Here is a 57,671-nt window from a genome sequence, read left to right as displayed (position 1 = left end):
TTTCCCGCATGCGACGGGGCAGGAGCCCTATCATTACGGGCACAAGAGCACCGGGCGGCCGAACGGGCCGGGGCCACTGGCGCCGTACAAGGCGCATTACCGCGAGTATGCGAACGATGCGGCGTTCCCGTTCGGGCATGGGCTGACCTACGGGCGGATCGGTTATACGGGGCTGGATCTGGGCGGCGGGCGGTTGTCGGCGGCCAGCACGCTGACCGTGTCGGCGACGGTGACCAACAGCGGGACGCGCGCGGCGGACGAGGTGGTGCAGCTGTACGTTCAGGACGTGACGGCGAGCATCACGCGGCCGGTGCGCGAGTTGAAGGCGTTTCGGCGCGTGACGCTGAAGCCCGGCGAGTCGCGGGTCGTGTCGTTCCCGATCCGGCGGGCGGACCTGCTGTTCGTCGGGGGCGACCTGCAGCCCACGGTGGAGCCCGGGCGGTTCCGGCTGTGGATCGCGCCGTCGGCTCAGGCGGAGGGGGTGACGGGCGAGTTCATGCTCGCTTGATCGGCGCGGGCGGTTCCCGCTGCGCGCGCAGAGCGGCGATCGTGCCGCGGCGAAGCGGAAGGCGGAGGACGGCGAGCGCACAGACCGCGATCAACAGCGCCGGGCCGCCGAGCATCAGCCAGTGGATCGCGTGGATCGTGGCCGCGGTCTGCGCGGCGCCCGCCACGAAGCCGTTCGCCTGGTAGGTGGCACCGATCAGCAAGCCGGTGCCCGCGAGCGCCGCCTTCTGCACGAAGGCGAAGGCGCCGAACGCCAGCGTTTCGGCCCGGATGCCGTCATGCGCCTCGCCCCAGTCGATGCTGTCCGGCACCAGCGACCAACCGGCCAGTCCGAAGCAGGCAAAAGCGACAGCAAGCGCCGTGATCGGCAGCGCACCGTCGCGTCCCGACGCCGCAACCGCGCCGAGGCACAGGATTGCGAGCAGGATCGCGCAGAGCCATGCGGTGCGTGCCCCGGTCCGCTGTGCGAGCACGGTCCAGGCCGGCAACGCGACCGCGCCGGCAACGGCCATCGCGGCCAGAACCTGCGGGCCGCGCGCGGTGTCCTGCACCACGTAGCGGAAATAATAGGGGATGGACTGGCTGAGCAGCAGCGTCGCCGCGCTGCCCGCCGCGGCCGCGACGTTGAGCAGGACGAAGGCGCGGTTGCGGACGAGCGCGGCGAATTGGGGACGCAGGGCGGTTGGCGCCATGGTCGCGGGTCGGACCGGCTCGGGTACGATCCAGACGACGATCAGCAGCAACGGCGTCGCCACCAGGACGAACAGGGCCGCGGCGTGGGACCAGCCAACCGCGGCCGGCGACGCGCTGCGTTCCGCGAGCCAGGGCAGGCCGAGGGCGACGAGCATCGCGGCGGCCGCACCGAACATCATCCGCATGCCGGTCAGCATCGTGCGGACCGAACTGCGGTCGCTCAACCGCGCCGTCCAGGCGGCATAGGGCGTGTTGGTGGCGGCGTAGAGCGTTCGGAAGACGATCTGCAACAGCAGCAGCGCGACCGCCGACCGCGCGGTGTGCGCGAACATCAGGACGAACGCACCGCCCAGCGGAACCGCGCCCCAGCCGATCATCCGCCGATACGAGACCCGCGTCCGTTCGATGATCGCCGCGACCGCAAGATCGGCCACCCCATCCCAGAGCGCGCCGATCATGAACACCGTCCCGGCGATGGCGGGCGGAAGGGCGAGGACGTCGATGTAGAAGTACAGCAGGTAGAGCGTCACACCCTGCCAATAGAGGTTGAACGCGAAATCCCCGGTCGTGAAGACGAACAGCGACACGGCCGACGGCGTGGATCGCCTAAACGTCATGCGGGGCTCCGGGAAGTTTTACAGGCGACGGTCAAACCGTGTGACGGGCGATTCAGGCCGGGTCACCGACGGGGCTGAACGTTACGAAGATGTTGGCGGTCAGCCGGCCGAGCCGCGGATCGGGCGAAAGGCGCTGCGGTGCCAGGATGCGCCCGGAATGGAGCACGTTGCTGCGGTAGACGATGACGCGGTTGAACGCGGCGTCGACCTCGGCGGTCTGTTCGAACCAGGGTTCGCCGTCCGCGACGTAGCCCGCCGCCCAGCCTTCCTGTGCGCGGATTGCCAGGAAGGCATCCTTGCGGTCGTCCGTGATCGTTTCGAAGCCGGTCGCGCGGTGGCGGTAGAAGGCGGTGCCGCCGAAGTCGGCCTGCGAGAGGTAGTGCAGGATCGCGAACTGATGCCCGTCGGTGGAATCGACGTGCGGCGCGCGTTGCGGCGGGGTGAGCCGGTCCGGCGGGAGCGTGACGATCGAGAAGGCGCATTCCGCCTTGGTGACCGCGACCGGGCCGAGGCCGAATGCCTCCCGCACGGGACCGATCAGCGTCCGGATCATCGCGTCGGTGTAGGCACGCGGTGCAGCGGCGCGCAGTCCGGGATAACCGCCGGCCGGGGTGAAGGCCGGCGTGAACGGAGCGTCGTGGGCGATCCGCAGCAGATCTTCCGGGTTCGAGAGCATGTTGTCGACCAGCAGGAGCGGCGCCTGCTCGGTGCCGATCGTGGACGAGGCGGAGCGCATGCGCGATGCGGGCGGGGACTGGCTCATCGCCTCGGCATACCGCATGGCACCGCCCCTTGCGACCGATTTGGCGGGCGGGGCGCGGCCTCAGGCGGGCGCGCCGCCGTGGAGGAACGGCAGGGTGGCGTAGCGTCGCCCGGCGGTCATGCGTGTCACCTCGTGCAGCAGCGAGCAGGAGAAGACGATCGCGCCGCCGCGTGGCGCGCGGTAGCAGCGCGTGCCGAATTCCGGGAAGCGCAGGTCGCCGCCGTCATAGTCGTCGTTGAGGTTGATCGTGACGGCGAACCGGCGATGCGCCGTGGCGGGGGTGGTGTTGTCGCGGTGCGGGGCGAAATGCGCGCCCTCGCGGCTGTCGTAGCAGGAGACGATGTAGCGCTCGATCTCGGCCGGGCGATACTGGAAGCAGCGTGCGATCATCGGCACGAGGCGCAGCATGACGGCGTCGTGGAGCTGCGCCTGGACCGCGGGATCCTGGACGATATGGTCGCGGCGACGCTTGACGGCGTGGTTGTGGATCTCGACCGTCCGGTCACCGATCCGCCGCATCGTGCCGGATTCCGTGCCGCCGTGACGATCGTGGAGCGCGATCAATTCGGCGGCAAAATCCGGATCGAGGATGTTCTCGAGGATGAGCGCCGGGGCGGCGACATCGACCGGCGGGGTGGACAGCAGGCCGCGCAGCGCGTCGATCGCCGCTTGGCCGTCCTGCAACGCGAACACGCCCGCGACACGCAGCAGCGGATCGAGCAGCAGCCAGTAGGGCGTGAAGCTGTCGCCCCGCGCGCTAGGCCGGACGGCGCCGTAGAGCGTGCTGACCCGACGATGGTCATCGACGATGACGTGCACGCCGATGCGCTGCAGCGCCGACAGCCGCCCGTCGGTGACGTCGCGCGGATCGGCCGTGACGCCGAGGAAAGCGGCGCGCCCGTCGGCCAGCAGCGCGGCGTTCGCCTCCATCTGCCGCAACGCCGCCTGGCAGGCGGGGTGGCCGGCCGTGCCGAAGAACAGCAGCAGCACATGCCGCCCGCCGGCCTTGTCGAAATCGGACTCGGTCGCCTGCCCCAGCATGGACGCGGTGAACCACGGCGCGGGATCACCGATGGTCAGGCGGGGTGGGGTCACGGGGGCGATCCTGTCCTGTCGTTATGCGCTCTGTGTCGCTCAAATGCGGTATCGCAGCTTCGCAGCGGATTATGAAGCGGGGCCGTTAAAATCGACATTGGGGCGGCCTGCGATCCTCGCGCCATCGTACATCGGCCTGTTGTCGACGTGACTTCGTTCGGACCTTTAACGGGTGGGCGTAGGCGGGGCCGCGAAGGCAGGGGGATGCGAAGTCATCTCGACGGACCGTGCGGGATGGGGGATAGCGGTCGGGGGAAATGGCGGCGGGGGCGGCGGCGATGGACGGACTGGACGACGCGGACGCGGTGGTGACCGGGGGGCTGGCGGCGCAGGCGGTGGATGGACACGAGGCGCGACACGCCGCTTCGCCCGTCGGGCAGCATGGACATGGCGATCACGGGGCGGGCGGGACGTGCCCGAACTGCGGCGCCACGCGGGCCGGCGCGTTCTGCCAGACTTGCGGGCAGGCGGCGCATATTCACCGCGACATGATGGGGTTCGCGCATGACGTGGTCCACGGCGTGTTCCATTTCGACGGCAAGTTCTGGACCACGCTGCCGATGCTTGCGCTTCGGCCGGGACAGTTGACGCGGCGTTACATCGACGGCGAGCGGCAGAAGTTCGTGACGCCGATGGCGATGTTCCTGTTCTCCGTGTTCCTGATGTTCGCGATCGTTTCCAACATCGGTTTCATGAGCGGCGTCGGGGGCAAGTCCGGCGCGCTCGCCGGGGTGACGCAGGATCTGACGACCGCGCGCCGGGAGGTGGTGGACGAGACGGTTCGGACGCGGACGGAAATCGCCGAACTGGAAGCCGTACGGGCGCGGCGGGTGGCGGCGGGGCAGGACATGGCGGCGGCCGACCAGCGTCTGGCGAAGCTGCGCGAGGATCTGCGCGGCCTGAGCATCGCGGCGGCGGCCATTCCGGGCGAGGGCAGCCCGAAGGTTGAGGCGGCGGCGGCCGGGCGACAGAAACCGTCGCAGGCGGAGATCAAAGGATGGTTCGCACAGCGGGTCGAGCATTTCCGCGAGAACCCGAAGCTGGCATTCTACAAGATGAAGACCGCTGGGTATAAATATAGCTGGGCGCTGATCCCGCTGTCCTTGCCGTTCCTGTGGGTGATGTTCGCGTGGCGGCGGCGGTTCGGGCTGTACGATCATGCGGTGTTCGCGACCTATTCGATCGCGTTTATGTCGCTGCTGGTTGTCGTTTCTACATTGATGGCGGCTTGGCTTGGCAAGCCGGCGATCATGTGGTTCGCGCTGCTGCTGATCCCGCCTGTCCACATGTATAAGCAGTTGCGCTATGGATATCTGCTGTCGCGGTTGAGTGCCGTCTGGCGGACGGTGCTGCTGCTCGGGGTGGTGACGGTGACGTCGACGCTGTTCTTCCTGTGGCTGCTGTATCTGGGTGTGGCGGACTGAGCCGCGCTCAGGGCGCGCGCGGTGCGCGTGCTACGATTGCCTGCGCTGCCCTCAGCCGCGTCCGCCAGACCTTTGCCGAGGGGTGGCCGGTCGCCAGCTCGTCGAGCCACGACTGACATTTGACGATCTCCGACTGCGCCGCGGCGATCTGCGCGTCGGTGGGGGGCGGTGCGATGTTGGCCCGCCCGGCGGCGCCTGTGCGGCCCTTGCTCTTGCTCATGACTCTGCTTTCGTCTCGTGGTTCGCGCTGCGGTCCGTGGAACGCCGTGGCGGTCGTCATAGGCCGGCCGTTGCCGGAATACAGGCGTTTCGAAAGGCGCGGTTCATTTCATGCCGGCCGTAAAGTCACACGTCATGTGTATATACCGGATATCGTATATTATATTTGACTTCAGTTTGATGACGTGATGGATTGCCCGGACACACTCTGGGCGGGGTCATCATGGGAAATCTGGTCGGCACACATCGTCTTCGCGCGAGCACCGCTACGGTGCTGGCGATGCTTCTCGCCTCGGGCGCGCATGCGCAGTTGGTGGCCGGTCCGGAGGGGACGGATCCGGCGTCGTCCGCCTCGGGTGACGAGGCGATCGTCGTGACGGGCACGCGCATCCGACGGCCCGACCTGGCGAGCAACAGCCCGGTCACGTCGGTGACCGATCAGGAGATCCGGTACCAGGGGGCGGTGAACGTCGAAAGCGTACTGAACCGCCTGCCGCAGTTCACCGCCGACGCGAACGAGAATGTTTCGAACGGTTCGGACGGCACGGCCAACATCAACCTGCGCAACCTCGGGTCCAACCGGACGCTGATCCTGCTCAACGGCCAGCGATTGCTGCCGCAGCAGGCGATGGACCTCAATTTCGTGCCGTCCAGCCTGATCGACCGGGTCGACGTGGCGACGGGCGGGGCGTCCGCGGTCTATGGGTCGGACGCGGTCGCGGGCGTCGTCAATTTCGTGCTGAAGGACCATCTCGACGGGTTGCGGATCGACGGGCAGTCCTCGCTCGGCATCCACACCAACGACAATGGCGCGGTGCGCGATCTCGTAACGGCGCAGGGCTATGCGAACGCGCCACGCAATGTCGCCGACGGCGGCAAGCAGGACATCAACGCCGCCTACGGCAAGAACTTCGCCGACGGGCGCGGCAACATCACCGTCTATGGCGGGTATCGCCACACCGATCCGGTCTTGCAGGCGAACCGCGACGTGTCGGCGTGCGCGTTGAACCAAGTGGACGATGCCGGCAGCAACCTGACCTGCGGCGGATCGAGCAACTCGCCATACGGTACGTTCGCGCCGCTCGGCGGGCCGAATGCCGGCAAGACGCTGACCAACAACATCGATGGGACGCAGACCTGGGTCCCGTACACGTCGGCCTATGCCTACAACTATTCGCCGACCAATTACCTGCAGCGATCGGACAATCGCTACATCGGCGGCGCGTTTGCCAAGTTCGAGATCGCGCCGGTGGCCGAAGTCTATGGCAGCTTCATGTACATGAACGACCATACATTCTCGCAGGTCGCCCCGTCCGCGCTGTTCCTAGGGACGAGCTTTACCGTGCCGTGCAACAATCCGCTGATGAGTGCCGCGCAACAGCAGTCGCTGTGCGGGGCGGCGGCGGGGACCGCAGCGACGCAGGACACGTTGATCGGATACCGGCTGGGTGACGGGCAGTCGCGTCGCGACGATTTGCGGCACGAGGATTATCGCTACAATGCCGGCGTCCGGGGCGACCTGGGCCACGGGTTCCAGTACGACGTCAGCTATCTGCACTCGCTGGTGAAGTTCAATGAGACGTATCTGAACAACGTCGACAATGTGAAGGCGCAGCGCGCGCTGGACGTGGTCAGCGTGAACGGGGTGCCGACGTGCCGATCGGTCATCGACGGCAGCGATCCGAATTGTGTGCCGGTCAACGTGTTCCAGGCCAACGCGATCACCGACACGCAGGCGGCGTATCTCTATTCGGAGAGCAACACCGCGTCGCGCAACGCGCTGACGGTGATATCGGCGAACATCAACGGCGATCTGGGCACGTTCGGCATCGCCAGCCCCTGGGCCGAGCGCGGCGTGAACATCGCGCTGGGTGCGGAGCGCCGCCGCGAAACGCTCAACTACACCGCCGATGCGGTAGCCGAACAGGGCGGCGCGACCGATACCGACGGGCGTATCACGGTGAACGAGGCCTATGGCGAGCTGGAAATCCCGATCCTGCAGAACCTGCCGTTCGCGCACGCGCTGACCATCAACGGCGGTCTGCGCTACTCCGCCTATCGCAACGAACAGCAGTCGACCGGGCTGAAATCGAAGTACAATGTCTGGACGTACAAGGGCGAGGCGAGCTGGGCGCCGTCGCAGGACGCGCGGCTGCGGTTCAGCTACAACCGTGCGATCCGGGCGCCCAACATCGCCGAACTGTTCGGGTCGCGATCGATCGGCAATGTCGCCGCGCAGGACCCGTGTTCGGGGGAGACGCCGGCTGCCTCGTTCGATGTCTGCCAGCTGACCGGTGTGACGCAGGCGCAATATGGCAGCATCATCGAATGCCCGTCCGACACCTGTTCCGCGCAGTTCGGCGGTAATTCCGACCTGAAGCCCGAGAAGGCCGATACCTACACGATCGGTCTGGTCCTGACGCCGCGGATGATGCGGAACTTCACGCTGTCGGTCGATTATTTCCACATCAAGGTGAAGGACTATATCAGCTCGGTCGATCCCTCGCTGGCGATCAGCCAGTGCGTGACGGGGGGCGATCCGTTCTACTGCGGCCTGTTCACGCGCGATCCGCGGTCGGGCGCGCTGTTCGGGACCAACGGCTATCTCGTGTCGACGACGTACAATACCGGATCGCTGACGACGTCGGGGATCGACGTCACCACCGACTATACGTTGGGCCTAGGCGCGCTCGGCAAGCTGAACCTTAATCTGGTCGGCACGCGGCTGATCAAGCAGGCGGCCGAACCGCTGGCGGGGCTGGGCAGCTATGACTGCAAGGGGCTGTACGGCTATACCTGCGGGCAGCCGAACCCGACGTGGCGGCACGTGATGCGGACGACGTGGATGATGCCGCAGGGCCGATCGCTGTCGGTTTCGTGGCGGCACACGGACTCGGTCAGCCTGTCGTCGCTGTCCGACAACGCGTTCCTGGCCGGCACGCCGAGCGTCATCAACCGCAAGATTTCGGCGTATAACTATATCGATCTGGCGGGCACCGTGGCGTTCGGTGAGGGGCTCCAGCTGCGCGCGGGCATCAACAACCTGTTCGACAAGGGCCCGCCCGCGATCGCCGCCGGGATCCTGTCGTCGTTCGGGAACGGCAACACTTATCCCGGGGTGTATGATACGCTGGGGCGGATCCTGTTCGTCGGGGCGACCGTGAAACTCTGACGCGATGGGGGGTGAGAGAATGACCGGATATGGCCGCCGCCACATCTTGCAGACCGGCGGCCTGACCGCGCTTGCCGCGGTCGTGCCCGAGTTGCCGGTCGCGGCGGCGGGAACGGTCTCGCCGGGGCCGCGGGAGGTCGTGGCGCTCGCGAGCGGGTGGCGGTTCCACCTGGGTCATGCGAGCGATCCGGCGAAGGATTTCGGCTTCGGTCGTTCGCACGACACCTATGCGAAGTCGGGAGACGTCGGGACGCCGGTTGCCGAGCGCGCGTTCGATGACGGTGCCTGGGAGGCGGTGACGCTGCCGCACGACTGGGCGGTGGACCTGCCGTTCAGGCAGTTCGGGCCGGCGGGCAGCGATGCCGACCGGACGGGCGCGTATCAGGGGTTCAAGCCGGTCGGGCGGATGTGGCCGGCGACGAGTGTCGGCTGGTATCGGCGGGTGATCCCGCTGGCGAAGGGCGACGTGGGGCGGCGGTTACTGTTGCAGTTCGACGGGGTGGCGCGCGACTGCATCGTGATCCTGAACGGGTTCGTCGTGGGATCGAACGAAAGCGCCTATGCGCCGTTCGAGATCGACGTGACCGACTTTGCCCGGCCGGGCGAGGACAATGTGCTCGTCATCCGCTGCGACGTCAGCCTGGGCGAGGCGTGGTCGTACGAGGGGGCGGGGCTGTACCGCGACGTGCGGCTGGTGAAGACCGCACCGGTGCATGTCCCGCGCTGGGGCGCGACGGTGCGGTGCTCGGTCGATGCCGGTGGCGCGACGGTGCGGATCGCGACGGAGATCGACAATGATGGGCCCGCCTGTGCGGCGCGGGTGCGATCGACGGTGATCGGGCCGGACGGGAAGCCGGTTGCGGTGTTGTTCGCGGACCCGCTGAGCCTGGCGGCCCAGGGCGGGACGACCGCGACGCAGGAGACCCGTGTCGCGGCGCCGGCGCTGTGGTCGCTTGAGACGCCGCAGCTCTACACGCTGGTGAGCGAGATACTGGTCGACGGTGTCGTGGTCGATCGCGAGACGTGTCGGTTCGGGATCCGGACGATCCGGTTCGATGCGGCGCGCGGGTTTTTCCTCAACGGCAAGCCCGTCAAGACCAAGGGGACGTGCAACCATCAGGATCATGCCGGGGTCGGCTTTGCGGTGCCGGACAGCCTCCATGTCTGGCGGCTGGAGCAGCTGAAGGCGATGGGGAGCAACGCCTACCGGTCAACGCACCATTCGCCCGCGCCCGCGATCCTGGATGCGTGCGACGCGATGGGCATCCTGATGATCGACGAGACGCGGCAGATGTCGAGCAATGCCGAGGGGTTGGGGCAGCTGGAACGGATGGTGCGGCAAGGGCGCAACCATCCGAGCATCATCCTCTGGAGTATCGGCAACGAGGAGATCCACCGCGGCACCGAAACCGGCGCGCGGATCGCGGAGACGATGAAGCGCAAGGTCTACGAACTGGACGGGACGCGGCCGGTGACGGAGGCGTTCAACGGCAAGTTCGGCGAGGGGGCGTCGCGCGTGCTCGACGTGATGGGGTGCAACTACTATCTCGACGCAATCGACCCGTATCACGCCGCGCATCCTGACATGCCGATGATCGGGACCGAGACGGGCAGCACGGTGATGACGCGCGGCGCATATGCGCGCGACGACAAGGCGGGATTCGTCCCGGCGTACGATCGCGAGTTCCCGAAATGGGCCACGACCGCGGAGACCTGGTGGAGTTTCTACGACGCGCGCCCGTTCCTGAGCGGCGGGTTCGTGTGGACCGGGTTCGATTATCGCGGGGAGCCGACGCCGTTCGAACGCTGGCCGGAGAATGTGTCGAACTTCGGCCAGATGGACCTGTGCGGGTTCCCGAAAGACAATTATCATTATTACCGGGCGTGGTGGAGCGGCGAGCCGGTGCTGCACCTGTTCCCGCACTGGAACTGGACGGGGCGCGAGGGGCAGCCGGTGTCGGTGTGGGTTCACAGCAATGCCGAGGCGGTCGAACTGTTCGTGAACGGGCGGAGCGTCGGGCGGCAGGCGGTGGTGCGCAACAAGCATCTCGAATGGCAGGTGTCCTATGCGCCGGGGCGGATCGAGGCGCACGGCTATCGCGGCGGCAAGCGGGTGATGCACGCGATGCGCGAGACCACGGGGGCGGCGGCGCGGATCGGGATGTCGAGCGATCGGCGGCGGTTGGCGCCGGGAGAGGTGGCGGTGGTGCGCGTTGCGATCCTTGACGCGAAACGCCGCGAGGTGCCGACCGCGTCGGATCGGGTGTCGTTTAGCCTGTCGGGGGATGCGCGGTTGCTCGGGGTGGGCAACGGCGATCCGCGGAGCCTGGAGCCGGACCATGCGACGGCGCGGTCCGCGTTCAACGGGTTGTGCATGGCCCTGGTCCAGACGGGCGAGCGAGGCGGGCCGATCCGGCTGGAGGCGCGGGGGGACGGCTTGGCGCCCGCGATGTTGCCGTTGATCGGTCTTGGCAAGGACAGCTGATGATCTTGCGTCGCTCGTCGCGGGTCCTCGCGATCCTGTTGCTGTGTGCCTCGGCGGCGGGGCAGGCGGCACCCGACGAGGCGGCGTTCCAGCGGTCGATCGGGTTGCGGAGGGCGTGGCAGGACCTGACGCGCGACGTGGCCTGGCCGGCGCATTGGACGCCGGACGGGCGGCACTTCTCGTACCGCAAGACGGTGGCGGGCGGCTTCGCGTTCGAGACGGTCGATGCCGAGACGCTCGCCAAGTCGGCGGCGTTCGATACGGCCAGGCTGGCGGCCACGTTGGGTGAGGCGCGGCACGAAGCGGTCGATGCGCTGCATCTGCCGTTTGCCGAGTTCGACTATGCGGACGGCGGCAAGGCGATCACGTTCGGTCTGGGCGAGACGCGGTGGCGCTGCGGGATCGTCGTCTATCGGTGCGAGGCGATCGTCGACAACAGCCGGCCGCGCGGGTTCGGCGTGGTGCGCGATCTGTCGGTGCCGGCGGACAACGCCCCGACGGTTTCGCCGGACCGGACGTGGACCGCGTTCGTGCAGGGCGACAACCTTGTCGTGCGCAAAGCCGGCGATGCGGCGGTCGTGCCGCTGAGCGTCGACGGGACGGCGGGCGACTTCTACGATCCGGAGACGCTGCGCTGGTCGCCGGACAGTCGGCACATCATGATCTACCGCGTGCGGCCGGGCTATCAGCGGCGCGTGCTGCGCGTTGAATCGTCGCCGCGCGATCAGGTTCAGCCGAAGCTGCGGAGCCAGCTCTATCCGAAGCCCGGTGATGCGATCGATCAGGAGCGGCCGGTGCTGTTCGATGTCGCGACGCGGCGGCAGACGGTGATCGACGACGCGTTGTTCCCCAACCCCTACCAGCTATCCGCGCCGCGCTGGCGGAAGGACGGGCGGAGCGTGGCGTTCGACTATGTGCGGCGGGGGTTCGGGCGGGTGCGGATCGTCGCGGTCGATGCCGAGAGCGGCGTCGCGCATGCCGCGGTCACCGAGGATGCGAAGACGTTCGTGTTCGCCGATCTTCGTTACCAGCATGAGGTCGGCGGGCGCGGCGACGAGATCATCTGGGCATCCGAGCGCGATGGCTGGAACCATCTCTACCTGGTCGACGGCCGGACGGGGAAGGTGAAGCGGCGGATCACGAGCGGAAACTGGGTGGTGCGCGACGTGATCGCGGTCGACGATGTAAAGCGGGAGATCGTGTTTTCGGCGAGCGGGATGAATGCGGGGGAGGACCCGTATTTCCGGCACGTCTACCGGATCGGGTTCGACGGGCGGCGCCTGACCGCGTTGACGCCGGCGAAGGCGGATCATGACGTGCGGTTCTCGCCGGATGGATCGCTGTATGTCGATACCTATTCACGGGTCGACCTGCCGACGGTGAGCGAGCTACACCGGTCAAGCGACGGTGCGCTGGTGGCGACGATCACCAAGGGCGACGACGGTGCATTGCGCGCGGCGGGATTCCGGCCGCCCGAGGTGTTCGTGGCGAAGGGGCGCGACGGCAGGACCGACATCTGGGGCGTCGTCGTCCGGCCGCGCGACTATGATCCGCGGAAACGCTATCCGGTGATCGAGAACATCTATGCCGGGCCGCACGACAGCTTCGTGCCCAAGCAATACTGGCCGTTCGGCTATCATTCCGGCGGCGACAAGGTGATCGGGATGCAGGCGCAGGCCGATCTCGGCTTCATTGTCGTGCAGATCGACGGGACGGGCACGGCCAACCGGTCGAAGGCGTTCCAGGACGTGGCGTGGAAGAACCTGGCGGACTCCGGCTTTCCGGATCGGATCGCGTGGCACCGCGCGCTGGCGGCGACGGACCCGTCCTATGATATCAGCCGGGTCGGCATCTACGGCGCGTCGGCGGGCGGGCAGAGCACGCTGAATGCGCTGCTGTTCCACGGCGATTTCTACAAGGTCGGGGTGGCGTATGCGGGCTGCTACGACAACCGGATGGACAAGATCAGCTGGAACGAACAGTGGCTCGGCTGGCCGGTTGATGCGAGCTATGCCGCCGCGTCGGGCGTCGATCATGCCGCGCGGCTGACCGGCAAGCTGCTGATGATCGTCGGCGAGCAGGACAGCAATGTCGACCCCGCGTCGACGATGCAGGTCGCCGACGCGCTGATCCGTGCGGGCAAGGATTTCGACCTACTGGTCGTGCCGGGCGGCGAGCATAGTGTCGGGCGATCGACCGGGCCGATCGACTATGTCGCGCGGCGGCAGTTCGGTTTCTTCGTCCGGAACCTGGCGGGGGAGCCGGTGCCGGACGCCAACGCCGTTCGGTGAACCCGGGCTAACGCGGTGACAGGGTCAGGTCGGTCGGTGTCGATTTGAGTGGCACGGTGTAGCCACCGCGTTCGAATGATCCGCCCGCCGGGAAATAGGTCCGACCCGCTTTGCTCGTCGTCTCCAGAAAGACACGCGCGTTCGGACTGATCGCCGTTGCCGGATCGAGCGTCAGGGTGACCGCGCCGGTAGCTGGTGCGTAGCTTGCCCGAGCGATCTTGCCGGCCTCCAGCGTGATCCACAGCCCGGCGGGGGCGATGAACAGGCGGGTTCGGGCGCCGTCCTTGGGCGCGATTCCGACCGCCCCGGCCGCCTGGTTCAGGTTGCCGCCGAAGCCGAGCCAGCCGAAGGCCGGGTCGTTGACAAGATAGGTCGCGGCGGTGATCGCGTGGCCGTAGAAACCCATGCCATAGTCGCCGCTATACGGGTCCCACTGCATCATGTCGGGTGCGGAATGGAACGCGGCCGACGAAAAGCCGTCGCGGTCGATGTTGGTGATGCCGCCCATCATGCCGCCGTAAGCGATCCGCAGCATCCGCAGGTCGCTCGGGTCGGCGCGGTAGGCGTCGAACAGCGGGACCGCGTTGAGCGTCGAGCCGTAATGGTGGATCTGCCGTTCGATCCGCGGATATTTGCCGCCGTAGAGGAAGTCCCAGTAGCGGCGCGCATTGCCGTTGTAGCCCCAGTTCGGGATCGTCGGATCATAGGCGAGGATCACGCGGCGCGTGACGTCGGCCTGCGGCTGGTAGCCGAAATAGCGCATCCAGGCATAGACTTCGGGCTGGCCCGTGGAGTCCCAGGCCATCTCGCTGCCGAACGGAAAAGCGAGCGTGCGCCAGTGGTCGGCGCGGGTCTTCATGAGGCGCTCCATTTCGGTCGCCTCGGCGGTCAGGCCCTCGCGCTTCAGGTCCTTCAGGATGTCGACGAACACGTCGCCCTCCATCAGTCCGAACTGGGTGTAGTGCGGCGCGTCGCGCATCATCGCGGTGGTCGTCCGGTAGGCGTGGTCGAGATACCAGCGCCAGGGATGCGCGGTGACGAGGCCGGGATGGTTGCGCGCGACGCGGTACAGGACCCAGTGGCCGACCGCGACATGCGGGTAATTGTACGCGCGGCCGAGGTCGCCGCCGGCCTTTTTCGACCAAGACGTCCAGGTGGTCCAGTCGACGGTCGGGTCGTAATAGCCGGGATGTGCGGCGGGGTCATAGTAGAACAGGCTCTTGCGGACGGCGCCGGCGTGCGGGCCGTCGGGGATCTGCAGGCCGCCCTGAATGGTCTCGTCGATCAGGCGTTGCAGCTTGGCGATCTCGACCGGATCGGGGTTGTCGAGCTGCTTGGCGATCGCCGCGACCCAGCTTCCGGCGCCGCCCTCGTCGCTCATCCCCGAGATCCAGACGCGCGGGTCTTGCGTGACGACCTTGCCGGCCTCGCGGTCGTAGGTCAGGATTGCGGGGTTGCGGCCGAACGGGTCCGACTTGCCCTCATACCATTGCTGCGTGGTCGAGAAGCGGCCGAGGTCGGCCATGGTCTGGTCGAGCGGCTTGGTGATGAAATAACTGACCGTCTGGACGCTGCCGTCGGCGTAGGTGACGGCGAGCGTGGCGCGGCCCCAGCCCTTGCTGCGGACGGTGTAGCGTGCCCAGCCTTTGGCGCTTGTCGTCGGGGTGGCGGTGAGCGCGCCGGCGGGGAAGCTCTCGACCCTGGTGATCGGTTGCGGGGTCTTCAGGAACAGCGACACGTCCTGATCGGTCGGGACGACGTAGCCGGGGATGCCGACCGCGACGGGGCGGTGGTTGGCGACCAGCGTGTCCTCGATCGCGGCGATCGCGGCCGCGGTGACGAAGCGGACGCCGATCGTCCGGGTCGTGCCGGGGGCGAGCGTGAAACTGGTCGGGACGTTCCATTGTTCGCCGGCCTTCGCCCATTCGCGCTCGGCGAACCCCTTGCTGGCGATGGTCCAGTCGTAGAACCCTTCCGAGGTCTGGCCGCGCTTGCTGCGGTCGGTGAAGAGGTCGCCGGTGGGGGCCTTGGCGGCTTCCAGGATCGGGCGATACGCCTCGAGCGGCGTGCCTTTCTCGGGCAGGACGAGCAGGGCGGGGCCGGCGCCGTTGAGCCGCGTCACCTGGAGATAGCCGGCGTCGCGGCCGATATAGGGGTCGACGAAGCTGGCCTGCGCGTGCGCCTGTTCGAGGGTGCGATCGCTGATGATGTTGTCGAACACCATCGGCAGGCCGAGCCCGCCCACCTCGACCGGCGCGTCGGTGGTGTTGGTCAGCGTGAATCGGAGCGCGAGGATGCCGCGGTCGTTCACCCAGCGGCGTTCGACGCGCAGCGGGCTGTCGGCCCCGAGCGAGGCGGTGATGTCGGCGGCGGCGAACGTCGCTCCGTTCGTTGGCAGCCGGCGGATCGCAGCGCGATGCTGCGCGGACGCAAAGTCCGTCCAGAGGCCGCCGGGCTTGCGGAGGCGGAGGTGGATGTCGCCGATATGGACGTAGCCGTCGCCGGCGCGCTCGGCTTCGCGGGCACCGGGGACGAAATCGAACGCCGGATCGTTGATGGGAGACAGCCGGGCGAGCGTCTGGGTGTCTGTGCGGAGCGTCACGCGAAACGCCGGCGTGGCGATCGTTGTGCGTGCGATCGGGCGGTAGCCTGGCTTGGCGGCGGGCGGTTGGGCATGAACCGGGAGCGTCGCGGTTCCGAGCAGGAGGAGGACGAGGAGGGGGCGGCATGCGTTCATGATGGGGCTCGCTCGGCTCGACTGGGGTGAGAGATGACACTTGCGCCACTCTTCTCAGAGTATAGTATACGATATCCGAATGGAGTGGAAGATGTTCGCAAACCGCCGGGATGTATTGATGGGGACGACGGCGGTGGCGCTGTTGTCGGCAAGCGAACAGGCGATCGGACGCGCGCCGGCGACGGCCTTGCCAGCGCGGCCGACGCCGCTGCCGCTGTCGGCGGTACGGTTGCGGCCGTCCCCCTATGCGACGGCGGTGGAAGTCAATCGGACCTACCTGCTGCGGCTGAGTGCGGATCGGTTGCTGCACAACTTCATGGTCTATGCCGGGCTGCCGGCCAAGGCACCGATCTATGGCGGGTGGGAAAGCGACACGATCGCCGGACATACGCTCGGCCATTACCTGACCGCGCTAGTGCTGATGAATGCGCAGACCGGCGATCAAGAGTGCCGTCGGCGTGCCGACTACATCGTCGCCGAACTGGCGCGGGCGCAGGCGAAGCGCGGCACCGGTTATGTCGGGGCGTTGGGCCGCAAGCGGAAGGACGGGACGATCGTCGACGGGGAGGAGATCTTCCCTGAAGTGATGCGCGGCGAGATCAAGTCGGGCGGGTTCGACCTGAACGGCTCCTGGTCGCCGCTCTATACCGTCCACAAGGTGTTCGCCGGATTGCTCGACGTTCACGGCGCGTGGGGGAACACGCAGGCGCTGACCGTCGCGACGGGGCTGGCGACGTATTTTGAGAAGGTGTTCGCGGCGCTCGACGATGCGCAGATGCAGATGTTGCTGGGCTGCGAATATGGCGGTTTGAACGAGAGCTATGCCGAACTGTCGGCGCGCACCGGCGACCGGCGGTGGCTCGTCGTGGCGGAGCGGCTGTACGACCGGAAGATGCTCGATCCGATGGTGGCGGGGCAGGACAAGCTCGCCAATTTCCACGCCAATACGCAGGTGCCGAAGGTGGTCGGGCTGGCGCGGATCCACGAACTGAACGGAAAGCAGCCGCCGGCCGACGCCGCGCGGTTCTTCTGGAAGACGGTGACGCAGCACCACAGCTACGTCATCGGCGGCAATGCCGACCGGGAATATTTCACCGAACCGGACAGTATCGCCACGCACATCACCGAGCAGACGTGCGAGCATTGTAACACGTACAACATGCTGAAGCTGACGCAGCATCTGTATGGTTGGGAGCCGGACGGTGCGCTGTTCGACTATTACGAACGCGCGCACCTGAACCACGTCATGGCCGCGCAGAATCCGAAGAATGCCGGCTTCAGCTATATGACCCCGCTGATGACCGGGGCGCCGCGCAGCTATTCGACGCCGGCGGACGACGTCTTCTGGTGCTGCGTTGGTTCGGGGATGGAGAGCCACGCCAAGCATGGCGAGGCGATCTTCTGGGAGGGCGGTACGACGTTGCTGGTCAACCTGTACATTCCCGCCGAAGCGCGGTGGCAGGCGCGGGCCGCGGTGCTGACGCTGGAGACGCGCTATCCGTTCGAGCCGGAGTCGCGGCTGACGCTGACGAAGCTGGGCAAGCCGGGGCGGTTCCCGATCGCGCTGCGCGTGCCGGCCTGGGCGGGGGACCGTGCGACAGTGACGGTCAACGGTGCGGCGGTCGAGCCGACGATGGCGAAGGGCTATGCGATCATCGATCGGCGGTGGAAGGCGGGCGATGTCGTGGCGCTGACCGTGCCGCTCGACCTGCGGCTGGAAAGTGCGCCGGGCGATGCCGACACGGTCGCGGTGCTGCGCGGGCCGATGGTGCTGGCGGCGGACCTGGGGCCGAACGAAGCGAAATGGGAGCAGGCGGACCCGGCGATGGTGGGGGCCGACCTGCTTGCCGCGTTCACGCCCGTCCCGGCGGACCGCGCGACCTATACGACGCGCGGGATCATCCGGCCGGGGGACCTGAACTTCGTGCCGTTCTACAGCCAGTATGAGCGGCGCAGCGCAGTGTATTTCAAGCGGTTCAGCGAGGTGGCGTGGAAGACCGAGGAGGCGGCGTTCCGGACCGAGCAGGCGCGGTTGAAAGACATCGCTGCTCGGTCGGTCGACGTGATGCATCTGGGCGAGATGCAGCCGGAGCGCGACCATGCGCTGACGTCGGAAATCTCCTACCCGGTCAGCTATCGCGGGCGGAACGGGCGCGATGCGAGGTCCGGCGGTTTTCTCGAATTCACGATGAAGACGCGGCCCGGTCCGCTGGCGTTGCAGGCGACCTATTGGGGCGACGAGCGGGCGCGCGATTTCGATATCCTGGTCGACAATGTGAAGGTGGCGACACAGCATCTGGAGGCGGACCGACCCGGCAAATTCTTCGATGTCGACTACCCGCTGCCGATCGGGCTGACGAAGGGGAAGACGAGCGTGAAGGTGCGGTTCGTGCCGCATGACCGGTCGTCCGCCGGACCGGTGTTCGGGGCACGGATGATCATCGTCAAACCGGTGGCGACGGCGTGAGCGACGACGTACGGATGACGCTCGATGACGTGCGCGTGTTGGCGCGGGCCGTACTGCGCGCGGCGGGATTGTCGGCCGCCCATGCCGATGCGGTGGCCGAGACGATGGTCGCGGGTGAGCGCGACGGGTGCCGCAGCCACGGCGTCTACCGGCTGCTCGTTGCGGCGAACAGCGTCGCCAAGGGGGTCGTCGCTCCCGATGCCGTGCCGGTGGTGAGCGAGCCGGCCCGGGCGCTGGTCCGCGTCGATGGCGGCGGCGGGTTTGCGCAGCTGGCGTTCGAACGGGGCCGGCCGCTGCTGGCGGAGAAGGCGCGGGCCTACGGGATCGCCGCGCTGGCGTTGAACAATGTGGTCCATTTCGCGGCGTTGTGGCCGGAGGTGGAGGCGCTGGCGGAGGACGGGCTGGTCGCAATCGCGGTGACGCCGAGCCATGCCTGGGTCGCGCCGGCCGGGGGCATGCAGCCTGTGTTCGGCACCAACCCGATCGCGTTCGGCTGGCCGCGGCCGGGCGGTCATCCGTTCGTGTTCGACTTCGCGACGAGTGCGGTGGCGCGCGGTGAGATCGAGCTGCACCGGCGGGCGGGTAAGCCGGTGCCGGACGACTGGGGCTATGACGCCGGAGGGCAACCGACGACCGATGCGGCGGCGGTGCTGGACGGCGCGATGCGGACGTTCGGTGGGCACAAGGGCTCCGCGCTGGCGGCGATGGTCGAGTTGCTCGCCGGGCCGTTGATCGGCGACATGACCAGCCGGGAGTCGATCGACGCCGATGCGGGTCGTGGCGGATCGCCGATCGGCGGTGAGCTGATCATCGCGATCGATCCCGCCGGGTTTCTGGGCGATGCGGCGGCCGAGCATCTGGCGCGCGCGGAGGTGATGTTCGCGGCGATCGAGGCGCAGGGCGCGCGGCTGCCGTCGCAGCGGCGCTATGCGGCGCGGGAGCGGAGTCTGGCCGAGGGCGTCGTCGTACCGGGCGCGCTGCACCGCGAGATTCTGGCGCTGATACCGGGAGAAGTATGATGAAGGCCCTGATCCTGTCGCTGGCGCTGGGTTCGACCGCGGTCGGTGCGGTGGCGGCTGCACCGCCACGAGCGGCGGCGGCGACGTCCGCCGATGCGCGGTTCGAGGCGCTCTACACCGCGGAATATACGTGGCGACAACGCCAGATGGCGCAGGGCGAGGACACGCCGAACGCGCCGCCGCAGCTGCCCGATGTCGGGCCGGCGGCGCAGGCGGAGCGGCTTGCGCGCTGGACGGATGTTTCGCGGCAACTGGCGGCGATCGCGCCGGCCAACCTCTCGCCTGCGAACCGCGTCAACTATGCGGTCTATGCGCAGCAGATCGATGCACTGCTCGCCGAGCAACGTTACCGCGACTATGAAAAGCCGCTGACCGCGGACACGAGTTTCTGGGGCGACGTGGCGGAGGGCGCGCGCGGACACTTCGCGTCGGTGAAGGAGTATCGCGACTATATCGCCGTGATGCGCCAGATCCCGCGTTACTTCGCGCAGCAGACCGGGAACATGCGCGCCGGGCTGGCGCGGGGCTTCACGCCGGCGCGCGTGACGTTGACCGGGCGCGATACGGGCGTCGCGCAGGTGGCCGAGGCGAAGACGCCGCAGGACTCGCCGTTCTACGAACCGTTCAAGACGTTCCCATCGATCATCTCCGCGGCGGATCAGGCGGCGCTCAGGGCGGAGGGAATGGCGGCGATCACGCAGGCTGTCGTCCCGGCCTATACGGCGCTGCTCGCGTTCCTGCGCACCGACTATATCCCGCATGCGCGCCAGACGCTGGCCGCGTACGACCTGCCCGACGGGAAGGCCTATTATCAGTCGAAGATCCATGAATATACGACGGAGGACCTGACGCCGGACCAGGTCCACGCGCTGGGGCTTGCCGAGGTCGCCAAGATCCGCTCGCGGATGGACGGCGTGATGCGGAGCGTGAAGTTTCAGGGCGATCTGCAGGCGTTCTTCAACCACCTGCGCACCGATCCGATATTCTACCCCAAGACGCCGAACGAGCTGCTGTACCGCGCGGCGTGGATCGCCAAGACGTTCGACGGCAAGGCATCGCAGTGGTTCGGCCACCTGCCGCGCAGCCGGTTCGCGATCAAGCCGGTGCCGGCCGATATCGCGCCGTTCTACACCGGGGGGCGCGGCGGGCCGGGGATTTACCTGGTCAACACCTATGCGCTGCCGTCGCGGCCGTTTTACTCGCAGGTCGCGCTGACGTTGCACGAAAGCGCACCGGGCCACGCGTTCCAGATGCCGCTGGCTGCCGAGAACAAGACGCTGCCGGCGTTCCGGCGCGACACCTATCTGTCGGTCTATGGCGAGGGCTGGGCGCTGTATTGCGAGACTCTGGGCGAGGACATGGGGATGTACGAGACGCCGTACGACCTGTTCGGGATGCTGAGTTACCAGGCGTGGCGCGCGGCGCGGTTGGTGGTCGATACCGGGATCCATGCCAAGGGGTGGAGCCGGAAGCAGGCGCAGGACTATCTGCACGACAACACCGCGCTGTCGGATCATGAGATCGAGACCGAGGTCGATCGCTACATCGCGTGGCCGGGTCAGGCACTGTCCTATTATATGGGGCAGATGGCGTTCCAGGCGGCGCGCAAGAAGGCGCAGGACGCGCTGGGGGCGAAGTTCAACATCCGCGCCTTCCACGACGCGATGCTGGAGATGGGATCGGTGCCGGTGCCGATGATCCAGGCGCGGACCGATGCGTTGATCGCGGCGGGCGGCAAGGGGCCTTATCCCGACGAGGAGTGAGATTGGCCGCTAGTCGAACGGGCGGTCGATCGACAGCTGCGGCTCGGTAAACCAGGCGGCACCGGTTTCGGTGACGTGGAAATGATCCTCCAGCCGGATACCGAAGCGGTCGGGCACGACGATCATCGGTTCGTTCGAGAAGCACATGCCGGGGGCAAGCGGCGTCCGGTCACCGCGGACGAGATAGGCGGGCTCGTGGATCGACAGGCCGATGCCGTGGCCGGTGCGGTGCGGCAGGCCGGGGAGGCGGTAGTCGGGACCGAGGCCGGCTTTCTCCAGCACCGCGCGGGCGGCGGCATCGACCGCTTCGCACGGGACGCCGGGCCGGACCGCCGCGAAGGCCGCAGCCTGCGCGGCATGTTCGACATCCCAGATCGCGCGTGCCTCGTCGCCGACATTGCCGAACGCGTAGGTGCGGGTGATGTCGGAATGATAGCCCTCGACCTGGCAGCCGGTGTCGATCAGCACAAGCTGGTCCTCCTCCAGCCGCTGATCGCCGGGCAGACCGTGCGGGAATGCGGTCGCGCGACCGAACTGGACCGCGCAGAAGTACGAGCCTGACGCGCCGATCGCGCGGTGCGCCTCGTCGATGAAGCGGATGACGGTGCTGGCGGCGATGCCGGGGTGGAGGATGCGGGCGGCGCGGCGCTGGACTTCGAGCGTCATCGCCTTGGCCTGCGTCAGCAACGCGAGTTCGGCCGGGCTCTTGATCATGCGACAGGTGTCGACGACCGAGCCGCCATCGCCAAGCGCGAGGCCGGTGGCGGCAAGCGCGGACGCCATGCCGTAGGGGAGTTGCGGATCGAACAGCAACCGGCCCGCGACCGCATCGGCGACCAAGGCGTATGGGCTTTCGTCCTCCTCCCAGAGGCGGAGGTCCGCGTCGATTTCGAGTCCGGCCTCCAGCGAACCTTGTTCGAAGCGTGGGCAAATCAGGATCGGCTGACCGGTTACCGGGAGCAGCAGCGCGACCAGCCGCTCGGTCGCGTGCCAGGGGAGGCCGGTGAAATAGCGCAGGCTCGGCCCCGCGCCGATCAGGATCGCCGTTGCGCCTGCCGCCTCCGTCAGCGCGCGGGCCTTGGTGAGGCGTGCAGTGCGTTCGGCCGCGGCGATGCGCGGTGCGGGCGTTGGCCAGGCGTGAAGGCTCACCAGTTCGCGCGCGACAGTGGATCCGCCGATGGTCATGGGTGACGTCCTGTGTTGCCGAACCGATGCAGGTCGAACGGATCGAGCGGGATTGAAGGAGTTTGCCCTAGCATCAGCGCGGCGACCAGTTGCGCGGTCACCGGCGCCAGCGTCAGGCCGAGATGCTGGTGCCCGAACGCGTAGATCAGGTTGGCGTGTCGGGCGGAGCGGCCGATGGCCGGGAGATAGTCGGGCAGGGTCGGACGCGCGCCCATCCAGCGATCATAAGGGCCCGCGATCGGCAGGCCGAGCGTGCGGATATGATGTTCCAGCCGTTCCCACTTGCGTGGATCGGGCGGGGCGTCGGGGTCGCCGAGTTCGACGAAGCTCGCCGCCTGAACGCAGTCGGCATAACGCGAGACGATCATCGATCGATCCTCGAACACGACGGGCGGCAGGTCTGCCGGCCAGCGATCGGCACGCGCACGGACATGATAGCCGCGCTCGGCGATCATCGGCACGCGGTAGCCGAGCGGTTCGAGCAGCGCGCGCGACCGCACGCCTGCGGCCACCAGCACCTGATCGATGTCATGCCCGGCGACGGCGATCCGTCCCGCGGTCTCGATCAGCCGGACATCCTGCCGGACGATCCGGCCGCCCCGCGCCACGACGGCGGCCTCCAGCGTTATGGCGAGCCGGCGGAGGTCCGCAATCTGTCCGCTGCCCGTGAAGCGGATCGCGCCGCCGACATGTTCGGTTAGGGTGCCCAGTCGTTGCAGCATGCCCGGTTCGGCGTCGATGATCCGGGCCGTGCCGATCGCGGTTCGCGACCAGCGTTCGCGGCCGCGCCGGGCGGTCGCCGGCGTGTCCCAGATGACGATGTGGCCATCCTCCCGCAGCAGGTCCGGCATGCCGATCGCCGCCGCCAGATCGCGCCAGGCCGGCATGGCGCCAGCCAGCAGCGGCGTGAGCGCGGTTGTTCCGGCGGCAAAGCGGCCGGGCGTCGACGCACCGGCCAGGCGCAGGACGAATGGCAGCCAGCGCCCGATCATCGATGGCGGTAGCGCCAGCGCACCGCCGATGCCGAACAGCCGCGACGGCGCGGACCGTAACGCGGCGGGGGAGGCGAGCGGCGCTACCTGCTCGACCGCAATATGGCCGGCATTTCCCCAGGATGCGGCGTTGTAATCGGCCGCGCGTTCGAACAGTGTAACGTCACGCCCCCGATCGAGCATGGCGAGCGCGCAGCTGAGACCGACGATGCCGCCCCCCACGATCCCGATCCCGCCCACGTCATTCTCCTGTTGCACCGTATCTGCGATTTTCGTATACAGTATATATATTGAGAAACAGGAAGGTCGATACCGAATGTCAGTCGAATGGAAAGGCGTTTTTCCGGCCGTCACCACGCAGATCCGTGAGGACATGACCGTCGATCTGGGCGACACGCAACGTGTCGTCGCCGATTTGATCCGCGACGGCGTGACGGGTGTCATCGCACTCGGCACGGTGGGCGAGAACAACTCCTTCGACTATGACGAGAAGGTCGAGATACTGACCGCGATCGTCGAGGCGGTGCATGGCCGCGTACCCGTAATCACCGGCGTTTCGGAATATGATACGCGCCGCGCGGTCCGTTATGCCCAGACGGCGGAAAAGGTCGGGGCCGACGGCCTGATGCTGTTGCCGCCGATGGTCTATGTGCCGAAGCCGGCCGAACTGGTGCTGCATTTCAGGGGCGTAGCCGAACAGGTCGGCCTGCCCATCATGCTGTACAACAACCCGCCCGCCTATCGCACGCTGATCGACAACGAGGTGCTGGCCGCGCTGATCGACGTTGCCAACATCGTCGCGGTCAAGGAGTCGGCGCCCGACACGCGCCGTTTCTCCGACGTGAAGAATGCGTTCGGCGATCGCTACGTGCTGTTCGCCGGGCTCGACGACGTCGCGCTGGAGGGGCTGTTCCTCGGCGCGCAGGGCTGGGTTTCCGGCCTGACCAACGCGTTTCCGCGGGAATCCGTCGAACTGGTCAACGCGTTCCAGCGCGGCGATCATGCCAAGGCGATGGAGATCTATCGCTGGTTCATGCCGCTGCTCCACCTGGATGCCGAGCATGACCTGGTTCAGTCGATCAAGCTGGCCGAGCAGGTGATGGGTCGCGGGTCCGAGCGCGTCCTGCCGCCGCGTTACCCGCTGGTCGGTGCGCGCCGGGCCGAGGTGATCGCGATGGTCGAGCAGGCGGCGGCGACACGGCCGACGCTTTCGCCCGCCGAGCCGGCGTTTGCCCCCGCCTGATGCGGCACACATTCTTCTGCATCGACGGGCACACCGCCGGTAACCCGGTCCGCCTGGTTGCGGGCGGTGCGCCGTTGCTGAAGGGCGCATCGATGTCCGAACGGCGGCAGGACTTCATGGCGCGGTTCGACTGGATCCGCACCGGACTCTGCTTCGAACCGCGCGGGCACGACATGATGTCCGGCGGGTTTCTGTATCCGCCGACGCGGGCCGACACCGATATCGGCATTCTGTTCATCGAAACGAGCGGATGCCTGCCGATGTGCGGGCACGGCACGATCGGGATGGTGACGTTCGGTCTGGAACACGGCCTGATCCAGCCGGCCGAGCCGGGACGGTTGCGGATCGAAGTACCGGCCGGCGTGATTGACGTGACGTACCAGACCGACGGCCCGAAGGTCACGTCGGTCCGGATCACCAACGTGCCGGCCTACGTCGCCGCGCGGGGTATCCAGGTGGATATCGACGGCATCGGACCGCTCGTTGTCGACGTGGCCTATGGCGGAAACTACTATGCGATCGTCGAGCCGCAGGGGCGTTACACCGGCCTCGACGATCTCGGCGCGGCGGAGATCGTCGCGCTGAGCGGTCGGGTTCGAGAGGCGGTGCGCGCCGTGTTCGAGCCGGTCCACCCGGTCGACCCGACGATCCGCGGCGTCAGCCACGTGCTGTGGGCCGACGTGCCGCGAAGCGACGGCGCGGACGGGCGCAACGCGGTCTTCTACGGCGATAAGGCGATCGACCGGAGCCCGTGCGGCACCGGCACCTCCGCGCGGCTGGCGCACTTGGCGGACAGCGGCCGATTGGCGGTTGGCGACCGCTTCGTCCACGAAAGCTACATCGGCAGCCGGTTCGTCGGGCGGGTTGAGGCGGCGACGAGCCTGGGCGACACCGCCGCGATCATTCCGTCGATCGAGGGATCGGCCGTCGCGACCGGGTTCAACACGATCTGGATCGATCGCGAAGACCGTTTCTGGGAAGGTTTCCAGGTTTCATGAAGCCCGTTCGGTATCGGCGCGGCAATCCCGCCTCCCGAGCCGCACATCGATGGGCAACGTTGTCCGTGGGCAGATCGTCACGGCGCGCTTTTGCGGCCGGCTGGGCGCGAGGATCTTCCGCGATGAGGGGCGGATGCTGACGCTGCTGGCCGGCCATTTCCAATCGAGGCCGACCCAACTGCAACACCAGTTAGGGACGGCGCGCGACGCGTAACCATATTCGGGGATGGGCAATGTTTGGACCACGCAAATCGTTCGAATCGTCGGCGCATGGCCAGGAACATAGCCTCGCCAAGACGCTGAGCTGGCCACATCTGATCGCGCTCGGCGTCGGGGCGATCGTGGGCACTGGGATCTATACGCTGGTCGGGGTCGGGGCGGAGCGGGCGGGGCCGGGCGTCATCCTGGCCTTCGTGATCTGCGGCGTCATCTGCGCGTGCGCCGCGCTGGCCTATACCGAACTGGCGACGCTGATTCCGGCGGCCGGCAGCGCCTATACATTCAGCTACACCGCATTGGGGGAAACCGTCGCCTGGGTCGTCGGATGGAGCCTTATCCTGGAATATTCGCTGGCCTGCTCAACGGTGGCGGTTGGCTGGTCCGGATATCTGGTGGGGTGGATCGAGACGGCGGGAGTTCACCTGCCGCAGGCCTTACTGGTCGGGCCCCATGGCGGCGGCATCGTCAACATGCCGGCTGTGCTCGTCTCGCTCGCCGTCATGGGAATGCTGATCCTCGGCACGCGGCAGAGCGCGACGCTGAACATCGTGCTGGTCCTGATCAAGCTCGTCGCGCTGACGATCTTCGTCGCCTACGCGCTGCCCGCGTTCCAGAACGCGAACCTGCATCCGTTCATGCCCTACGGCTTCGGATCAACCGAGGTGGCCGGGCACAAGCGCGGCGTGATGGCGGCCGCCGCGATCGTGTTCTTCGCCTTTTACGGCTTCGACGCGGTCGCGACATCGGCAGAGGAGACCAAGAACCCGAAGCGCGACCTGACCATCGGGATCGTCGGGTCGATGCTGGTCTGCACCGTGATCTACATGGCGGTCGCGGTGACTGCGATCGGTGCCATGCCGTTCACGCAACTGGCCAATTCGCCGGAACCGCTCGCGCTTGTCCTGCGGCAGCTGAACCAGCCGTTCGCGGCACAGCTGATCGCGCTTGCCGCGGTGATCGCGCTGCCATCGGTCATTCTGGTGATGATGTACGGCCAGAGCCGGATCTTCTTCGTCATGGCGCGCGACGGTCTGCTGCCCCGCGGGCTGGCGAAGGTGAGCCGGCGGACGGGATCGCCGACGCTGATCACGATACTGACCGGTCTGTCGATCGCGGCGGTCGCCGGCTTCTTCCGGCTCGACGAGATTGCCGAACTGGCCAATGCCGGGACGTTGATCGCTTTTATCTCGGTCGGCATCTGCCTGATGGTCCTGCGACGCACGGCGCCGCAGCTGCCCCGCCTGTTCCGTTGCCCCGCCGCCTATGTGGTCGGGACGGTCACAGTGCTGGGGTGCCTGTACCTGTTGGCCAGCTTGCCGTCCTCGACGCTGGTGCGGTTCGTCATGTGGAACGTCGCGGGTCTGGTGTTGTATGCCGCTTATGGTCGGCGCAATAGCGGCGTGGGCAAAGGGGGCGCCTGAGAACGGGTCGGCTCAGGAGCCATAGCCTGCGTTCCCAATTGCGCCAGTGTGAGCCGTGAGGATGTTTCCAGGGACACCGGTTCTCGAGTTGTCAGGTGCGCCGCCAGATCGTTGGGGCCGTGGTTCGCCTCGTCTGTCGCGGCGGACACGACAGAATCCTACGCCCTGTCATAAATGGACATCATAGGCCGGGTTTAAACGGTCAGAATGTCCACCAAGTCCTTGGCTATGACGATGCGAAACACGGAATGAGGTTCGGTCGTCTGGAACGGTGGGAAGCGTGAGCTGACAGGAAGGACAGGATGAGCATGAGCGACACGCGTGAGCACCAGCGTTTTCCGGTCCTGACGCCGGCGCAGGTGGAGACCACGCGGCGCTTTGCCAGCGGGCCGGAAACACGCTTCGCGCCGGGCGAGACGCTCTACGCAATCGGCGACCATGGCGCGCCGGCCTGGCTGGTGGTGGACGGCAGCATTGAGGTCGTGCGGCGTGACGGGTTGAGCCGCGAGGCGACGATCACGGTGCATCAGGCGGGCCAGTTTTCGGGCGAGGTCAACCAGCTGGCCGGGCGTCCGTCGATCGCCGCGGGGCGGGCCGGGCCGGACGGCTGTACCGCGCTGCCGCTTGATCCGGCGCATCTGCGCGCGCTGATGGTCGGATCGGCGGATGTCGGTGAAATCGTGATGCGGGCGCTGATCCTGCGCCGCGTCAGCCTGATCGAGGAGGGGGGGGCCGGTACGATCCTGATCGGCACGCCGGGCAGCCCGGACATGGTGCGGTTGCAGGATTTCCTCGGCCGCAGCGGGTTGCCGAACCGCGTGCTCGACCTGCGGTCCGACGAGGAGGGCAGGGAGCTGGTGGAGCGGACCGGCGTGTTGCCGGAGGAGCTGCCGCTGGTGGTTTGTCCGGCGGGACCGGTGCTGAAGCGGCCGAGCGTCGAGGAGCTTGCCGCCTGCCTGGGTGTCGTGCCGGACATCGATCCGGAGCGTTTGTTCGATGTCGCGATCGTCGGCGCGGGACCCGCGGGCCTGGCGACCGCGGTCTATGCGGCATCCGAGGGATTGTCAGTCGTCGTGCTGGATGGCCGGGCGATGGGCGGGCAGGCGGGTGCATCGTCGCGGATCGAGAATTATCTTGGCTTCCCCACCGGCATTTCCGGTCAGGCGCTGGCGGGGCGGGCGTTCAATCAGGCGCTGAAGTTCGGGGCCGAGATCGCGATCCCGGTGACGGTCGAGGGACTGGATTGCGACGGGTCGGTGCCGACTTTGCTGTGTGCCGACGAGCGGCGCGTGAAGGCGCGGGCCGTGGTGATCGCGTCGGGCGCGCGATACCGCCGGCCCGACGTGCCGAGGCTGAGCGAGTTCGAGGGGGCGGGCATCTCCTACTGGGTGTCCGCCATCGAGGCGCGGCTGTGCGCCGGCGAGGAGGTAGTGCTGGTCGGTGGCGGCAATTCCGCGGGGCAGGCGGTCGCCTTCCTCGCGCCGCAGGTCCGCAAGCTGCATCTCGTGGTCCGGCGCGAACTCGAGGCCACCATGTCGCGCTACCTGATCGACCGGATCGCGGCGTTGCCGAACGTGGAAATCCATGTCGGGTGCGAGGTCGCGGGGCTGGAGGGCGATCGCCAGACCGGCCTGACCGCGGCGACGTTCCGGGACCGGCGCGACGGGACGCTGACCCGGCGCGAGGTGCGGCACATGTTCCTGTTCATCGGGGCGGATCCCAATGCCGACTGGGCGCAGGGTTGCGTCGACACGGACGCCAAGGGGTTCGTCGTGACCGGCGGCGGTTCGCTGCCGCTCGAAACGAGCCGGGCGGGTGTCTTCGCGATCGGTGACGTGCGGGCCGGGTCGACCAAGCGCGTCGCCGCCGCGGTGGGCGAGGGCGCGGCGGTGGTGGCGCAGATCCACAGCATGTTCGCCGAACAACTGGCCAGGGAGACACGCGCATGACCTGCACGCACATGAAGACGATCCGGGCGGTGACGCCCAGCGCCAAAGGGTGCGAGGAGTGTTTGAAGATCGGCAGCGTCTGGGTGCATCTGCGGCTGTGCCGTGAATGCGGTCATGTCGGATGCTGCGACGATTCCCCGCATCGCCACGCGCGCGCACATTTTCACGGGACGCGGCATCCGATCATCGAGGGCTACGACCCGCCCGAGGGCTGGGGATGGTGCTTCGTCGACGATGTCGAGGTCGCGCTTCCGGACCAGACGCCGCAGGTCGGGCCGATCCCGCGCTTCTACTAGCGCGGCGGGGCGGGGCGCGTCAGCCCAGCGCCGTCTCCGGCCGGATCGGCAGATCGCGGATGCGCGCGCCGGTCGCGTTGAAGACGGCGTTGGCCACGGCGGCCGCGACGCCGATGATGCCGATTTCGCCCAGACCCTTCATGCCCGCCGGGTTCACGGCGGGGTCGTCGTCCGGGACCATGATGACCGTCTGGCCGACGATATCGGCGAATGTCGGGACCAGATATTCGCCGAGGTCGCGGTTCATGTAGACGCCGGTGCGCGGGTCCAGCTCCGTCTTTTCCAGCAGCGCGGAGCCGAGCCCCCAGGCCATGCCGCCGATATACTGGCTGTGCGCCGCCATCGGGTTCAGCACGCGGCCGGCGGCAAAGGCGCCGACGTGGCGGGGCACGCGGATCTCGCCCGTCGCGGCATGCACGCGGACCTCGACCAGATGTGCGCCGAACGTCCAGGCGAGCTTGTCCTCGGGGGCGGTGATGAGCTTGATGTGGCCAGCGCGCAGTTCGTCGAGCGCGTTGGGCTTCGCGCCTGCGGGCAGCCAGTCGAGCCGGACCTCGCGCGCACCTTCCGGCTTGCGGAGCAGCGCGTCGCAGGCCTCCGCCAGCGCATTCGCCAGGCTGGTCGTGGTGGCGGAACCGCCCGAGATGCCGGCGGGCGGCAGGGCCGTGTCCCCCAGCGCGACCGTCACCCGATCGAGCGGCACGTTCAGCCGTTCGGACACGATACTGGCGAGCAGCGTGTAGAGGCCGTTGCCGATCTCGTGATGGGCGGTCTCGACGCGGACCGCGCCGGTCGCGTCCTGCGCCAGGCGGATGGCCGCCGCGCCGATCTTGACGGGTCGCGCCGCCGCCGCGCAGCCGTGACCGATCCACCAGCCGTCGCGGAGCGTGGCGCGCGGCTGTGCCACGCGATCGGACCAGCCGAACGCCGCGGCGGCCGCATCGAAGCAGCGCATCAGCGGGCGCGTCGTGAACGGTTTGCCGGTGACCGGATCGGCCAGCGTGTCGTTGCGGCGGCGCAGTTCGATCGGGTCGATGTTCAACGTGTGGGCCAGTTCGTCCATGGCGCTTTCGATCGCGAACAGGAACGGGACCTCGGGCGGGGCGCGCATCGGACCGGGCGTGTTCCGGTCGACGCGGCCGAGCCGCTCCTCGGCCGCGACCGCGTCCGCCGCGTAGAGTGCGGTCGAGACGTCGGTGCCCTCCATCGCGAAATTATCGAACCGCGAACTGATGGTGGCGGCGTCATGCCCGACCCCGAGCAGATGGCCATCGGCGGTCGCGGCAAGGCGGATGCGGTGGCGGGTTTCGGTGCGGTGGTTCGCGACGGTGAACTGGTCGCGGCGGCTGACCTCCAGCCGGACGGGGCGGCCCAGCCGGCGGGCGGCGAGCGCGCAGATAGCGGTCTGCTGCGACAGCGCGAGCTTGCCGCCGAAATGACCGCCGATGAACCGGGAGATGATCCGGACGCGGTCGGGCGCGATGCCGAGTTGCGAGGCCAGACCATGCTGCGCGGCGACGAGATAGCGGGTCGGTTCGTACACGGTCAGCCGGTCGCCATCCCAGCTGCACGTCGTGCTGGGCAGTTCGATCGGGTTGTGATGCTGGATCGGCGTCGTGTAGCGGCCGTCGATCCGCACCGCCGCCTTCGCCAGCGCGGCGTCCAGGTCGCCCTTGCGGCGGTCATGATGCTCGGGACTGACATCGGCGAGACGCTCGGTTTCGCAGCGCGGATCGGCCAGGCTGGCGACCGGCGACTGGCCCGCGTAGCCGACGCGCAGCGCCGCCGCCGCGGCCGCCGCGATCTCGGACGTTTCGGCGACGACCATCGCGACGATCTGGCCGGCGTAGCGGATTTCTGGCGAGGCGAGCGGCCGCCAGCTGCTGTTGGCCCAGCCACCCTCCATCAGGTGACCGACGGGGCCGATCGCGTCGCCGACATCCTCGTGCGTCAGGATCAGCAGCACGCCGGGGATCGCCACGGCCGCGTCGCGATAGATCGAGGTCACTCGGCCGCGCGCGATGGCGCTGACCGCGAGCGCCGCATGCACAATGCCGGGCAGCGTCACGTCGCCCGGATACTCGGCCAGTCCGCAGACCTTGAGCGGCCCGTCGATGCGGGTGCGGGACTGGCCGGCGCGGGCGATATCCGAACCGGACTGCGCCCGGACGCCGGACGCCGCAGGCGACGCGGACCATGTCGATGTTGTCGTCACTCTTGCTTCCTGTCTGCTCACGTCGACATAACGCTGCGACAGCGAAGAATGGCTCGTCGGCATGTCTCCGGCCTGGGCTGGAACGCCGAAAGCGCGGGGATCGCGGACGCGTCTTGCGACAACTCCTGAAGTGAAGGGGCTCGTGCCGATATATTTGGAAGGGATCAGGGCATCCTGGTGCGCGCTTCGGGCGGATCGCGATACCGGTGGTTGTCGCTTCACAAACAGTGTTTTCGAGATACATGGCCCGCGAATGTCCGCTAGATTTGCGGCAGAAAGGTCGCGCTCGATGATGAACTCCAGCGACCCCAGTTAGCGTCAGAGCGGCATCTCGGCTTGGCAACGCTCCAGTTCGACGGGGTCGTGCGTGCAGGTGATGGTGAGGTCGTCGCGGTGTTCGCGCGATAGGGCGCGAAGCCGTTCCTGGTTCGTCATGCGGCTTGTGGCATCGACCTGCATGAGGCGTTGGTAGGCACGTAGTCCGGGGGTGCAGCGGCGGCGAGCCTCGCGCATTTCGCCGCGGTAAAAATAGGCGTCGCCGGCATGGAGCAGCCAGCGGCCGTCATTGCGGCGGATGGCGACACCGGCATGACCCCAGGTATGACCGGGCAGCGGTACCAGCAGGATTTCCGGCGGAAGCCCGTCGAGGTCCCGCACCACATCGAACCCGAACCAGGGCTCACCCCGGGCGCCGTAGGTTCGCCATTCGCCGACGTCGTCGAGTTGCCGCGGACGCCACCGGTTCCGCGCCGAGCGGACAGTCCGTTCCACAGTTCAGGTGATGGATGCGCACACGCCGTTTCCCTCTCCCACCCCGATCGATCGATCGATCCTTGTGACCCATTCGCGACATCCGGCGCTTGATGTGGGTCATGCTGCGATCTCGGGATTTACGGCAGTTCGGTTGTTGCTCTCTCGCTCCTGCGGTCAGGGGCGGACTAGACGATCACCGGCAGAGGCGACCGTCCTTCCTCGCCAAAGATGCGCAAGTAGCGCGCGATTTCGGCAGGTTGGCCGGTCGCCTTGTCGGGATTGTCGGAGAGCTTGACGGCGGGGCGGCCGTTGGCGGTCACGACCTTTGCGACCAGCGAGATGGGCTCCAGTCCCATAGCACCGTCCGGCGCGCAGCCGCTGAAATCGTTGGTCAGGTTGGTCCCCCAGCCAAAGCTCATCCGGACGCGCCCGTCGAAGTGGCGATAGGTCGCCTCGATCGAGTCTAGGTCCATGCCGTCGGAGAAGATCAGGAGCTTGTCCGCCGGGTCGCGGCCATGCGCCTGCCACCAGCGAATGATCCGTTCGCCGCCGGCAATGGGCGGAGCGCTGTCGGGGCGAAAACCGGTCCAGTCCGCGACCCAGTCGGGCGCCCGTTCGAGGAACGAGGCGGTGCCGAACGCGTCGGGCAGCACGATCAGCAGGTTGCCGGCATAATGGTGTCGCCAATCGTCGAGCACACGGTACGGCGCCGCCGCGACGTCTGCGTCGCTCTCCGCCAGTGCGGCGAGCACCATGGGCAGTTCGTGCGCGTTGGTGCCGATCGCCTCCAGGTCATTGTCCATCGCTAGCAGGACGTTCGACGTGCCGATGAAGCGCGGCCCCAAGCCCTCCTTCAAAGCCTCGACGCACCAGCGCTGCCATAGAAAACCGTGACGCCGGCGCGTGCCGAAGTCCGAGATGACGAGGTCGGGCAGCAGGCGCAGCCGCTCGACCTTGTCCCATAGCTTCGCCTTGGCGCGGGCATAGAGAACATCGAGCGCGAAGCGGCCCATCCCCTTCGTCGCGGCGCGGGAGCGGAGTTCGTTGATGATGGTCAGCGCGGGGATTTCCCACATCGTGGTGTGCGTCCACGGTCCGGCGAACTGCAGCTCGAACTGCCCGTCGACCCGGGCGAGCCGGTAGTCGGGCAGCCGGAAATCGGCCAGCCAGGCAATAAAGTCCGGCTTGAAGATCCGTGCCTGTCCGGCTAAGCTATTGCCCGCGAGCCAGATGAGCTCCTTCTTGCTGAACCGGATCGTGCGGGCGTGATCCAGCTGCGCGCGCAACTCCGCTTCGTCGATGTCGTCGGCCAGATGCACTGTCTGCGTGCGGTTGATGAGCGCGAAGGTCGCCTGGACGTCCGGGTAAAGGTGCCGGATCATCTGAAGCATCAGCAGCTTGTAGAAGTCGGTGTCGAGCAAGCTGCGGACGATCGGGTCAAGCCGGAACCCGTGGTCATAGGTGCGAGTCGCAATATCAGTGACGGCCATGACGTTCCGGGACTCCGCTCATGCTTCTATTGGCGGAGTTTCGCTCAAGATGCATCGACCCGGAAGTGTCTGAGCGGGACACTGCAAGATTGCAGGCGTTGGGGGCTGCCGTCTCACTCGGCAGGCACCGCGTCGACGATCAATCGGTCTCGCTTGTACCGCTGGCATCAGCCGTCGTTGCCGGATCGCCCTCGTCGATCGACGGCGGCGCGCCGCGTTCCTTCGGATCCGCGGCAGGGATCAGCGCGTCGCTCTTCTTGGTTTCGCCGACCGCCCCGGGAGTCGCTTGTTCATGGATTTCGTCAAGTTCGTTCGCGACGGGATCCGGATCGTTCTCGATGTGCGTCATCGTGCAGTCCTTCCTAAATAAACGTTACTATCGTACCGTTTGCCCAAGCCATTTTCGCTCGTCGGCGGTGAAGTTGCGCGAGTTCCGCGTGGCGGTACCTGCTCGGGTCGCAGCTCGCGTGTTCTGCCGCCAAGTCTTCGCGTGCCGCCGCCTGCTGATGCTCGTGAAGTTTCATAGAGTGAGACGCCTGAGCTAGATTTTCGGTACGCCTGAAACCTAGCGTGTTCACGCCGGCTGATCTTAATCGATTTTAATACTGTGTCGTTTCTCAACAAAATGCACGCTAGCCAGCTTCCGATGCGGGCTGCCGTGGTGGCGGATGGGCGGGGGTTCACAGGGCCGAGGACCGACGCCGGCGTGTCGGCGAGCAGGGGCAAGGCCTTGCATGATCGGTTTGCTGCGAGGCTGGCGTATCTGGATCGAGCCGAAACTAGTGCGCCGAAATGGGTAGCCACGGATGCAGCCTTTCCGATTTCACATTAATCGATGATAAGAAATCTAGTAGAAGCCGTTTTATATAATTCGAATAAATTGATAACCTAGATTATCCTAAATATATTTGGCGGAACCATGTCCTAAGTTCGAACGCTCGAATGCCAATTGCAGAAGCTCGTCTTCATATAACAGTAAGGTGTTAGCGTCATGAAGCTCAAGCCGATCCGGGAACAGGTCGTCGTCATCATCGGCGCATCAAGTGGCATCGGGCGCGTCTGCGCGCTGCGTTTTGCGAAGAAGGGAGCTGCGCTGGTGGTCGCCGCGCGCGGCGAGGAGGGTTTGTCCACGCTTGTCGAGGAGATCGTGGCGGCGGGCGGCGAGGCCGTCTACCAGGTCTGCGACGCGACCCTGCCGGAAGACGTCGCCGCCGTCGCCAAGTATGCAGAGGCGCGCTACGGCCGCATCGACACATGGGTCAACGACGCCGCGGTGTCGGTCTATGCCAAGTTCTGGGACACGACGCCTGAAGAGTATCTCCGCGTGATGGAGGTGAATTACCTTGGGCAGATCCATGGCTGTCTGTCCGCGCTGCCGGCGCTGCGTCGGACGGGTGCCGGGGCGATTATCGCGATCTCCCCGGTTGAGAGCATGGTCTCGCTGCCGCTGCACGCGGCCTACAGCGCATCCAAGCATGCGGTCGAGGGCGCGATGGATGCGCTGCGCCGCGAATTGATGGCGGACGGTGTCCCGATCTCGGTCACCAGCGTCAAGCCGGCGACGATCAACACGCCGTTCTTCAACAATTCGCGCAAGAAGATGGACGTGAAGCCGAAAGGCCCGTCGCCGATCTACGATCCGCAGGTCGTGGCCGACTGCGTCCTGTATGCCGCAGAGCATCCGGTGCGCGACCTGTTCGCCGGTGGTGCCGCCCGCATGATGGCGCGCGCGCAGGCGACGATGCCGGGGATGGTGGATCTCATGCTCGCCAGGGCCGGCATACCGGCGTCGCGCACCGACGTGCCGCGGCCGGGCGGGAAGCAGGGCAACCTGTACGAGCCTTGTGCCGGCGACCGGATGAACGGCGACTTCACGCCGAAGGCACGGCGGTTCAGCGCCTATACCTGGCTGGAGACGCATCCGAAGGTTCGGTTGCTGGCCATGGGCGGCGTCGTGCTAGCGGGCGCGATGCTGGCGCAGCGACGCGGCGAGCGGCCGGCCGAGACGGTGGAGCCGGTGGCCGAGCCCGCGCTGCTGCTGCTGTCCGACGAGACCGAGGTGCTTGTCCTGGAAACCGAGATCGAGACGGAGATCGAAACGGTCATCGTGCTGACCGAGCGGGCCGACGACGTTTCGCTCGATGAGCCGGCGGAAGCCTGGATGGCGCCGATCCATCCCCGCCAGACGCCCGTCGACGCGTAACGCCGCGGCGTGGCGCCACGCCCGCCCGGCCGGCCGACGATCGCCGGCGGACTACCGATCCAGACAGAAGGAAACCCGACCATGGCCAATCCCCAGGACACGCTCCGCCAGCTTTTCGTGACCGGCGCAACCAATCTCCACGCCGTCGAGAAGCAGGCACTTTCGATCATGTCGCCGCAGATCGCGCGGATCGAGCATTACCCCGACGTGGCCGACCGGCTGCGGCTGCATGTCGATGAGACCAACCGCCAGATCGAACGGTTGGACGAGATACTGGCGCCGTTCGGCACGAGCGGTTCGACGCTGAAGGACATCGGGCTTAGTCTGTCCGGCGGCATGGCGGCGCTGGCCCACAGCATCGCGGGCGACGAGATCCTGAAGGACAGTTTCGCCAACTACGCGTTCGAGCATTTCGAGATCGCGGCGTACAAATCGCTGCTGACGCTCGCCGAGGATGCGGGCCTGACGCACGAGATGTCGCTGCTGCAGGAGTCGCTGCGCGAAGAGCAGAGCATGGCGCAGTGGATCGACGAGGCTCTGCCCGCGGTCACGCGCCGTTACGCCGCGCTCTACGCGGAGAGCGGTGCCGGTACCGCCAAGATCTGAACGCGACGCGACTTCATCACAGAGCGGGTCAGCGTCCATGCGGCCGACAATATGGGGAATGATATGCACACCGAGCCAACTGGCGGGGTTTCGCGTCGCGAGATCCTGGGCACCGGAGCCGCGACGGCGTCCATGCTGGCCGCGCCCGCAATGGCGGCCGTGACGCCGGACAAGGCGCGCGAGGCGGATCCGCCGCTGGTGCGCGTGATGCTGACCGTCAACGGCAAGCCCGAGAACCTGACGCTTGATGCGCGCACGACCCTGCTCGACATGGCGCGCGAGCATCTGAAGCTGACGGGGTCGAAGAAGGGCTGCGACCACGGGCAGTGCGGGGCGTGCACGATGATCGTCGAGGGCCGGCGGGTGAATTCCTGCCTCAGCTTGGCGGTGATGCATGACGGCGATACGATCACGACGATCGAGGGGCTCGGCACGCCGGACAAGCTGCACCCGATGCAGGCCGCGTTCGTGCGTCACGACGGCTATCAATGCGGTTACTGCACGCCGGGGCAGATCGTGTCCGCGGTCGCGATGCTGGAGGAGGTGCGGTCCGGCGCGCCGAGCTTCGTGTCGCCCGACCTGGAGCATGCGGAATATTCCGACACGGAAGTGCGCGAGCGGATGAGCGGCAATCTGTGTCGTTGCGCCGCCTATCCCAACATCGTCGCGGCGATCGGCGACGTGCATGCGGGGAAAAAGTCATGAGAGCGGTGACCTACGAACGCGCGACGTCCGCGCAGGGGGCGGCGCAGGCCTCAGTCGGGCACAAGGGCGCCAAGTTCATCGGCGGCGGGACGAACCTGCTCGACTTGGCCAAGCTGGAGATCGAGACGCCGTCGCATCTGGTGGACGTGACCCGGGTGCCCGGGCTCGACCGGATCGCGCCGACGCCGGACGGCGGGCTGCGGATCGGGGCGACCGTCCGTAATGCGGAGCTGGCGGCGGACCCGCGAGTGCGGCGCGACTATGCGGTGCTGTCCCGCGCGCTGCTGAGCGGTGCCTCGGCCCAGTTGCGCAACAAGGCGACAACCGCGGGCAATCTGCTCCAGCGGACGCGCTGCCTGTATTTCTACGATACCACCAAGCCGTGCAACAAGCGCGTGCCGGGATCGGGCTGTTCGGCGATCGGCGGGTTGAACCGGACGCTGGCGATCGTGGGGGTGAGCGACGACTGCATCGCGCATCACCCGTCCGACATGGCGGTGGCGATGCGCGTGCTGGATGCGGGCGTGGAGACGGTGATGCCGGACGGCGCCACACGGACGATCCCGATCGCCGATTTCCACACGTTGCCCGGCAAGACGCCGTGGATCGAGACGACGCTCAAACCCGGCGAGTTCATCACCGCTGTCACGCTGCCGAAGCCGGTCGGCGGGCGGCAGAGCTATACCAAGGTGCGCGACCGGGCGTCCTATGCCTTTGCGCTGGTCTCGGTCGCGGCGATCACCGGGCCGGGGCTGCAACGTTTCGCGTTCGGCAGCATCGCGCACAAGCCGTGGCGGGTGGAGGATGCGGAACGCCTGAAGGGGGCCGACGCGATCGCGGATCGCGTGCTGACCGGTGCGCGATCGACCGACCAGAACCGGTTCAAGATCGCCCTGGTCCACCGCACCCTGGATGCCACGATGCGCGGAGAGACGGCATGAAGTTCGACAAGCCAGCGGGCCCCAACCCGACCGACCGCATGCGCATTCTCGGCAAGCCGTTCGACCGCGTGGATGGCGCGATCAAGGTGGCGGGGCAAGCGCCCTATTCCTACGAATATCACGATATCGCGCCCAACGCGGCGTACGGCGTGATGGTGGGCGCGGGGATCGGCAAGGGGCGGATCGCCACGATGGACACGCGTGATGCGGAACGCGCGCCGGGTGTCCTGCTGGTGCTGACCCACCGGAACGCGCCGAAAATGTTCGGCCAGCAGAAGAAGCAGAACACGACGAGCCAGGAAAGCAGCGAGGGGTCCGAGGAGGCCAAGGGCGCGCATGCCGCGCCGCAGTTGCAGGGTCGCGACATCAAGCAGCATGACGAGGCGGTAGCGTTCGTCGTCGCCGAGACGTTTGAGCAGGCGACTGCCGCCGCGCATCTGGTGCGGATCGGCTATTCCGCCGGCAAGGGGCGCTTCTCGCTGACCGAAGGTGCGCGCAATGCCAAGCCGAACCCGGAGGCGGAGGATGCGCATGTCGGGGACTTCGACGGGGCCTTTGCCGCCGCGGCGGTGAAGGTGGACGTGACCTACACCACGCCGAACCAGTCGCAGGCGATGATGGAGCCGCATGCGACGCTGGCGATGTGGTCGGGTGACCAGCTGACGCTCCACACCTCGCACCAGATCACGCACTGGTCGACCGAGGGCGTGGCCGACACGCTGGGCATCCCGCACGACAAGGTGCGGTGCGTCTGCGCCTATATCGGCGGCGGGTTCGGGTCGAAGCTGGAGGTGTACGGCGACGCGGTGCTGTCCGCCGTGGCGGCGCAGAAGCTAGGCCGGCCGGTCAAGTGCGCGCTGACCCGGCCGCAGATCTTCAACCATACCACGCACCGGCCGCCGACGATCCAGCGGCTGCAACTGGCGGCGGGACGCGACGGGCGGTTGTTGGCGATGGGCCACACGACCTGGACCGGCGACCAAGAGGGGGCGCGCGGCGAACTGGCGACCGAACAGTCGCGGCTGATGTACGGCGGCGCGAACCGCAAGCTGGAGACCTATATCGCGACGCTCGACCTGCCCAAGGGTGGATCGATGCGTGCGCCGGGCGAGGCGGCCGGACTGTTCGCGCTGGAAGGCGCGATGGACGAGCTGGCCGAGGCCCTCGACATGGATCCGGTCGAACTGCGGATCGTCAACGACGTGCAGCAGGACCCCACGACGCAGGACAAGGTGCGGCCGTTTTCGGATCGCAAGCTGGTCGAATGCATGCGGCAGGGGGCGGCGAAATTCGGCTGGGACCGGCGCAACCGGCGTCCGGGCCAGATGCGCGACGGATCGCTGCTGATCGGGCACGGCATGGCGGGCGGCATCCGCAACAACATGGTGAAGGCATCCGGCACGCGGGTCACGTTGCAGTCCGGCGGGCGGGTGCTGGTCGAAACGGCGATGACCGACATCGGCACGGGCAGCTACACGATCAACGCGCAGACCGCGGCCGAAATGCTCGGCGTGCCTCTCGACCGGGTCAGCATCAAGCTGGGCGACAGCCTGTTCCCCAAGGCCGCGGGGTCCGGCGGATCATGGGGCGGCAACAGCTCGACCGCGGGGACTTACGCGGCGTGTATGGCGCTGCGTACCGCGATCGCGGCGCGGATGGGGATGCCGGCGGATGCCGAGTTCGTCGACGGGCAAATCCGCGCCGGTGGCCGTTCGATCCCGCTGGCAAGCGCGGCGGCGAACGGACCGGTCGTGGCCGAGGATACGATCACCTATGGCGATCTGGAAAAGACCTACGCGCAGGCGAGCTTCGCCGCGCATTTCTGCGAGGTGGCGGTGAGTGCCGTCACCGGCGAGGTCCGCGTGCGGCGCATGACCAGCGCGTTCTCGGCCGGGCGCATCCTGAACGCCAAGACCGCGCGCAGCCAATGCCTGGGCGGCATGACGATGGGGATCGGCGCGGCGCTGATGGAGGCGTTGCAGGTGGACGAGCGGTTCGGATACTTCGCCAACCACGATCTGGCCGAATATCATGTGCCGGTGCATGCCGACATTCCCGACCTTGACGTGATCTTCGTCGACAGCCTGGACACCAAATCGTCGCCGATGAAGGCACGCGGGGTCGGTGAGCTGGGTATCTGCGGCGTTGGCGCTGCGGTTTCCAGCGCGGTCGCGAATGCGACGGGCGTCCGGGTGCGCGACTTCCCGATCACGCTCGACAAGTTGCTGCCGCACCTGCCGAAGGTGGCCTGAAGGTCGTCCGGGTGTGCCGGTGAGTTCCAGTAACATACGATAATGACTTGTCTTTTACTTCGAATTTCATGGTCCGTAGCGCACGCTTGAGCGTGTCGCGCGGAACATGGGGCGGGTGCGGGTCGCTCCCGAAGTCTCGCACCTGACATCTCTACGGTTCGGACGGCACGGCACCGGCCGGATCAATTCAATTCTAGGAGTATCCCAATGACCAAGGCACTCGGTTACGCGGCGGCCCATTCCTTCACCCGGCTGAAGCCGATGGAGATCGAACGCGACGACCCCAAGGCGAACGAGGTGGCGATCGAGGTGCTGTTCACCGGCGTCTGCCATTCCGACGTCCATCAGTGCGAGAATGATTGGGGCAATACGGTCTATCCGTGCATGCCGGGTCACGAGGTCGTCGGCCGCGTGACCGCGCTGGGCGACGCGGTCACGCGGCACAAGGTGGGCGACCTGGTCGGCGTGGGGTGCATGATCGACAGCTGCGGCACGTGCGCGTCCTGCGTGGCCGGTATCGAGCAATATTGCGAGGGCCCGAACGGCTGGCTGGCGACCTATAACGGTCCGATGAAGCCCAAGGCGCAGGCCGCCGACGGCACGAACATGTACGGCCGCGACAATACGTTCGGCGGCTATTCCAACGCGATCGTCGTGCGCGAGGATTTCGTGCTGAAGGTGCCCGCGGCGCTGCCGATCGAGGCGGCCGCGCCGATCCTGTGTGCGGGGGTGACGACCTATTCCCCGCTGAAGCATTGGGGCGTGAAGGCCGGCCACCATGTCGGTGTCGTGGGCTTCGGCGGGCTGGGCGACATGGGCGTGAAGCTTGCGCTGGCGATGGGCGCCAGGGTGACGGTGTTCACCACCACGAAGGAAAAGGTGGCGGACGCCGAGAAGCTGGGTGCCAAGGGCGTCGTCGAGGGCGACAAGGCGGCCTATGCAGCGCTGGCCAACAGCTTCGACTTCATCCTGTCCACGGTACCGGAGAAGCACGAGGTCGACTCGTTCGTGCCGCTGCTGAAGCGTGACGCGACCTTCTGCGCAGTGGGCGCACTGGTGCCGATGGCGGGATACAACAACATGGTGATGGTGATGCACCGCAACCAGCTTGCCGGCTCGCTGATCGGGTCGATCGCGGAGACGCAGGAAGTGCTCGATTTCTGTGCCGAACACGGGATCGCCCCCGACGTGCAGGTGATCCCGATCCAGGAGATCAACGAGGCGTTCAAGAAGGTGAAGACCGGCGATGTCCGCTATCGCTACGTCATCGATATCGACAGCCTGCGCCACGAAATGACCGAGGCGGCCTAGTCCGGCCGGCCGGCAGGGCGGATCGGTGGTCGATCCGTTCCGCCGGTCAGCCGCGCGCGCTCTGCCCAACACCCATCATCGAGGAACCATCATGGCCGCTTCGGCACCGTATCAGGATTTCGACAAGCTGTTCATCGACGGCCGCTGGAAGGCGGGCGGCAGCAAGCCGAAACCCAATGTCAGCCCGTGGACCGAGCAGCCGTTCGGCGAGGCGCCGCAGGCCGATATCGACGACCTGAACGCAGCCTACGAAGCCGCCCGCAAGGCGCAGCCCGCATGGGCGGCCAAGCTGCCGTCCGAACGGGCGCAGGTCTTTGCCAGGGTCGCGCAGATCATGGACGAGCGGCGCGACGAGATCATCGGCTGGATCGTGCGGGAGGCCGGCGGCACGATGCTGAAGGGTGCGCTGGAGTGCAAGTCGGTCCAGGGCGTGATGCTCGAGGCCGCGTCGCTGCCGTATATGGTCGAGGGGCGGATCCTGCCGAACGACACGCCCGGCAAGGAAAGCCGGGTGTACCGCAAGCCGGTCGGCGTGGTCGGCGTGATTTCGCCGTGGAACTGGCCGTTCCAGTTGTCCGGGCGGTCGCTGGCCCCGGCGATGGCGGTCGGCAATGCGGTGGTGCTGAAACCCGCGTCCGACACGCCGATCACGGGGGGGCTGCTGTTCGCCAAGATGTTCGAGGAAGCCGGCCTGCCGCCGGGCATCCTGAACGTGATCCCGGGGCCGGGCAGCGAGATCGGCGACGCGTTCGTCAAGCATGCGGTGCCGCGCGTCATCTCGTTCACCGGATCGACGCCGGTCGGGCGCAATCTTGGCCGGATCGCGTATGAGGCCGACATCATCAAGCGGCTGGAGCTGGAACTGGGTGGCGACAGTCCGCTGGTCGTGCTGGCCGATGCCGATCTCGACCTGGCGGTGGGGGCCGCGGTGTTCGGCAAGTTCCTGCACCAGGGGCAGATCTGCATGATCGCCAACCGGCTGATCGTCGAAGCACCGATCTACGACGAGTTCGTCGATCGTTTCGCGGCGGCGGTGAAGGCGCTGAAGATGAACGGTCCGGACGATCCCGAAACCTTCATCGGCCCGATCATCAACCGCGCGCAGTTGGAAAGCGTGCAGGGCGCGATCGGCAAGGCGCGCGATGCCGGATACCGGCAGGTCGCGGGCGGCGAGGCGCAGGGACTGGTCCTGCCGCCGCATGTGTTCGCCGACGTCGATCCCGAGGGTGCGCTGTACCGGCACGAGATCTTCGGGCCGCTGGCGCCGGTGATCCGCGCGGCGGACGAGGGCGACGCGCTGCGGATCGCCAACGACACCGATTACGGGCTGTCGTCCGCGGTGTTCACCAGGGATCTGGAACGCGGCGTCCGGTTCGCGCGGTCGATCGAGGCGGGGATGGCGCATGTCAACGACCAGCCGGTCAACGACCTGCCGTTCAGCCCGTTCGGTGGCGAGAAGAACAGCGGGATCGGGCGGTTCAATGGGCGCTGGGCGGTCGATGCCTTCACCACCGACCAGTGGGTGACGGTGCAGCATACGCCGCGACCCTATCCGAACGATGCCCGCCTGCTCAGCCCCGGCGCGTCCGAAAGCGTCGGGGGGTAGGGTTGGCCGCCGCCGACTGTTCTCTTGCGGGTTGCGGGTTGCGGGTTGCGGGTTGCGGGTTGCGGGTTGCGGGTTGCGGGTTGCGGGTTGCGGGGCAGTGGGCAGTTCAGCGCGGCGAGTACGTCCTCAGATGGCCGCACCATTGTTCCCGGTTAGGGTCGTCGGGCCACGCAGCTTGGTAGTCCCGACCGGCATACTTATTGGCGGTCGCCCGCGGCGCGTTGGGCGGCGGCACGTTTCGTCAGTGTCTTGAGCGTCTCGTCGAAGCGGCCCTCCCGCTCGGCCTTGCGGAGGAACTGGACCTCGTCAACCAGGATTTCGCAGGGGGTTGGCTGCTGCGCGAACTGGGACGCGACCGCGTCGGCGAAGGCGTCGAGCGGCATGTAGCCGGGCCGGTTCGCCTGGCCCGGAGTGAGGTCGGTCTGGACGCCGGGTGGTACCAGTTCGATCACCTCAACCTTGCCGGCAAGCTGCGTTCGCAGCGAGACGGTGTAGGAATGGATGGCGGCCTTGCTTGCCGAATAGGTCGGCGCTGCGATCAGCGGGACGTAGGCGAGGCCGGAGGTGACGGTGACGATCGCGGCGTCGGCCTGGCGGGTCAGGTGATCGATAAGCGCGTTCGTCAGCCGGATCGGGCCGGTGATGTTGATCGACAGCGTCGCCTCCGCGTCCGCAAGATCGCGCGCCGTGGTCAGGTCCTCGAACTTCATGATCCCAGCGTTATTGAAGAGCACGTTGAGCGACGGGAAGTCGGCGACGACCTGTTTCGCGAATGCGGCCACCGCCGCGATGTCCACGACGTCAAGGATCGCGGTGTGGATGCGCTCGCGTCCCGCCGCGGCGCGGTCGAGCGCGTCCTGGCGGCGGCCGACGATGATGACGGTGTCGCCGCGGTCGTGGAAGCGGTGGGCGAGCGCTTCGCCGATGCCGCTGCCGCCTCCCGTCATGAGGATGGTGTTGCCGCTGGTCTTCATGATGTCTGCTCCGCGCCAGAATGTCTTGCCGCAGCAGATGGTCGTCGGTTGGGATCGTTCAATGGCTGGCGAACAGCTACGACGGTTACAACGGCAAGAAGATGCGACGCACGCCGGCCCAGCGTCCTCAGCCCTCGACGTCCGAGGTGGTCAGCAGGATTGGCGGCTCGCCGCCGAGACGTTTGACGAACTCGCGCTGGGCGATGCGGTGGATGTGGCCTTCGAAGTCCGCGAACACTTCGAGCGCGGTTTCGTGATCGAGCATGTCGAGGTCGGGATCGTGAAGCTGGGTCAGCGCCTCGTTAGTGATGAGGAACTCGACGACACCCAGGTTCGTGGTTCCGGTGAAGCCCACGCTCTCGCGTTCGGCGACCCAATACCACTCGCCGGGCTCGAAGCGGACGCTGGGTTCTGTCATCGCCGCTTACCCCGCCGCCGAAGTGTCGATGGGGCGGTGATCGACCGGCACCGCGATGCCCCCGCCCGTGAACTTGGTGTCGAAGGCGTCGCCGGTCTGCGCTGAGCGCTCAGGATTTGCGACTCCGGTCATGTCGCGGGCACCTTGGGGGCGTTGGCGGGACGTCAGGGTCTCGGCCCGGGTCGCTTCGATCATGATCGTTTACCTTCCGCATGTCGTCGCCAGTGCTCGGGACACTCGATATGTCGGCGGTTGCCGTCGCAAGATCAACGGTTGCCGATCAAATCGGCGATCGGCAGCATCGTCGGCGCGGCACGCAGCGCGTCGGCCAGCGACCGGTGTTTGTCGCGGTCGCAGCCATAATCGAAGACGAGACGGCCGGACCCGTCCGCGCCGCTCCACGTCACGTCGGCCGATGGCAGGTCAGTCGCGTAGCTTTTGCAGGCTTCAGGCCCGTTCAGCAGCAGCTCGCCCGTCGGTAGGAAGGGTTGCAGGCGGGTGAAGAACGCCGCGGTCTGTGCCGGCGTCGCCGTGAAGCGGCGTTCGCCGGTGACGGCGGTGTTTCGGGTGCCGGTGAACGTGCCGGCGCCAGTCGCGGCGATGGTCAGCGAGTAGACCGGGCAGAAGCCATGGCAGGATGTCGTCGCGTAGGTGATGGCCTGGATCCGCGGTTGGGCTCTGGCGGGCGTTGTGGGCGCGGACACCGATCCGGCGGTCGTGCATCCGGCGAGCGCGAACGCCGCAACAGCCAGAGATCCCATCGAGCGCATCGTGCCGTTCCTCCTGGTCATGTTCGTCGGTCCAGTACCCTTAGCGCACCGACGCGGTTGCATGCGCGGTTCTGCTAGCGTCGCGGGCCGTTACAAGCCACCCTGGAAGTCAAAGGCGAAGCGGTACTGCGCGTTCGCCCGCTGACCGGTGCTCCGGTCCGGGACTGCGGCGACAAGCGTGAGCTTGCCGTCCGCGATCGCCACGGGCTCGCCGAGCGTGAGATCGACCTGTCTGGACGAGGTGCCGCCCAGCACGGTCGCCCGTACGATAAGGCGGCCGGCCCAGACGCACTGTGTGTCGACCGGGCAGCGGCTGTCCTCTATGATCCGATCGACCCGGACGCGCGGTCCGCCGACATGGGCGGTCCGGCCGATCCGAACCGGCCCTTCGACCGCGCCAGCCGTGGCGCAGCCGGCAAGGAGTGACAGGACGAGCGGAAGCAGGGCGCGGTGCATCGATTGATGGTGATGGGGTGTGATGAGTTCGCGAACGTTCGGAGCTGGGTCGAGGTCGGTCATCGAAGTGGAGGACGTTCGCGTCTCGTGATGCTCACCAGCGTTGATGCACGTGCGGCGCGATGCGCTCGTCATAGATTGTTTTGACTGCGGCCATGAGGACCGGGGGGAGCGGATCGAGGTCAGCCGCAGCGGCGTTCGCGGTTGCCTGTTCGGGGCTTCTGGCGCCGGGAATGACGACCGAGATCGCTCCGTTCATCATGATCCACCGCAATGCGACCGTTGCCATTGGCACATCGCCGGGCAGGAGCGCGCGAAGCGCGTCCACCGCGTCCAGGGCGATGTCGTAGGGCACGCCGGCGAAGGTCTCGCCGACGTCGAATGCCTCCCCGTGGCGATTAAAGGCACGGTGATCGTCGGCCGCGAAATGGGTATCGGCGCTCATCTTGCCGGTGAGCAACCCGCTCGCCAGCGGGACTCGCGCGATGACGGCGACTCCACGCCGCCGTGCTTCGGCAAGGAACAAGGAGGCCGGACGCTGGCGAAACATGTTGTAGATGATCTGAACGGAGGCGACGCCGGGATATTCGATCGCCTTCAGCCCTTCCTCGACCTTTTCCACCGACACGCCGTAGTGCGCGATGCTGCCGGAGTCGACCAGTCTGTCGAGTGCCGCGAACACCTCGGGACGATAGTAGATTTCGGTCGGCGGACAGTGGAGCTGGACGAGATCAAGTGTATCGACGCCGAGATTCTCGCGGCTGCGATCGACGAATGCGGCAAGGTTGTCGGCGGTGTAGCCGTCGGCGACATGCGGGGAGAGGCGGCGCCCCAACTTGGTGGCGATGAACGGGCGCGGTCCGTCCCGCGTGTCAAGGACAGCGCGGATCAGCCGCTCGGACCGGCCGTCGCCGTAAACGTCGGCGGTGTCGATGAACGTCATGCCAGCATCGAGCGCTGCGTTCAGCGTCGCGTGGGCAGCGTCGTCGCTCACGTCGCCCCAATTGCCGCCAATGGCCCAAGCCCCGAAGCCGATCGGCGATACCGTGGCGCCGGTCGAACCGAATGGACGCTGCTCCATACCCAAATTACTCCTACGGTGTTCAAAGTAAGCTTGTCGCACAGCCGAGAATTTTTGACGATCCCGTTTGGTTTGAACGATTTGGGCTCCGGCTCCGGCTCCGGCGGCGGCGGCATGAAATAGAGGCTGAACCTGATGAAACGACTTCCGCTCGCCAGTCTCGGAAAGCATAAGAACGCATCGCCCCGCTAGCCCGCGTCATTGGGCTCGTCGTTCCTCGCGCCTTTCGACACCATTTTCGGTGGCTGTCGTCAACAGAATGTGGAACGAACGGTACGGCAATATGATTGCCGAGTGGTTCACACCGAACAGGTTCGCAAAGCGGATCGAACGCTGGTTGTGTTCAATCTTGTCGAGCATTTGACCTTTGAAGAAGGTTTAATTCCACACACTGGCGAAGTTTTCCCCTCCCGCGACGCCGTTCTTCGGAGCGTCCGTCGACTGGCCTCGATCCCGATCACGGTTGCTCGGGTCGAAAGACGCGGGGTTAGTCCTCGCCCGTTTCTCTTTGCGGAACAATAGGGCGCAGCGCCGCCATTGCTATCCGTTTTACTATAAGACCAACATGGTCAGCTACTATATGGGAGGACCTCGTCGGGTTGGCTCGCCGCCGGCCCCGATTGCGTCGGCGAGCGGAGTCGCCTTTGGCACGGGCCAGACCGGTCGGCTTTGTTTGACGCTGTTGTCGTTAGTGTCCATCGGGGATGCAGATTTTGGCGACCGCACGAGATTTGCAACTGAATGGCTCGGCGGCAGGGGGGGCATAATGGGACAGGCACAAAATGTGCGCAGTTCGGTAGTCGGAGAGCGATGGCCGCTCTTCTGGGCTGGTTGTGCCGCGATCAGCGCAGGCGTGCTGTTACATCTGCCAATGCTCGCTATGGCGCACGAGATGGGCAACCATCTTTCGGGCATGCCGATGGATGGGTGGATGTATCTGGGCATGGCGTTGATCGGCTTGGGGGTGCCGGCCGCGATCGTCGGCGCGCTGCCCAGGCAGCGTCCAGCGCACGCCGCAAGCGCCGGCGCGACGTTCGAGGCGCCCGACGACACGCCGTTGAGCCGGTCGCACGCGGCCGTCCTTCTGGTCCTGACGCTGGGGCTGATCATCGACACAATGAAACCAGCGACGCTGGGATTTGTACTGCCCGGCATGCGCGGCGAGTATGGCATGGCGAAATCAATGGCCGCCCTTCTGCCGTTCGTGGCGCTGACGGGCACGACCGTCGGGTCGTTTTTGTGGGGCTGGCTTGCCGACATTTACGGGCGGCGTGTCTCGATTCTGCTGTCGACCATCCTGTTCGTTTCCACGTCGATTTGCGGCGCCATGCCGTCTTACGGCTGGAACCTCGTCATGTGTTTCCTGATGGGATGTTCGGCGGGTGGCATGTTGCCGGTGGTCTACACCCTGCTCGCCGAGGTCATGCCACCACGGCATCGCAGCTGGGTACTGGTCCTCGTGGGTGGTACGGGACTGGTCGGCGGCTATTTGGCGGCCAGCGGTGCGGCGCATGTGTTCGAACCGCTGTTCGGGTGGCGCAGTCTGTGGCTCCAGGGATTTCCGACCGGTCTTCTGCTGCTGGCGTTGGCGCGCTGGATTCCGGAGTCGCCACGGTTCCTCCTGGAACGGGGGATGCACGCTGAGCTTGCCGACATGACGCGACGGTTCGGAATTGTGCGGAGCGCACGGTCCACCGTCGCTTCGAGTGGAGTTCCGGAATTGGATCGCCAGCGAGCGCTGACCGCGGCGTTGGTGGTCACAGCGCTGTCTTGGAGCTTCGTCAATTTTGGCCTGCTGCTCTGGCTGCCGACAGATCTGCAGGACCGAGGCTTCAGTGCGGAGATCGCCAGCGGAATCATCGCAAGTTCCGCGCTCGTCGCGCTGCCCACGATCATGGTTGCCGCGTTTCTCTACAGCAGGTGGAGCAGCAAGGGCACGCTGATCGGTACTGTGCTGCTGACGCTGACCGGCCTTGTCGGCGCGCTGTTGCCGGCACAGACGCTGGCATGGCCTCCGTTGCTGGTGGCGGTGATCGCGCTGCTGGTGGTGGGTACGAACGGGCTGATCGCGGTGTTGCTGCCGTATGCGGCCGAAAACTATGCATTGGCCGTCCGCGGCCGGGCAACGGGTCTTATTGCAGCCAGCAGCAAGTTCGGCGGCGTCGCTGTTCAGCTCGGCGCGTTCGCTGGACTGATTCCGACGCTTGGCGGCGCGGCGGTCGCGCTGATCGTGCCGATGGGTTTGTCAGCGGCGCTTATTGCCCGTGCTGGGCGAGAAACCCGTGGGCGTAGCTTGCGCGATCTGGAGGAGCCAGCTTCGAACTGAAGCTGTCCGCAAGTGATTAACGTGACCAACGGATGTCGTATCGGGCTGGCTCCGAAGTCAACGCTTGGTAGCTTGGCTTCGGGGGCGTGACTAACTGGCTCAAGAAGGTCACGAACGCGCTAAAGATCAATTTCTTTGAGTTCAACACTGAAACCTGAGTCATCTATTGACGTCTACCGCTTGTGAACTGGGCAGCGCGCAAAATCCCGGCGAGCGCAATTTTTCAGCCGAGTTCGCTACACAATCAGAATTGGTGACCCCAACGGGAATCGAACCCGTGTTTTCGCCGTGGACCTATATTGTTGAGCAACATCAATGTAGTTTACCCCGCAGAACACGAGGAGCGAGGCTATGCGCATCAATGAGTTAAAGCGACGGGGGTAAAATTTTTGGTCCCATCTTACGCTGAAACTTGGGCGTTTCTAGAGGACTATCGATCCATACCTTCAACAGCGCTGTGTCCGCGAGAGTGTAGAATGGGAAATTCCGGTTATCGGTGACGCAGCCGCCCAACCTTTCCTATTTCACTGTTACCGCGCAGACAGCAGCAACGTGCTCCGGCTGAGGCGGAGGCGATGGTCAAGAACCTGAACGGAACATGGGGCGCGCCTGACACTCGGCACGTATCTCGGCGCGAAAACGCGCATCACTTGACCAGCCGGCTAGCAATATTCCGGTTCAGGGCATATCGAGTGCCTGAGAAATCGCGGTGAGGATTTTGGCAGTGGCTCAATACGAAGAATATTTCGCGGATCTTGCAGGCAAGACAATTCAAAGTGACTATTTGTTTCATGTTGCTGGTGACAGTCAACGAGATCAGTATGTCTACAGTCAATCTGGATCTTACGATAACAATGGTGTCGTAGAATATCGGGGTGGACCGATCAGTCTCGAGCCGTCAAGCTTGTCAGGCGGACAGATAGTGCCGATCGATATACAAACTGGTGTTTTTACATTGGCAGGTTCAACATATCAATTTGTCGGAGCTTCAGAGAATAGCCAGCAATTGTTTTTCCGGCCTGTTGGGCAAGGTGAGTTCCGGGAAATAAGCGGTAACATATACTATACTGGCGCAGACTTGTACGCCATATCAAATACTGGCCCTGAACTTACAGTTACAACCATATATGACTCGCACTTCAGCTATGACGAGAGAAGCCCGCTGTGTTTTGTGTCTGGATCGCTAATCAGCACTGACAGGGGTAACATTCCGGTTGAGGACCTTGTTATTGGTGATCGGCTGGTGACAATATCTGGGACTGAGCATTCGGTCAGTTGGCTTGGTTGGGGAACGATGGTTGTCGGACCCTCGAACCAGCCAGTAATAATTCGAGCGCATGCCTTCTCCGATGATTCTCCATTCGAAGACCTTCGAGTAACCAGTGGTCACGGTATCAAAGTGGGCGACGTTCTAATCCCCGCAGGACTACTGGTAAATGGAACTAGCATCATATTCGACACAGCCTCCCGATATGTTACTGTTTTTCACGTAGCGAGTGCCCGCCACGTCATCTTACTTGCGAACGGCCTTCACGCTGAGAGTTATCGCGACGACGGCAACCGCATCGGCTTCCAGCATCAGCTTGGGTCGTTGGGATCACCTCGATCGATGCCCACTTGCCTTCCAGTGGTGACACGCGGGCCGATTGTTGCACGGGCCCAATCGCGATTGTCCGCGTTCGCATCTGCTCGGTTCCCAAATTCAGTCGCCGACGGTGCGCGGCAAAGAGTTTGTAAGTAATTCCATCTCATAGTGTGAAACACGCACCCGTATCGGTCCAGTTCCATTGAGCGTAATCTCGCACTCGTCTCCGTATCCCTCCCACCAGAGAACCTGCGTGAGATTAAAAGTATACTCGCGGTCTTCGCTAACAAGTTTCAATCTAACCCAAGCCATACAAAATCCTGTCGTTTAATAATTTCTCGTTTAGTAAACCGCGTTGCTGAACGAGCCTACGTTTGCAAAATATAAAGGTTACTTATTTAACGCCGTTGGCTCCAATTCTATTTTCTGTGCGTCTTGATTAAGATCATGCATTTTGGTAACTGTTGAACAGTTGTCGACGATCTGCAAGGGTTATTGTTCCCCAACCATAACGATTCATTCGTCTGATTATTGATCATCCTTATCAACCACGTGGACCGTGGATTGCAAATTCCGTGACTACAGGGCTGCGCAACGTGTTCGAGATGGACCGGGGCTTTGGCGGCGCCGTCCGGTTGGCGCCGCCGCACGCGGGCATCGCGCCGTGGATCGAATTGCTCGAAGATTGGTCCGATCGGGCCGATCTCGCCCCTTTGGACAGGATGCGGATCTGGACTGCCGCTGCCGGCCTCGGCTCGGAACCGATCGCCGCTGCGCTCGAACGCGATCTGCTGGCGATTAACAATTTCGATGCCGAAGTCTGGACGGTGGACGATGAACTCGGCCACACGATCAGCAGTGCGCTTCACCAACTCAAGCGGCGGTTTGCGGCACTTGGCGACGATTTAATCGAGCGGCTGCTTCGCTTGAAGCGCTACAATATCGCCATGTACGGTGTCCGGGTGCTTGGCGATCGGGGCGACGAGGCTCGCAGTAGAAACCGCACGAGACTAACACCCACGATCCTCCGGTGACTCAACACGAAGTAAGGCCGTGACGTACGCGCTGATCCCTGTGACCGCCCGCGGGAGACGCGCCGACGAGTGACGCCCAGCCGCACCAGACATGCCGAGATCTTAACCCGAATGTGGCACGGCTGCCGCCGCAGGATAAGCGAACGACAAGTTTAAATGGGCGGCAGTTGAGAGTGCGTTTCGCCTTGTCAGCCTTAGCGGAACGGCCGGTTCAAGCGTCCGCTTCTCCGACTACGAATGTCGCATCGTGGTGGATTGCGGACCGTCCGCTTACGGAAACGCCGATGGCAATAGCCGACATAGCGCGTTACCGTCTTTCCCGAAGACGATGGTAAAATCGGAATGACCGGGTTCAGGAAGTTTGCGGACCTGCCGCTTTCGGGTGAGTGAACTCGCATAGCTCCCGTTTGCTCGCCGTCCGGTGACGTACTCCCCCTGTAACTCCGCCGGTTCGAGCTAGAGGCCGCCTTCGTGAGGAGATGTACGTGAAGAAGAGCAGGTTCAGCGAGGAGCAGATCATCGCGGTGCTGTGCGCGCCGCGCGTGGGTCGGTGCGCGCGCATAGCCGTTGTTGGCTGACCCCGGTCGGCTTTTCCGATAGGTAGGGCGTTTCGGCACACGTCGTGCGAAGCCTTCAGATCAGTCGGTATTACGTTTCGGTGGCCAATGTCGTCAGCCGTTCACGCAGCCAGCGTTTTGCCGGATGGTTTGTAGTCCGGTCGTGCCAAACACTCGCGATAGTAAAGCCAGGGATTGTGAGTGGCGGTTCCACCACCTGCACCTGATCCAACCAGCCATCGGCGATCCGCCGCGGGATCAAAGCGATCATGTCGGACCGCGACACGACCTCTGGCACGATCAAAAAGCCCGACGTAGACAGGGCTACTGTGCGGCGGCGCCCGACGGCCTCAAGGGCTGCATCGGCAGGCCCTGAGAACCCGCCGCCCTTGAGAGACACGACAACGTGCTCCAAAGCGCAAAACACATCTAGGCTGAGACGGCCTTGCACGGCCGGGTGTCCCTGCCGGGCGATCACCGCATAATCATCACGAAAGAGCTGGCGTTGACGCATGGCTGCCGGTGCATGGTCCGGAATTGCCAGGCCTAGGTCAACCTCGCCGCGCTCCAACTGAGAGGAGAGCGCCAGCACGTCGAGGGCACGCCAGGCGATGCGAACCTTGGGAGCCTCGGTCCTGAGCGCGACTGAGAAGCGGGCAAGCAGCGCATACTGCATATAGTCGCTCGCGGCGATCACCAAAGTGGCCTCCATGGTTCCCGGGTCAAACGGCATTCCATCCGCCACAACCCTGCGGACACCCTCCAGCGCGTCATGCAACGGTTGCCGAAGTTCGACAGCGCGCTGGGTGAGGACCATCCCACGCTGTGCCGGAATGAGGAGGGGGTCGCCAAGTTCATCGCGAAGCCGCGCCAGCCGGGCCGACAAGGCGGGTTGGCTCAGGTTCAAGCGCCGGGCGGCACGCGTAACGTTTCCTTCTTCGAGTAGGGCTTCGAGCGTGACCAGCAGGCCAAGATTGAGGTTTCTAGTATCCATTCGCTGGATGACAACAGGTAAAGGGTTCGATTTCAACCTTGGCGACGCACCGGGCAGTATGCCGAGCGGGCGTCGGCTCTCCGAACATCCATCGACAATCTGGATAGCAAATTAGTGGACGCCCTCTCCATCGAACCGCATCCCAGCTTAAGCGGAGAACATCATGATTTCACCGTACACGATCAACATCCCTGACGAACGGCTCGCCACGATCAGAGCCAAGGTCGAGGCTTATGACTGGAGCCAGCTGCCGGATGCGAGAGGCTGGTCGGCGGGGGTCGGGGTTGATGACCTCAAGCGACTCGCCGCTTATTGGCGGGACAGCTACGACTGGCGTGCGATCGAACGGCGCCTCAACGCGCTGCCCAACTTCACCGCCGACGTGGATGCCGAGCACCTCCACTTCATTCATGTGAAAGGCGACGGCTCCAAGCCGCCCGTCCTGCTTCTCCACGGCTGGCCGGGCTCGTATCTCGAGTTCGGGCGGCTTTTGGAGCCGCTCGCGGCGGACGGGCACGATGTTATTGTCCCCTCGCTTCCTGGCTTCGCGTTCTCCAACCCGATCGCGCGCCCGATTGGGATGCGGCGGGCTGCTGCCCTCGTACATGGGCTGATGATGCAACTGTTCGGCGACGCGCGGTATTTCGTTCAAGGGGGCGATTGGGGCCACGGCATCGCGGCCTGGGCAGCGCATGATCGACCGAACGCTTTGCTCGGCATCCATATCAACATGATGACCGTGTGTGCGAGGGATGCCGCTCCGACGACCGAAGAGGAGAAGTCTTTCGCTGCCAAGCGGGCCGCGATTGCCGATTGGGAGAGCGCCTACTTTCACGAGCAGGCAACCCGTCCGCAGACGCTTGGCGTCGCGATGGCCGACAGCCCGATCGGAGCGGCGGGCTGGATACTCGAAAAGTTCGGCAAGTGGGCCGACCTTCCGACAACCGCCGGTGGCGACCCCGACATCTGGAGCAAGTTTTCCGAGGAGGAACTCCTCACCAACATCATGCTCTACATCGCGCCGACATCGTTCGTGACTGGAACCTGGATCTACTACGGCACTCGGCTTGAGGATTCGCTGACGCTTCCGGCCGGCACCCGCATCGAGGTGCCGACCGGTTTTGCGGCCTTCCCCGATCCGGTCTTCTTGCCGCCGCCGCGCTCGTTCGCGGAGAAGACCTTTAACATCGTGCATTGGACCGATATGCCGCGGGGTGGGCATTTCGCCGCGCTGGAAGAGCCGGAATTGATGCTGGCCGACCTGCGCGCCTTTATCGCGACGGTGTCGGGAGCGCACTCCTGAAGGTGGAGATCTCCGTTTCCGAAGCGCGGCGTGTGGCGCTGGTGACGCAGGACTTCAATGCCCTGCGTCGTCACCGCCGCAGTTACCAAACGCTTCCCTGAAACGAACCCATAGCGGGATAGTTGTCCGGGCTATCGCACCGAGAGCCGTCCGGGAAGCCTGCTTTCCCAAAAGCTGTTCTCGATTGCTCTTTCCCGAAAATGGCGTGTCGGAGACGGAGCAACGGGAGAGGTCGCGCTGAACGAATGGCTGTTGTCGGGAGCTCGAATTTCCCGCTTGAACGTCTAGGTGTAGGTCGTTTGCGGACATTCCGCTTTCGCAGCTCGGCCTGTCTCTGTCGCGAATGTCCTGAGTCTCGGACGTCTCAAATATCACCACTTTTGCGACAGTGTCATGGTGCCAGGTAGACTGCATGTCAGTTCTCGAAGTCGGTGTCAGCGTGTTGCGGAAGAGGCTGTCAGCCAACAACGACGGGTTGGAGTAAGGGTGCAGTTCAGTCGATGCGCTGTGGCTTGATCACAGATCGCAACGAGGAGACGGGGAACTCGAAATTGTCGTTGGTGGCTGTCATGGTGCCAAAGGTATTGAGGATGCATCTCATGTCGTTCGCTCGGGGACTGGGCTGTCCCGCAGGAGGTGGTGTGCGCAACACCAAGCGAACCCTTTCGTTGACGACGTGAGCAGAAAATAGCGTGTGCCAGTCGCGAACTCCGCACCAACGGCCGGCTGCTGCCATGTGCTGTTTTACTCGATACTCAATGTTCTGAGAGGCCGCTTCGGGCGGCTCGTCTCGGCACCCGGCTGCAAGGATGAAGCTGCCGATGGCGACGACATACTTCAACGTGACTATCGCTCGGTGAGAATGCGCCGGGGCACTCGCTTCAATCGGAGCTCCCAACAAATATCGCTTCATGCCGTTTTCTCCAGCGCTGGCGTATCAAGTGCATCGGTTAGAACCAACGCGAGTTCTCGATAGATTGTCGATCGGCCGAGTTGGAGTTGCTTGGCTGCTTCGGGCGGGCCGTACACTGGCCTCGATCAGCTTAAGCGCCGAAGTCATCGACTCCGATCGCCGGCAACGACGACTATGGCAAATGACGGCCCTGTTTAGCAAGCAACGCCGCTTTCGCTGACATCGACCGAGGGAACTGACAGTGATCTGGCCGTCGCGCGGGCTTCCCCGCGGTGACGGACCTGCTCTGATCGCAACGAACCGTAATGGACCACCAAGCCTCCCAACGCGGCGCCGGACGGCGGTGCAGGCGGCGGCGCGGGATGGCTTAACCGGTCCGACGCGGATAGAGAGTGTCGCACACGGCCAAGCCGTTGCGGGTGGCGCGACGACGCGACGACGCCAGGCAACGGGTTTGATACACCATGACGACGGCCAGTGAGACGACCGACAACGCCGGATAACCGGTCAGCGAGGTTGACTTGGATCCGTTCGGCTTTCTGGCAACGCGGTCAGCGCGGTGCGCGGCTTGAACCGCGACGAGGAACCGGCCGACCCGTTCACCATCTTCCACACATACTATGTCGATTTCACGCCCGGCCGTGTCGAGGCGGACCTGATCTTTACCGGACTCCGGTCGCGCAAGGACCGCATGATGGTGTTGGTGCATGCCATGGAAAATCCGGACCGAAGCGCTCACACTGGCAGGGAAAGACGATTTTTCGCTTCGAACGCTGGCCGCGAGCGGGGGCACGGCGTCGATCGCGTTCGAGGTGAAGGAGGGCTTCCGCTACGCCATCCTGGCGCGGACGGTGTCGCCGTCCGAAGCGGTCGGCCGATCGCTGACCGTCAGATGCCGAAACTATTCCGGCCGGACGCTTCAGCGCGCGACCGCGTCCGAGCGGAACGACTATCAGGCCAAAGGCATGCGCGACGTCGCGACCCTGGTGGCCGTTCGGCCCGCAAAACTGGCTCGGCCGATGTCGCAGGCCTGCACCGCCGCCCAATTGCGAGAACCGGTATTCCGCGAATGGCAGCGCGTGCTGGGATTAAGCGATCCAGCCGACCAGTTCCAATGGGAGCGCGTGTTCGTTCTGCAGGTGCTAAGGGCGTTCGGGGTCATAGATTCCGGCGGATCGGGCCTTGGCTTCGGGCGGGATTATGATGCCATAGCCAAGGCGTTGGACGGGCTCGGCTGCAACACCGCATCCGCCGAGGCACTCGCCGCCGCCGCGCCGACGCAGAAGCCAACCGACGACGCGGCCACACCGGACGAGTATGAAAGCCCGGTCGCGTTGCCCCCGCCCACCGTCATGCGCAACTACGACTTCCTCTGGTCGATGGGACTGTGCGACGTCCTGCCCAACCCGACTGACCTCATCTACCTGGTCGAGGATTCGATCGAATATCTGAAGTCGGGCGGCATGGCGGTCCACATGCTGAATGCGCAGATCGGACGCGACCAGCTGTCGGCCCAACTGGCACCGGGCATGTTCGATCGCAATCGCCTCGCGCAGCTCTCGCTCGCCGTCGTCGGCGGGAAGCACGAGATTGCGCAGCTGAACATGTATGCGGACCCGGGTG

Annotated in this window: 46 protein-coding genes (2 of these 46 running past the window's edge); 26 read left to right on the top strand and 20 right to left on the bottom strand. The window is 65.8% G+C overall.

The features are described 5' to 3' along the window. A protein-coding gene (locus IEX50_RS14705; protein ID WP_157176997.1) for a glycoside hydrolase family 3 N-terminal domain-containing protein crosses the window boundary here: on the top strand, positions 1-508 show its 3' end. 1,781 nt of this gene lie to the left of the window's left edge; the window shows 508 of its 2,289 coding nt (coding positions 1,782-2,289); its start codon lies off the left edge, out of view; it ends in the stop codon at positions 506-508. Here IEX50_RS14705 and IEX50_RS14700 read toward each other — a convergent pair. From IEX50_RS14700 to IEX50_RS14690, 3 genes are read right to left on the bottom strand one after another with little or no spacing between them, the layout of a single operon-like run. Further along, positions 495-1,817 (bottom strand): MFS transporter, encoded by a 1,323-nt coding sequence (locus IEX50_RS14700; RefSeq protein WP_157176998.1) that lies wholly within the window; start codon positions 1,815-1,817, stop codon positions 495-497. The genes IEX50_RS14705 and IEX50_RS14700 overlap by 14 nt on opposite strands. 52 nt (positions 1,818-1,869) lie before the next feature. Further along, the gene (locus IEX50_RS14695) at positions 1,870-2,598 is read right to left on the bottom strand and encodes a DUF6445 family protein (RefSeq protein WP_157176999.1); all 729 of its coding nucleotides are present in this window, start codon (positions 2,596-2,598) and stop codon (positions 1,870-1,872) included. Positions 2,599-2,640: 42 nt separating this feature from the next. Next, the gene (locus IEX50_RS14690; protein WP_157177000.1) at positions 2,641-3,675 is read right to left on the bottom strand and encodes a 2OG-Fe(II) oxygenase; all 1,035 of its coding nucleotides are present in this window, start codon (positions 3,673-3,675) and stop codon (positions 2,641-2,643) included. A gap of 257 nt (positions 3,676-3,932) precedes the next feature. On the opposite strand from IEX50_RS14690, the gene IEX50_RS14685 reads away from it, so the two are divergent. Continuing rightward, complete coding sequence (locus IEX50_RS14685) at positions 3,933-5,099, top strand: DUF3667 domain-containing protein (RefSeq protein ID WP_157177001.1); 1,167 nt, start codon at positions 3,933-3,935, stop codon at positions 5,097-5,099. Between the two features lie 7 nt (positions 5,100-5,106). On the opposite strand, the gene IEX50_RS14680 is transcribed toward IEX50_RS14685, so the two are convergent. After that, entirely contained in the window at positions 5,107-5,319 is a 213-nt protein-coding gene (locus IEX50_RS14680; protein WP_157177002.1) for a hypothetical protein, read from the bottom strand. 222 nt (positions 5,320-5,541) lie between these two features. Here IEX50_RS14680 and IEX50_RS14675 point away from each other — a divergent pair, with 222 nt between their 5' ends. From IEX50_RS14675 to IEX50_RS14665, 3 genes are read left to right on the top strand one after another with little or no spacing between them, the layout of a single operon-like run. Continuing rightward, entirely contained in the window at positions 5,542-8,490 is a 2,949-nt protein-coding gene (locus IEX50_RS14675; RefSeq protein ID WP_229674074.1) for a TonB-dependent receptor domain-containing protein, read from the top strand. A 19-nt stretch (positions 8,491-8,509) separates the two neighbouring features. Continuing rightward, positions 8,510-10,975 (top strand): beta-galactosidase GalA, encoded by a 2,466-nt coding sequence (gene galA / locus IEX50_RS14670; protein WP_157177003.1) that lies wholly within the window; start codon positions 8,510-8,512, stop codon positions 10,973-10,975. Then, positions 10,975-13,266 carry a DPP IV N-terminal domain-containing protein gene (locus IEX50_RS14665; RefSeq protein WP_157177004.1) on the top strand — a complete coding sequence of 764 codons (2,292 nt, stop codon included), beginning with the start codon at positions 10,975-10,977 and terminating at the stop codon, positions 13,264-13,266. The genes galA and IEX50_RS14665 overlap by 1 nt, the downstream gene beginning before the upstream one ends. Before the next feature lie 7 nt (positions 13,267-13,273). Here IEX50_RS14665 and IEX50_RS14660 read toward each other — a convergent pair whose 3' ends face one another. After that, entirely contained in the window at positions 13,274-16,003 is a 2,730-nt protein-coding gene (locus tag IEX50_RS14660; protein WP_157177005.1) for a DUF5695 domain-containing protein, read from the bottom strand. Positions 16,004-16,094: 91 nt separating this feature from the next. On the opposite strand from IEX50_RS14660, the gene IEX50_RS14655 reads away from it, so the two are divergent. The 3 genes from IEX50_RS14655 to IEX50_RS14645 are packed head-to-tail and all read left to right on the top strand — an operon-like array spanning position 16,095 to position 21,252. Continuing rightward, the gene (locus IEX50_RS14655; RefSeq protein ID WP_157177006.1) at positions 16,095-18,470 is read left to right on the top strand and encodes a glycoside hydrolase family 127 protein; all 2,376 of its coding nucleotides are present in this window, start codon (positions 16,095-16,097) and stop codon (positions 18,468-18,470) included. Between the two features lie 14 nt (positions 18,471-18,484). Continuing rightward, complete coding sequence (locus tag IEX50_RS14650; protein WP_157177145.1) at positions 18,485-19,489, top strand: Ldh family oxidoreductase; 1,005 nt, start codon at positions 18,485-18,487, stop codon at positions 19,487-19,489. Then, positions 19,486-21,252 carry a DUF885 domain-containing protein gene (locus tag IEX50_RS14645; protein ID WP_157177007.1) on the top strand — a complete coding sequence of 589 codons (1,767 nt, stop codon included), beginning with the start codon at positions 19,486-19,488 and terminating at the stop codon, positions 21,250-21,252. The genes IEX50_RS14650 and IEX50_RS14645 overlap by 4 nt, the downstream gene beginning before the upstream one ends. A 9-nt stretch (positions 21,253-21,261) precedes the next feature. Here IEX50_RS14645 and IEX50_RS14640 read toward each other — a convergent pair whose 3' ends face one another. Beyond that, on the bottom strand, positions 21,262-22,437 hold the full coding sequence (locus IEX50_RS14640; RefSeq protein ID WP_157177008.1) for a M24 family metallopeptidase: 1,176 nt from the start codon (positions 22,435-22,437) through the stop codon (positions 21,262-21,264). Then, positions 22,434-23,669 (bottom strand): NAD(P)/FAD-dependent oxidoreductase, encoded by a 1,236-nt coding sequence (locus IEX50_RS14635; protein ID WP_229674072.1) that lies wholly within the window; start codon positions 23,667-23,669, stop codon positions 22,434-22,436. The genes IEX50_RS14640 and IEX50_RS14635 overlap by 4 nt, the downstream gene beginning before the upstream one ends. A gap of 76 nt (positions 23,670-23,745) precedes the next feature. Between IEX50_RS14635 and IEX50_RS14630 the strand changes: the two genes are divergently transcribed. The 6 genes from IEX50_RS14630 (at position 23,746) to IEX50_RS14605 (ending at position 29,555) form a co-directional block, all read left to right on the top strand. Beyond that, the gene (locus IEX50_RS14630) at positions 23,746-24,672 is read left to right on the top strand and encodes a dihydrodipicolinate synthase family protein (RefSeq protein ID WP_157177010.1); all 927 of its coding nucleotides are present in this window, start codon (positions 23,746-23,748) and stop codon (positions 24,670-24,672) included. Beyond that, positions 24,672-25,670 (top strand): 4-hydroxyproline epimerase, encoded by a 999-nt coding sequence (locus tag IEX50_RS14625; RefSeq protein WP_157177011.1) that lies wholly within the window; start codon positions 24,672-24,674, stop codon positions 25,668-25,670. Before IEX50_RS14630 ends, IEX50_RS14625 begins: the two co-directional genes overlap by 1 nt. A 49-nt stretch (positions 25,671-25,719) precedes the next feature. Next, on the top strand, positions 25,720-25,884 hold the full coding sequence (locus IEX50_RS14620; protein ID WP_157177012.1) for a hypothetical protein: 165 nt from the start codon (positions 25,720-25,722) through the stop codon (positions 25,882-25,884). Positions 25,885-25,903: 19 nt separating this feature from the next. Then, a complete protein-coding gene (locus tag IEX50_RS14615) occupies positions 25,904-27,310 on the top strand; it encodes an amino acid permease (RefSeq protein ID WP_157177013.1) in 1,407 nt (468 codons plus the stop codon). A 302-nt stretch (positions 27,311-27,612) separates the two neighbouring features. Beyond that, a complete protein-coding gene (locus tag IEX50_RS14610) occupies positions 27,613-29,259 on the top strand; it encodes an FAD-dependent oxidoreductase (RefSeq protein WP_157177014.1) in 1,647 nt (548 codons plus the stop codon). Beyond that, the gene (locus IEX50_RS14605) at positions 29,256-29,555 is read left to right on the top strand and encodes a UBP-type zinc finger domain-containing protein (RefSeq protein ID WP_157177015.1); all 300 of its coding nucleotides are present in this window, start codon (positions 29,256-29,258) and stop codon (positions 29,553-29,555) included. Before IEX50_RS14610 ends, IEX50_RS14605 begins: the two co-directional genes overlap by 4 nt. A gap of 19 nt (positions 29,556-29,574) precedes the next feature. Here IEX50_RS14605 and IEX50_RS14600 read toward each other — a convergent pair whose 3' ends face one another. From IEX50_RS14600 to IEX50_RS14585, 4 genes are all read right to left on the bottom strand, one after another. After that, a complete protein-coding gene (locus tag IEX50_RS14600) occupies positions 29,575-31,770 on the bottom strand; it encodes a xanthine dehydrogenase family protein molybdopterin-binding subunit (RefSeq protein ID WP_229674071.1) in 2,196 nt (731 codons plus the stop codon). 318 nt (positions 31,771-32,088) lie between these two features. Next, on the bottom strand, positions 32,089-32,541 hold the full coding sequence (locus tag IEX50_RS14595; protein ID WP_184075316.1) for an MBL fold metallo-hydrolase: 453 nt from the start codon (positions 32,539-32,541) through the stop codon (positions 32,089-32,091). Positions 32,542-32,708: 167 nt separating this feature from the next. Then, a complete protein-coding gene (pncB, locus tag IEX50_RS14590) occupies positions 32,709-34,013 on the bottom strand; it encodes a nicotinate phosphoribosyltransferase (RefSeq protein ID WP_157177017.1) in 1,305 nt (434 codons plus the stop codon). A gap of 139 nt (positions 34,014-34,152) precedes the next feature. Further along, positions 34,153-34,362 carry a hypothetical protein gene (locus tag IEX50_RS14585; RefSeq protein WP_157177018.1) on the bottom strand — a complete coding sequence of 70 codons (210 nt, stop codon included), beginning with the start codon at positions 34,360-34,362 and terminating at the stop codon, positions 34,153-34,155. A gap of 642 nt (positions 34,363-35,004) precedes the next feature. On the opposite strand from IEX50_RS14585, the gene IEX50_RS14580 reads away from it, so the two are divergent. The 7 genes from IEX50_RS14580 (at position 35,005) to IEX50_RS14550 (ending at position 43,637) form a co-directional block, all read left to right on the top strand. Beyond that, the gene (locus tag IEX50_RS14580) at positions 35,005-36,216 is read left to right on the top strand and encodes an SDR family oxidoreductase (protein WP_157177019.1); all 1,212 of its coding nucleotides are present in this window, start codon (positions 35,005-35,007) and stop codon (positions 36,214-36,216) included. 81 nt (positions 36,217-36,297) lie between these two features. Next, positions 36,298-36,822, top strand: a complete 525-nt coding sequence (locus tag IEX50_RS14575; protein WP_157177020.1) for a ferritin-like domain-containing protein — start codon at positions 36,298-36,300, stop codon at positions 36,820-36,822. Positions 36,823-36,885: 63 nt separating this feature from the next. Then, positions 36,886-37,527, top strand: coding sequence for an aldehyde dehydrogenase iron-sulfur subunit PaoA (paoA, locus tag IEX50_RS14570; RefSeq protein ID WP_157177021.1), 642 nt, complete (start codon positions 36,886-36,888; stop codon positions 37,525-37,527). After that, positions 37,524-38,468 carry an FAD binding domain-containing protein gene (locus IEX50_RS14565; RefSeq protein WP_157177022.1) on the top strand — a complete coding sequence of 315 codons (945 nt, stop codon included), beginning with the start codon at positions 37,524-37,526 and terminating at the stop codon, positions 38,466-38,468. Before paoA ends, IEX50_RS14565 begins: the two co-directional genes overlap by 4 nt. Then, positions 38,465-40,720, top strand: coding sequence for a xanthine dehydrogenase family protein molybdopterin-binding subunit (locus IEX50_RS14560; protein WP_157177023.1), 2,256 nt, complete (start codon positions 38,465-38,467; stop codon positions 40,718-40,720). The genes IEX50_RS14565 and IEX50_RS14560 overlap by 4 nt, the downstream gene beginning before the upstream one ends. A 207-nt stretch (positions 40,721-40,927) precedes the next feature. After that, positions 40,928-42,031 carry an NAD(P)-dependent alcohol dehydrogenase gene (locus IEX50_RS14555; protein ID WP_157177024.1) on the top strand — a complete coding sequence of 368 codons (1,104 nt, stop codon included), beginning with the start codon at positions 40,928-40,930 and terminating at the stop codon, positions 42,029-42,031. Positions 42,032-42,122: 91 nt separating this feature from the next. Beyond that, positions 42,123-43,637, top strand: coding sequence for an aldehyde dehydrogenase family protein (locus IEX50_RS14550; RefSeq protein ID WP_157177025.1), 1,515 nt, complete (start codon positions 42,123-42,125; stop codon positions 43,635-43,637). A 197-nt stretch (positions 43,638-43,834) separates the two neighbouring features. Here the strand turns inward: IEX50_RS14550 and IEX50_RS14545 are convergent, their stop codons facing one another. From IEX50_RS14545 to IEX50_RS14525, 6 genes are all read right to left on the bottom strand, one after another. Beyond that, a complete protein-coding gene (locus IEX50_RS14545) occupies positions 43,835-44,611 on the bottom strand; it encodes an SDR family oxidoreductase (RefSeq protein WP_157177027.1) in 777 nt (258 codons plus the stop codon). Between the two features lie 127 nt (positions 44,612-44,738). Then, positions 44,739-45,029 carry a DUF1488 family protein gene (locus IEX50_RS14540; RefSeq protein ID WP_157177028.1) on the bottom strand — a complete coding sequence of 97 codons (291 nt, stop codon included), beginning with the start codon at positions 45,027-45,029 and terminating at the stop codon, positions 44,739-44,741. 6 nt (positions 45,030-45,035) lie between these two features. Then, entirely contained in the window at positions 45,036-45,161 is a 126-nt protein-coding gene (locus IEX50_RS17690) for a hypothetical protein (protein ID WP_260161226.1), read from the bottom strand. Between the two features lie 134 nt (positions 45,162-45,295). Then, a complete protein-coding gene (locus IEX50_RS14535; protein ID WP_188699499.1) occupies positions 45,296-45,820 on the bottom strand; it encodes a DUF6438 domain-containing protein in 525 nt (174 codons plus the stop codon). Between the two features lie 69 nt (positions 45,821-45,889). Continuing rightward, complete coding sequence (locus tag IEX50_RS17545; protein ID WP_198350681.1) at positions 45,890-46,255, bottom strand: hypothetical protein; 366 nt, start codon at positions 46,253-46,255, stop codon at positions 45,890-45,892. A gap of 94 nt (positions 46,256-46,349) precedes the next feature. Beyond that, positions 46,350-47,507 carry an aldo/keto reductase gene (locus IEX50_RS14525; protein ID WP_198350682.1) on the bottom strand — a complete coding sequence of 386 codons (1,158 nt, stop codon included), beginning with the start codon at positions 47,505-47,507 and terminating at the stop codon, positions 46,350-46,352. Positions 47,508-48,102: 595 nt separating this feature from the next. On the opposite strand from IEX50_RS14525, the gene IEX50_RS14520 reads away from it, so the two are divergent. From IEX50_RS14520 to IEX50_RS14510, 3 genes are all read left to right on the top strand, one after another. After that, positions 48,103-49,662 (top strand): MFS transporter, encoded by a 1,560-nt coding sequence (locus IEX50_RS14520; protein ID WP_157177030.1) that lies wholly within the window; start codon positions 48,103-48,105, stop codon positions 49,660-49,662. A 709-nt stretch (positions 49,663-50,371) separates the two neighbouring features. Then, the gene (locus tag IEX50_RS17810) at positions 50,372-51,403 is read left to right on the top strand and encodes a Hint domain-containing protein (RefSeq protein WP_157177031.1); all 1,032 of its coding nucleotides are present in this window, start codon (positions 50,372-50,374) and stop codon (positions 51,401-51,403) included. A gap of 440 nt (positions 51,404-51,843) precedes the next feature. Then, positions 51,844-52,281, top strand: coding sequence for a hypothetical protein (locus IEX50_RS14510; RefSeq protein ID WP_157177032.1), 438 nt, complete (start codon positions 51,844-51,846; stop codon positions 52,279-52,281). A 648-nt stretch (positions 52,282-52,929) separates the two neighbouring features. Here the strand turns inward: IEX50_RS14510 and IEX50_RS14505 are convergent. Beyond that, positions 52,930-53,832 (bottom strand): LysR family transcriptional regulator, encoded by a 903-nt coding sequence (locus IEX50_RS14505; protein ID WP_157177033.1) that lies wholly within the window; start codon positions 53,830-53,832, stop codon positions 52,930-52,932. Between the two features lie 163 nt (positions 53,833-53,995). Here IEX50_RS14505 and IEX50_RS14500 point away from each other — a divergent pair, with 163 nt between their 5' ends. Beyond that, on the top strand, positions 53,996-55,135 hold the full coding sequence (locus IEX50_RS14500; RefSeq protein ID WP_157177034.1) for an epoxide hydrolase family protein: 1,140 nt from the start codon (positions 53,996-53,998) through the stop codon (positions 55,133-55,135). A gap of 493 nt (positions 55,136-55,628) precedes the next feature. Here IEX50_RS14500 and IEX50_RS14495 read toward each other — a convergent pair whose 3' ends face one another. Together IEX50_RS14495 and IEX50_RS14490 are read right to left on the bottom strand one after the other, a co-directional pair. Continuing rightward, complete coding sequence (locus IEX50_RS14495) at positions 55,629-56,048, bottom strand: hypothetical protein (protein WP_157177035.1); 420 nt, start codon at positions 56,046-56,048, stop codon at positions 55,629-55,631. Between the two features lie 367 nt (positions 56,049-56,415). Continuing rightward, a complete protein-coding gene (locus IEX50_RS14490) occupies positions 56,416-56,757 on the bottom strand; it encodes a hypothetical protein (RefSeq protein WP_157177036.1) in 342 nt (113 codons plus the stop codon). On the opposite strand from IEX50_RS14490, the gene IEX50_RS14485 reads away from it, so the two are divergent. After that, a protein-coding gene (locus IEX50_RS14485) for a hypothetical protein (protein WP_157177037.1) crosses the window boundary here: on the top strand, positions 56,756-57,671 show its 5' portion. Its footprint extends 50 nt past the window's final position; only the first 916 of its 966 coding nucleotides appear in the window; its start codon is at positions 56,756-56,758; its stop codon lies beyond the right edge, outside the window. The genes IEX50_RS14490 and IEX50_RS14485 overlap by 2 nt on opposite strands.

This window comes from Sphingomonas prati (assembly GCF_014643515.1).
GTDB classification, from domain to species: Bacteria; Pseudomonadota; Alphaproteobacteria; order Sphingomonadales; family Sphingomonadaceae; genus Sphingomonas_R; species Sphingomonas_R prati.
Note: the sequence above shows the minus strand (reverse complement) of the source record. Positions and strands in the feature narration are given on the sequence as shown.

Coding starts and splice junctions, on each gene's coding strand:
- IEX50_RS14545 (WP_157177027.1), bottom strand. CDS start 44,611: ATGAAGACCAGCGGCAACACCATCCTCATGACGGGAGGCGGCAGCGGC.
- IEX50_RS14540 (WP_157177028.1), bottom strand. CDS start 45,029: ATGACAGAACCCAGCGTCCGCTTCGAGCCCGGCGAGTGGTATTGGGTC.
- IEX50_RS14685 (WP_157177001.1), top strand. CDS start 3,933: ATGGCGGCGGGGGCGGCGGCGATGGACGGACTGGACGACGCGGACGCG.
- IEX50_RS14645 (WP_157177007.1), top strand. CDS start 19,486: ATGATGAAGGCCCTGATCCTGTCGCTGGCGCTGGGTTCGACCGCGGTC.
- IEX50_RS14500 (WP_157177034.1), top strand. CDS start 53,996: ATGATTTCACCGTACACGATCAACATCCCTGACGAACGGCTCGCCACG.
- galA (WP_157177003.1), top strand. CDS start 8,510: ATGACCGGATATGGCCGCCGCCACATCTTGCAGACCGGCGGCCTGACC.
- IEX50_RS14505 (WP_157177033.1), bottom strand. CDS start 53,832: ATGGATACTAGAAACCTCAATCTTGGCCTGCTGGTCACGCTCGAAGCC.
- IEX50_RS14520 (WP_157177030.1), top strand. CDS start 48,103: ATGGGACAGGCACAAAATGTGCGCAGTTCGGTAGTCGGAGAGCGATGG.
- IEX50_RS14490 (WP_157177036.1), bottom strand. CDS start 56,757: ATGCACCAACACCATCATGCGGTCCTTGCGCGACCGGAGTCCGGTAAA.
- IEX50_RS14630 (WP_157177010.1), top strand. CDS start 23,746: ATGTCAGTCGAATGGAAAGGCGTTTTTCCGGCCGTCACCACGCAGATC.
- paoA (WP_157177021.1), top strand. CDS start 36,886: ATGCACACCGAGCCAACTGGCGGGGTTTCGCGTCGCGAGATCCTGGGC.
- IEX50_RS14650 (WP_157177145.1), top strand. CDS start 18,485: ATGACGCTCGATGACGTGCGCGTGTTGGCGCGGGCCGTACTGCGCGCG.
- IEX50_RS14675 (WP_229674074.1), top strand. CDS start 5,542: ATGGGAAATCTGGTCGGCACACATCGTCTTCGCGCGAGCACCGCTACG.
- IEX50_RS14640 (WP_157177008.1), bottom strand. CDS start 22,437: ATGACCATCGGCGGATCCACTGTCGCGCGCGAACTGGTGAGCCTTCAC.
- IEX50_RS14655 (WP_157177006.1), top strand. CDS start 16,095: ATGTTCGCAAACCGCCGGGATGTATTGATGGGGACGACGGCGGTGGCG.
- IEX50_RS14580 (WP_157177019.1), top strand. CDS start 35,005: ATGAAGCTCAAGCCGATCCGGGAACAGGTCGTCGTCATCATCGGCGCA.
- IEX50_RS14550 (WP_157177025.1), top strand. CDS start 42,123: ATGGCCGCTTCGGCACCGTATCAGGATTTCGACAAGCTGTTCATCGAC.
- IEX50_RS14575 (WP_157177020.1), top strand. CDS start 36,298: ATGGCCAATCCCCAGGACACGCTCCGCCAGCTTTTCGTGACCGGCGCA.
- IEX50_RS14605 (WP_157177015.1), top strand. CDS start 29,256: ATGACCTGCACGCACATGAAGACGATCCGGGCGGTGACGCCCAGCGCC.
- IEX50_RS14535 (WP_188699499.1), bottom strand. CDS start 45,820: ATGACCAGGAGGAACGGCACGATGCGCTCGATGGGATCTCTGGCTGTT.
- IEX50_RS14625 (WP_157177011.1), top strand. CDS start 24,672: ATGCGGCACACATTCTTCTGCATCGACGGGCACACCGCCGGTAACCCG.
- IEX50_RS14565 (WP_157177022.1), top strand. CDS start 37,524: ATGAGAGCGGTGACCTACGAACGCGCGACGTCCGCGCAGGGGGCGGCG.
- IEX50_RS14610 (WP_157177014.1), top strand. CDS start 27,613: ATGAGCATGAGCGACACGCGTGAGCACCAGCGTTTTCCGGTCCTGACG.
- IEX50_RS14665 (WP_157177004.1), top strand. CDS start 10,975: ATGATCTTGCGTCGCTCGTCGCGGGTCCTCGCGATCCTGTTGCTGTGT.
- IEX50_RS14695 (WP_157176999.1), bottom strand. CDS start 2,598: ATGCGGTATGCCGAGGCGATGAGCCAGTCCCCGCCCGCATCGCGCATG.
- IEX50_RS14560 (WP_157177023.1), top strand. CDS start 38,465: ATGAAGTTCGACAAGCCAGCGGGCCCCAACCCGACCGACCGCATGCGC.
- IEX50_RS14495 (WP_157177035.1), bottom strand. CDS start 56,048: ATGAAGCGATATTTGTTGGGAGCTCCGATTGAAGCGAGTGCCCCGGCG.
- IEX50_RS17545 (WP_198350681.1), bottom strand. CDS start 46,255: ATGCACCGCGCCCTGCTTCCGCTCGTCCTGTCACTCCTTGCCGGCTGC.
- IEX50_RS14615 (WP_157177013.1), top strand. CDS start 25,904: ATGTTTGGACCACGCAAATCGTTCGAATCGTCGGCGCATGGCCAGGAA.
- IEX50_RS14555 (WP_157177024.1), top strand. CDS start 40,928: ATGACCAAGGCACTCGGTTACGCGGCGGCCCATTCCTTCACCCGGCTG.
- IEX50_RS14585 (WP_157177018.1), bottom strand. CDS start 34,362: ATGACGCACATCGAGAACGATCCGGATCCCGTCGCGAACGAACTTGAC.
- IEX50_RS14525 (WP_198350682.1), bottom strand. CDS start 47,507: ATGCTTTCCGAGACTGGCGAGCGGAAGTCGTTTCATCAGGTTCAGCCT.
- IEX50_RS14620 (WP_157177012.1), top strand. CDS start 25,720: ATGGGCAACGTTGTCCGTGGGCAGATCGTCACGGCGCGCTTTTGCGGC.
- IEX50_RS14660 (WP_157177005.1), bottom strand. CDS start 16,003: ATGAACGCATGCCGCCCCCTCCTCGTCCTCCTCCTGCTCGGAACCGCG.
- IEX50_RS14680 (WP_157177002.1), bottom strand. CDS start 5,319: ATGAGCAAGAGCAAGGGCCGCACAGGCGCCGCCGGGCGGGCCAACATC.
- IEX50_RS17690 (WP_260161226.1), bottom strand. CDS start 45,161: ATGACCGGAGTCGCAAATCCTGAGCGCTCAGCGCAGACCGGCGACGCC.
- IEX50_RS14700 (WP_157176998.1), bottom strand. CDS start 1,817: ATGACGTTTAGGCGATCCACGCCGTCGGCCGTGTCGCTGTTCGTCTTC.
- pncB (WP_157177017.1), bottom strand. CDS start 34,013: ATGGCCGTCACTGATATTGCGACTCGCACCTATGACCACGGGTTCCGG.